55 protein-coding genes and 1 pseudogene (2 of these 56 only partly in view) are annotated in these 56,106 nt (G+C 61.5%); 22 read left to right on the top strand and 34 right to left on the bottom strand.

Annotated features, from left to right (window positions below; translation table 11 throughout):
- The 3 genes from AB8B20_RS20050 to acnA form a co-directional block, all read right to left on the bottom strand.
- Positions 1-3, bottom strand: partial view of a DUF2794 domain-containing protein gene (locus tag AB8B20_RS20050; RefSeq protein ID WP_089263291.1) — the 5' portion only. 360 nt of this gene lie to the left of the window's left edge; 3 of the gene's 363 nt are visible here — the first part of the coding sequence; it begins with the start codon at positions 1-3; its stop codon lies off the left edge, out of view.
- A 436-nt stretch (positions 4-439) separates the two neighbouring features.
- On the bottom strand, positions 440-1,192 hold the full coding sequence (locus AB8B20_RS20045; protein ID WP_439074198.1) for a DUF1223 domain-containing protein: 753 nt from the start codon (positions 1,190-1,192) through the stop codon (positions 440-442).
- A 167-nt stretch (positions 1,193-1,359) separates the two neighbouring features.
- The gene (gene acnA, locus AB8B20_RS20040) at positions 1,360-4,080 is read right to left on the bottom strand and encodes an aconitate hydratase AcnA (protein ID WP_439074199.1); all 2,721 of its coding nucleotides are present in this window, start codon (positions 4,078-4,080) and stop codon (positions 1,360-1,362) included.
- Positions 4,081-4,310: 230 nt separating this feature from the next.
- On the opposite strand from acnA, the gene ccmA reads away from it, so the two are divergent.
- The 6 genes from ccmA to AB8B20_RS20010 all read left to right on the top strand — a co-directional run bounded on the left by ccmA (position 4,311) and on the right by AB8B20_RS20010 (position 7,710).
- Positions 4,311-4,913: a heme ABC exporter ATP-binding protein CcmA gene (gene ccmA / locus AB8B20_RS20035; RefSeq protein ID WP_439074200.1), complete on the top strand. Its 603-nt coding sequence runs from the start codon at positions 4,311-4,313 to the stop codon at positions 4,911-4,913.
- Positions 4,910-5,578: a heme exporter protein CcmB gene (gene ccmB, locus AB8B20_RS20030; protein ID WP_175369273.1), complete on the top strand. Its 669-nt coding sequence runs from the start codon at positions 4,910-4,912 to the stop codon at positions 5,576-5,578. The genes ccmA and ccmB overlap by 4 nt, the downstream gene beginning before the upstream one ends.
- Before the next feature lie 123 nt (positions 5,579-5,701).
- Complete coding sequence (locus tag AB8B20_RS20025; protein ID WP_089263301.1) at positions 5,702-6,439, top strand: heme ABC transporter permease; 738 nt, start codon at positions 5,702-5,704, stop codon at positions 6,437-6,439.
- Complete coding sequence (gene ccmD / locus AB8B20_RS20020; RefSeq protein ID WP_439074201.1) at positions 6,439-6,618, top strand: heme exporter protein CcmD; 180 nt, start codon at positions 6,439-6,441, stop codon at positions 6,616-6,618. Before AB8B20_RS20025 ends, ccmD begins: the two co-directional genes overlap by 1 nt.
- A complete protein-coding gene (locus AB8B20_RS20015; protein ID WP_439074202.1) occupies positions 6,615-7,193 on the top strand; it encodes a DsbE family thiol:disulfide interchange protein in 579 nt (192 codons plus the stop codon). Before ccmD ends, AB8B20_RS20015 begins: the two co-directional genes overlap by 4 nt.
- Before the next feature lie 145 nt (positions 7,194-7,338).
- The gene (locus AB8B20_RS20010; protein WP_089263307.1) at positions 7,339-7,710 is read left to right on the top strand and encodes a ComEA family DNA-binding protein; all 372 of its coding nucleotides are present in this window, start codon (positions 7,339-7,341) and stop codon (positions 7,708-7,710) included.
- Positions 7,711-7,785: 75 nt separating this feature from the next.
- Here the strand turns inward: AB8B20_RS20010 and AB8B20_RS20005 are convergent, their stop codons facing one another.
- Positions 7,786-8,691, bottom strand: a complete 906-nt coding sequence (locus AB8B20_RS20005) for a LysR substrate-binding domain-containing protein (RefSeq protein WP_439074203.1) — start codon at positions 8,689-8,691, stop codon at positions 7,786-7,788.
- A 237-nt stretch (positions 8,692-8,928) separates the two neighbouring features.
- Between AB8B20_RS20005 and katG the strand changes: the two genes are divergently transcribed.
- A complete protein-coding gene (gene katG / locus AB8B20_RS20000; RefSeq protein ID WP_439074204.1) occupies positions 8,929-11,133 on the top strand; it encodes a catalase/peroxidase HPI in 2,205 nt (734 codons plus the stop codon).
- A 219-nt stretch (positions 11,134-11,352) separates the two neighbouring features.
- Positions 11,353-11,958, top strand: a complete 606-nt coding sequence (locus tag AB8B20_RS19995) for a glutathione S-transferase family protein (RefSeq protein WP_089263313.1) — start codon at positions 11,353-11,355, stop codon at positions 11,956-11,958.
- 6 nt (positions 11,959-11,964) lie between these two features.
- Here the strand turns inward: AB8B20_RS19995 and fabI are convergent, their stop codons facing one another.
- From fabI to fabA, 3 genes are all read right to left on the bottom strand, one after another.
- A complete protein-coding gene (gene fabI, locus AB8B20_RS19990) occupies positions 11,965-12,771 on the bottom strand; it encodes an enoyl-ACP reductase FabI (protein ID WP_439074205.1) in 807 nt (268 codons plus the stop codon).
- Between the two features lie 4 nt (positions 12,772-12,775).
- Positions 12,776-14,002 (bottom strand): beta-ketoacyl-ACP synthase I, encoded by a 1,227-nt coding sequence (fabB, locus tag AB8B20_RS19985; RefSeq protein WP_068730055.1) that lies wholly within the window; start codon positions 14,000-14,002, stop codon positions 12,776-12,778.
- Between the two features lie 82 nt (positions 14,003-14,084).
- On the bottom strand, positions 14,085-14,624 hold the full coding sequence (fabA, locus tag AB8B20_RS19980; protein ID WP_439074206.1) for a bifunctional 3-hydroxydecanoyl-ACP dehydratase/trans-2-decenoyl-ACP isomerase: 540 nt from the start codon (positions 14,622-14,624) through the stop codon (positions 14,085-14,087).
- A gap of 308 nt (positions 14,625-14,932) precedes the next feature.
- Between fabA and irrA the strand changes: the two genes are divergently transcribed.
- Positions 14,933-15,421, top strand: a complete 489-nt coding sequence (irrA, locus tag AB8B20_RS19975; RefSeq protein ID WP_089263317.1) for an iron response transcriptional regulator IrrA — start codon at positions 14,933-14,935, stop codon at positions 15,419-15,421.
- 22 nt (positions 15,422-15,443) lie between these two features.
- Here irrA and AB8B20_RS19970 read toward each other — a convergent pair whose 3' ends face one another.
- Both AB8B20_RS19970 and AB8B20_RS19965 read right to left on the bottom strand, forming a co-directional pair.
- The gene (locus tag AB8B20_RS19970) at positions 15,444-16,190 is read right to left on the bottom strand and encodes an SGNH/GDSL hydrolase family protein (RefSeq protein ID WP_439074207.1); all 747 of its coding nucleotides are present in this window, start codon (positions 16,188-16,190) and stop codon (positions 15,444-15,446) included.
- Positions 16,191-16,237: 47 nt separating this feature from the next.
- Entirely contained in the window at positions 16,238-16,738 is a 501-nt protein-coding gene (locus tag AB8B20_RS19965; protein WP_244628687.1) for an SH3 domain-containing protein, read from the bottom strand.
- Between the two features lie 251 nt (positions 16,739-16,989).
- Between AB8B20_RS19965 and AB8B20_RS19960 the strand changes: the two genes are divergently transcribed.
- Entirely contained in the window at positions 16,990-17,991 is a 1,002-nt protein-coding gene (locus AB8B20_RS19960; RefSeq protein ID WP_068730047.1) for a 2-hydroxyacid dehydrogenase, read from the top strand.
- A gap of 28 nt (positions 17,992-18,019) precedes the next feature.
- On the opposite strand, the gene AB8B20_RS19955 is transcribed toward AB8B20_RS19960, so the two are convergent.
- The 11 genes from AB8B20_RS19955 to tsaB form a co-directional block, all read right to left on the bottom strand.
- The gene (locus AB8B20_RS19955) at positions 18,020-18,778 is read right to left on the bottom strand and encodes a tRNA (guanine(46)-N(7))-methyltransferase TrmB (RefSeq protein ID WP_439074988.1); all 759 of its coding nucleotides are present in this window, start codon (positions 18,776-18,778) and stop codon (positions 18,020-18,022) included.
- 78 nt (positions 18,779-18,856) lie between these two features.
- On the bottom strand, positions 18,857-19,273 hold the full coding sequence (locus AB8B20_RS19950) for a helix-turn-helix domain-containing protein (RefSeq protein ID WP_068730045.1): 417 nt from the start codon (positions 19,271-19,273) through the stop codon (positions 18,857-18,859).
- Positions 19,274-19,546: 273 nt separating this feature from the next.
- Positions 19,547-21,154 (bottom strand): apolipoprotein N-acyltransferase, encoded by a 1,608-nt coding sequence (gene lnt / locus AB8B20_RS19945; protein WP_439074208.1) that lies wholly within the window; start codon positions 21,152-21,154, stop codon positions 19,547-19,549.
- Positions 21,151-22,266 carry a hemolysin family protein gene (locus tag AB8B20_RS19940; protein ID WP_439060157.1) on the bottom strand — a complete coding sequence of 372 codons (1,116 nt, stop codon included), beginning with the start codon at positions 22,264-22,266 and terminating at the stop codon, positions 21,151-21,153. The genes lnt and AB8B20_RS19940 overlap by 4 nt, the downstream gene beginning before the upstream one ends.
- A 1-nt stretch (position 22,267) precedes the next feature.
- Positions 22,268-22,780 carry an rRNA maturation RNase YbeY gene (ybeY, locus tag AB8B20_RS19935; RefSeq protein ID WP_439074209.1) on the bottom strand — a complete coding sequence of 171 codons (513 nt, stop codon included), beginning with the start codon at positions 22,778-22,780 and terminating at the stop codon, positions 22,268-22,270.
- Between the two features lie 65 nt (positions 22,781-22,845).
- Entirely contained in the window at positions 22,846-23,901 is a 1,056-nt protein-coding gene (locus AB8B20_RS19930) for a PhoH family protein (RefSeq protein ID WP_068730036.1), read from the bottom strand.
- Positions 23,902-23,905: 4 nt separating this feature from the next.
- Entirely contained in the window at positions 23,906-25,324 is a 1,419-nt protein-coding gene (gene miaB / locus AB8B20_RS19925; RefSeq protein ID WP_439074210.1) for a tRNA (N6-isopentenyl adenosine(37)-C2)-methylthiotransferase MiaB, read from the bottom strand.
- Positions 25,325-25,428: 104 nt separating this feature from the next.
- The gene (locus tag AB8B20_RS19920; RefSeq protein ID WP_439074211.1) at positions 25,429-26,133 is read right to left on the bottom strand and encodes an HAD family hydrolase; all 705 of its coding nucleotides are present in this window, start codon (positions 26,131-26,133) and stop codon (positions 25,429-25,431) included.
- A 13-nt stretch (positions 26,134-26,146) separates the two neighbouring features.
- Positions 26,147-26,599: a Fur family transcriptional regulator gene (locus tag AB8B20_RS19915; protein WP_068730031.1), complete on the bottom strand. Its 453-nt coding sequence runs from the start codon at positions 26,597-26,599 to the stop codon at positions 26,147-26,149.
- Positions 26,600-26,641: 42 nt separating this feature from the next.
- Positions 26,642-27,127 (bottom strand): ribosomal protein S18-alanine N-acetyltransferase, encoded by a 486-nt coding sequence (gene rimI / locus AB8B20_RS19910; protein WP_439074990.1) that lies wholly within the window; start codon positions 27,125-27,127, stop codon positions 26,642-26,644.
- A complete protein-coding gene (gene tsaB / locus AB8B20_RS19905; protein WP_439074212.1) occupies positions 27,127-27,822 on the bottom strand; it encodes a tRNA (adenosine(37)-N6)-threonylcarbamoyltransferase complex dimerization subunit type 1 TsaB in 696 nt (231 codons plus the stop codon). Before tsaB ends, rimI begins: the two co-directional genes overlap by 1 nt.
- A 378-nt stretch (positions 27,823-28,200) precedes the next feature.
- On the opposite strand from tsaB, the gene AB8B20_RS19900 reads away from it, so the two are divergent.
- Entirely contained in the window at positions 28,201-29,880 is a 1,680-nt protein-coding gene (locus AB8B20_RS19900; RefSeq protein ID WP_120288075.1) for a PAS domain-containing methyl-accepting chemotaxis protein, read from the top strand.
- Positions 29,881-29,954: 74 nt separating this feature from the next.
- Here the strand turns inward: AB8B20_RS19900 and AB8B20_RS19895 are convergent, their stop codons facing one another.
- The 4 genes from AB8B20_RS19895 to murJ form a co-directional block, all read right to left on the bottom strand.
- Positions 29,955-30,524 (bottom strand): NifU family protein, encoded by a 570-nt coding sequence (locus tag AB8B20_RS19895; RefSeq protein WP_089263329.1) that lies wholly within the window; start codon positions 30,522-30,524, stop codon positions 29,955-29,957.
- 136 nt (positions 30,525-30,660) lie between these two features.
- Positions 30,661-31,155: a universal stress protein gene (locus AB8B20_RS19890; RefSeq protein ID WP_089263331.1), complete on the bottom strand. Its 495-nt coding sequence runs from the start codon at positions 31,153-31,155 to the stop codon at positions 30,661-30,663.
- Positions 31,156-31,311: 156 nt separating this feature from the next.
- A complete protein-coding gene (gene trpS, locus AB8B20_RS19885) occupies positions 31,312-32,364 on the bottom strand; it encodes a tryptophan--tRNA ligase (protein WP_093757729.1) in 1,053 nt (350 codons plus the stop codon).
- A gap of 88 nt (positions 32,365-32,452) precedes the next feature.
- Positions 32,453-34,006 carry a murein biosynthesis integral membrane protein MurJ gene (gene murJ / locus AB8B20_RS19880; RefSeq protein ID WP_439074213.1) on the bottom strand — a complete coding sequence of 518 codons (1,554 nt, stop codon included), beginning with the start codon at positions 34,004-34,006 and terminating at the stop codon, positions 32,453-32,455.
- Positions 34,007-34,166: 160 nt separating this feature from the next.
- On the opposite strand from murJ, the gene AB8B20_RS19875 reads away from it, so the two are divergent.
- The gene (locus tag AB8B20_RS19875; RefSeq protein WP_439074214.1) at positions 34,167-35,168 is read left to right on the top strand and encodes an adenosine kinase; all 1,002 of its coding nucleotides are present in this window, start codon (positions 34,167-34,169) and stop codon (positions 35,166-35,168) included.
- A 162-nt stretch (positions 35,169-35,330) separates the two neighbouring features.
- Here the strand turns inward: AB8B20_RS19875 and AB8B20_RS19870 are convergent, their stop codons facing one another.
- Positions 35,331-36,515, bottom strand: coding sequence for a serine hydrolase domain-containing protein (locus AB8B20_RS19870; protein ID WP_439074215.1), 1,185 nt, complete (start codon positions 36,513-36,515; stop codon positions 35,331-35,333).
- A 274-nt stretch (positions 36,516-36,789) separates the two neighbouring features.
- Between AB8B20_RS19870 and AB8B20_RS19865 the strand changes: the two genes are divergently transcribed.
- Positions 36,790-37,119: a hypothetical protein gene (locus tag AB8B20_RS19865; RefSeq protein WP_093757725.1), complete on the top strand. Its 330-nt coding sequence runs from the start codon at positions 36,790-36,792 to the stop codon at positions 37,117-37,119.
- A 155-nt stretch (positions 37,120-37,274) separates the two neighbouring features.
- Positions 37,275-38,765 carry an NAD-dependent succinate-semialdehyde dehydrogenase gene (locus AB8B20_RS19860; RefSeq protein WP_089263343.1) on the top strand — a complete coding sequence of 497 codons (1,491 nt, stop codon included), beginning with the start codon at positions 37,275-37,277 and terminating at the stop codon, positions 38,763-38,765.
- 113 nt (positions 38,766-38,878) lie between these two features.
- On the opposite strand, the gene AB8B20_RS19855 is transcribed toward AB8B20_RS19860, so the two are convergent.
- Complete coding sequence (locus AB8B20_RS19855) at positions 38,879-39,091, bottom strand: hypothetical protein (protein WP_089263345.1); 213 nt, start codon at positions 39,089-39,091, stop codon at positions 38,879-38,881.
- Positions 39,092-39,344: 253 nt separating this feature from the next.
- On the opposite strand from AB8B20_RS19855, the gene AB8B20_RS19850 reads away from it, so the two are divergent.
- From AB8B20_RS19850 to AB8B20_RS19835, 4 genes are all read left to right on the top strand, one after another.
- Positions 39,345-39,725 carry a hypothetical protein gene (locus AB8B20_RS19850; RefSeq protein WP_439074216.1) on the top strand — a complete coding sequence of 127 codons (381 nt, stop codon included), beginning with the start codon at positions 39,345-39,347 and terminating at the stop codon, positions 39,723-39,725.
- Between the two features lie 58 nt (positions 39,726-39,783).
- Positions 39,784-40,134 (top strand): hypothetical protein, encoded by a 351-nt coding sequence (locus AB8B20_RS19845; RefSeq protein ID WP_439074217.1) that lies wholly within the window; start codon positions 39,784-39,786, stop codon positions 40,132-40,134.
- A 472-nt stretch (positions 40,135-40,606) separates the two neighbouring features.
- Positions 40,607-41,797, top strand: a complete 1,191-nt coding sequence (locus AB8B20_RS19840; protein ID WP_439074218.1) for an efflux RND transporter periplasmic adaptor subunit — start codon at positions 40,607-40,609, stop codon at positions 41,795-41,797.
- A gap of 8 nt (positions 41,798-41,805) precedes the next feature.
- The gene (locus AB8B20_RS19835) at positions 41,806-44,973 is read left to right on the top strand and encodes an efflux RND transporter permease subunit (protein ID WP_439074219.1); all 3,168 of its coding nucleotides are present in this window, start codon (positions 41,806-41,808) and stop codon (positions 44,971-44,973) included.
- 42 nt (positions 44,974-45,015) lie between these two features.
- On the opposite strand, the gene AB8B20_RS19830 is transcribed toward AB8B20_RS19835, so the two are convergent.
- From AB8B20_RS19830 to AB8B20_RS19810, 5 genes are all read right to left on the bottom strand, one after another.
- Positions 45,016-47,208, bottom strand: a complete 2,193-nt coding sequence (locus AB8B20_RS19830; RefSeq protein WP_231078716.1) for an SLC26A/SulP transporter family protein — start codon at positions 47,206-47,208, stop codon at positions 45,016-45,018.
- A gap of 175 nt (positions 47,209-47,383) precedes the next feature.
- Positions 47,384-48,301 (bottom strand): phosphoribosylaminoimidazolesuccinocarboxamide synthase, encoded by a 918-nt coding sequence (locus AB8B20_RS19825; RefSeq protein ID WP_089263357.1) that lies wholly within the window; start codon positions 48,299-48,301, stop codon positions 47,384-47,386.
- Between the two features lie 66 nt (positions 48,302-48,367).
- Positions 48,368-49,285: a pirin family protein gene (locus tag AB8B20_RS19820; protein ID WP_089263359.1), complete on the bottom strand. Its 918-nt coding sequence runs from the start codon at positions 49,283-49,285 to the stop codon at positions 48,368-48,370.
- 189 nt (positions 49,286-49,474) lie between these two features.
- Complete coding sequence (locus AB8B20_RS19815; RefSeq protein ID WP_089263360.1) at positions 49,475-50,077, bottom strand: 3-keto-disaccharide hydrolase; 603 nt, start codon at positions 50,075-50,077, stop codon at positions 49,475-49,477.
- 64 nt (positions 50,078-50,141) lie between these two features.
- Positions 50,142-51,062, bottom strand: a complete 921-nt coding sequence (locus AB8B20_RS19810; protein ID WP_439074220.1) for a LysR substrate-binding domain-containing protein — start codon at positions 51,060-51,062, stop codon at positions 50,142-50,144.
- Positions 51,063-51,134: 72 nt separating this feature from the next.
- Here AB8B20_RS19810 and AB8B20_RS19805 point away from each other — a divergent pair.
- Positions 51,135-51,410: pseudogene (locus tag AB8B20_RS19805) on the top strand (DUF1127 domain-containing protein); the annotation flags it as partial.
- A gap of 96 nt (positions 51,411-51,506) precedes the next feature.
- Positions 51,507-51,794 carry a DUF1330 domain-containing protein gene (locus tag AB8B20_RS19800; RefSeq protein WP_439074992.1) on the top strand — a complete coding sequence of 96 codons (288 nt, stop codon included), beginning with the start codon at positions 51,507-51,509 and terminating at the stop codon, positions 51,792-51,794.
- Positions 51,795-51,800: 6 nt separating this feature from the next.
- Here AB8B20_RS19800 and AB8B20_RS19795 read toward each other — a convergent pair whose 3' ends face one another.
- Positions 51,801-53,165: an MmgE/PrpD family protein gene (locus tag AB8B20_RS19795; RefSeq protein ID WP_439074221.1), complete on the bottom strand. Its 1,365-nt coding sequence runs from the start codon at positions 53,163-53,165 to the stop codon at positions 51,801-51,803.
- Between the two features lie 129 nt (positions 53,166-53,294).
- On the opposite strand from AB8B20_RS19795, the gene AB8B20_RS19790 reads away from it, so the two are divergent.
- Positions 53,295-54,434 carry an FUSC family protein gene (locus AB8B20_RS19790; RefSeq protein WP_089263364.1) on the top strand — a complete coding sequence of 380 codons (1,140 nt, stop codon included), beginning with the start codon at positions 53,295-53,297 and terminating at the stop codon, positions 54,432-54,434.
- Here AB8B20_RS19790 and AB8B20_RS19785 read toward each other — a convergent pair.
- Both AB8B20_RS19785 and AB8B20_RS19780 read right to left on the bottom strand, forming a co-directional pair.
- Positions 54,418-54,966, bottom strand: a complete 549-nt coding sequence (locus AB8B20_RS19785; RefSeq protein ID WP_439074222.1) for a hypothetical protein — start codon at positions 54,964-54,966, stop codon at positions 54,418-54,420. The genes AB8B20_RS19790 and AB8B20_RS19785 overlap by 17 nt on opposite strands.
- Before the next feature lie 2 nt (positions 54,967-54,968).
- Positions 54,969-55,442, bottom strand: a complete 474-nt coding sequence (locus AB8B20_RS19780; protein ID WP_093757715.1) for a DUF2867 domain-containing protein — start codon at positions 55,440-55,442, stop codon at positions 54,969-54,971.
- Positions 55,443-55,599: 157 nt separating this feature from the next.
- On the opposite strand from AB8B20_RS19780, the gene AB8B20_RS19775 reads away from it, so the two are divergent.
- Positions 55,600-56,106, top strand: partial view of a tripartite tricarboxylate transporter substrate-binding protein gene (locus AB8B20_RS19775; RefSeq protein WP_439074223.1) — the 5' portion only. 453 nt of this gene lie beyond the right edge of the window; 507 of the gene's 960 nt are visible here — the first part of the coding sequence; its start codon is at positions 55,600-55,602; its stop codon lies beyond the right edge, outside the window.

Below are 56,106 nucleotides of genomic sequence, written 5' to 3'. Positions count from 1 at the left end.
CATGCAGCGCCTCCTGTCATATCGTCGACATGATCGCGCCGACCGCGGTCCTCTGCAAGGGCCGATCCGCAGGGCTGATGGTAGAAATTTCCCGTCACGGGAACGTCAGGTGAATCTTATTGCCGCCAAATTTTGGCCCATCGGGCGCCCTTCTGGATTGCGACAAGAAGATACTGCGTCGGGTCCGGTTCTTCCGGTCTCGGATTCCTCAGCCCCCAGCCCCCCGCGGTCGTTGGGATCGGACCCTGCGCAGGAAGTTAATCCCCACTGGGCCAACGCAAGTTGGTCCTTTTCTTTTTGGTGGATGCTTTTGCGAGACCATCAAACGTCATTGCGATAGGTGAAGCGACGAAGCAATCCAGTCTTCGCCGAGGGCTCACAATGCTGCGGGCATGCCACGCGTAAGCGCAGCAGCAGCCGAAGTTATCAATCTGAAGACTTACTGTAGCGACGTATAGGCCGCGCCGCGCATCGCGCCGGGCTTGTCGCGCGTGCCGTCTTGCACATAAACGACGGCGGCATCGACACCATCCCTGGAGATGTTCTCCAGCGGCAGAGTCCAGTTGGCGGCGTTGCCGGTCCAGTCACCGACCTTCAGCCAGTTCCGGACGACATTGTAGTAGGTCAGTTGCTTGCCGCGATTCTCGCCGCGCCCGACCGTGATCGGCACTGCCTTCGACACGGAACAGATCCAGACTTCGCCATGCGCCGTATCCGGCGTATTGCTCGATGCGGCAACGGACACGTTGACGTGTTTGCCGGAAACCGACATCGACACCGGCACCGTCATCACGGTGCCTTTCTTGGTTTCGCTGATCGCGCCCTGGATACGATCGGCATCGCTGCCGATCACCTGAGTGGCGCCGTTGACGACGACTTGCGGCGTGTAGACGTCGCGATCGCCGCGCATCTGTGAATAGGCCTTCTGCCGCGCGCTGAAACGCGAGTCGGCCAGCGTGTCCTTCCAGCCCAGGTAGTCCCAGTAGTCGATCGGCATGCTCAATGCGATCACGGATGGGTCTTTGGCGAGGTCGCCGATGATCTTGTCTGCAGGCGGGCAGGACGAGCAACCTTGCGAGGTAAACAGCTCCACCACGGCCCTAGGCTGGGCCAGCGCGCTACCGCTTGCTGCAATGGCGGCGCACACGCTGAGCGCGCCGGTCCACTGCGATATGCCGCCAAAGGATTTCATGAGGTTTTGCCACGCTCGAGGTGAGACACATAACAGACGGTGTCGCACATTGGTGTCGCTAACACGTTCATGCCCTCAAACGCCAGAAGGCGGCCCTTCATAGGCCGCCTTCTGTTCACTAGCCACTCACTTCGCGGTGAGGCACTACGTCACACCACGTACGGGCGTCAGGCTGCAAGCTGACGCAGCACGTAATGCAGGATGCCGCCATTGCGGTAATATTCGAGCTCGTCCAGCGTATCGATGCGGCAGAGCAGCGTCTCCTTGTGGAGTGAGCCATCGGCCGACACGATTTCCGCCACCATCTGCTGGCGCGGCTTGATGTCGCCGGTCAGGCCGCGGATCGTGACCTTCTCGTCGCCCTTGAGGCCGAGTTTCTTCCACGATGAGCCGTTCTCGAAGGTTAGCGGCAGAATGCCCATGCCGACCAGATTGGATCGATGAATACGTTCGAAGCTTTCGGTAATCACGGCGCGAACGCCGAGCAGGCGGGTGCCCTTCGCAGCCCAGTCGCGCGACGAACCGTTGCCGTATTCGGCACCGCCGAACACGACCAGCGGCACTTGTTCGGCCTGATACTTCATCGCGGCGTCGTAGATCGACATGGCTTCGCCATCGGGCCAGTGCTTGGTCATGCCGCCTTCCGGCACGTTGCCGTCAGCACCCTGCATCATGAAGTTCTTAATGCGGATATTGGCAAAGGTGCCGCGCATCATCACTTCGTGGTTGCCGCGGCGCGTGCCGTACTGGTTGAAGTCGGCCGGGCGCACCTGGTGCTCCGACAGATACTTGCCCGCGGGTGAGGTGAGCTTGATCGAACCGGCAGGCGAGATGTGGTCGGTGGTGATCTTGTCGCCGAACAGAGCCAGGATGCGCGCATCGATGATGTCGGTGGTCGGCTCCGGTTCCTTCTTCATGCCTTCGAAGTAGGGTGGGTTCTGCACATAGGTCGAACCCATGTTCCACTTGTAGGTCTCGCTCTCGACCGTCTTGATCTTGCGCCAGTTGGCGTCGCCGTCGAACACGTTTGCGTACTTCTTCTTGAAGATCGTCGACGTCACGTACTTCTTGATGAAGGCGTTGATATCCTTCGTGGTCGGCCAGATGTCTTTCAGGAACACCGGCTTGCCATCTTTGCCTTCGCCGATCGGCTCGATCGCGAGATTCTTGGTCACCGTACCGGCAAGTGCGTGCGCGACGACCAGCGGCGGCGAGGCGAGATAGTTTGCCTGCACGTCCGGCGAGACGCGACCCTCGAAGTTACGGTTGCCCGAAAGAACCGCTGCGGCAACGATGCCGTTGTCGTTGATCGACTTCGAAATCTCCGGCGGCAGCGGGCCGGAATTGCCGATACAGGTGGTGCAGCCGAAGCCGACGAGGTTGAAGCCGATCTTGTCGAGATCGAGTTGCAAGCCGGAATTGGCGAGATATTCAGCGACGACCTGCGAGCCCGGCGCCAGCGAGGTCTTCACCCACGGCTTGGTCTTGAGGCCTTTGGCCACGGCGTTACGTGCCAGCAGGCCGGCGGCGATCAGCACGCTCGGATTCGAGGTGTTGGTGCAGGAGGTGATGGCAGCGATTACCACGTCGCCATGGCCGACATCGAAGTTCTTGCCCTCGACGGGGAAGCGCGCGTTGTGGTTATCCGGCTTCTTGTATTCGGTGGTTAGCGCGGCAGAGAAGCCTTCGGCGATGGCGGGCAGTGCGACGCGGCCTTCCGGACGCTTCGGGCCGGCCATCGAGGGTACGACGTCGCCGAGATCGAGCTTCAGCGTTTCGGTGAACACCGGATCGGGCGACTTGGCGGTGCGGTACAGGCCCTGCGCCTTGGCATAAGCGGCAACCAGTGCGACACGCGCCGATTTGCGGCCCGAAGTTTTCAGATAGTCGATGGTGGCGGCATCGACCGGGAAGAAGCCGCAGGTCGCGCCATATTCCGGCGCCATATTTCCGATTGTCGCCTTGTCAGCGACCGACATGGCGTCGAGGCCGGGGCCGTAGAATTCCACGAACTTGCCGACGACGCCCTGCTTGCGCAGCATCTGGGTGACGGTGAGCACGAGGTCGGTGGCGGTGACGCCTTCCTTGAGTGCGCCCGACAGCTTGAAGCCGACCACGTCGGGCAGCAGCATCGACTGCGGCTGGCCGAGCATCGCGGCTTCCGCCTCGATGCCGCCGACGCCCCAGCCGAGCACGGCGAGGCCGTTGACCATGGTGGTATGCGAGTCGGTGCCGACCAGCGTGTCCGGATAGGCGACCTCGAAGGTGGCGGTCTTCTTGCCGACCGTCATCTTCTGCTTCTTCGTCCAGACGGTCTGGGCGAGATATTCGAGATTGACCTGGTGGCAGATGCCGGTACCGGGCGGCACGACGGAGAAATTCGAGAACGCGCTCTGGCCCCACTTCAGGAACTCGTAACGCTCCTTGTTCTGCTTGTACTCTTCGGCGACGTTCTTGCCGAACGCCTTGTTGTCACCGAAGAAGTTCACGATCACCGAGTGGTCGATGACCAGATCGACCGGGACCAGCGGGTTGATCTTCTTGGGATCGCCCTTCAGCGCCTGCATCGCATTACGCATGGCAGCGAGATCGACCACCGCCGGGACGCCGGTGAAGTCCTGCATCAGCACGCGCGCAGGGCGGAACGAGATTTCGTGCTCAAGCTTGCGCTTCTTCAGCCATTTCGAGAAAGCAACGATGTCTTCCTTCTTGACGCTGCGGCCGTCCTCGTTGCGCAGCAGGTTTTCCAGCAGGACCTTCATCGAATAGGGCAGCTTCGAAATGCCTGTCAGACCATTTTTCTCAGCGAGCGGCAGGCTGTAGTACACGTAAGTTTTAGCGCCCACCTTGAGGGTTTTTTGGCACTTGAAACTGTCGAGCGAGGTCATGTGAAGGGGTCCCAATTCAGTTGACCGATACCCGGAAAAGGGTATCGAGACACCGTCGGCGGAGAAGGCCGGTTTGCTTGCAGGCGCCGATTGTGTGCTGCATCAAGTTCCGACTTATAGAATCTTTCTAGAACCGCTGCCATATCGACAATCGTTTGCAGCCCTGCGAAATGATGCAACAACGCCGCGGCGACCTCTGGACCAAATCAGATGGTCATGGAAGGGTTAAGATGCGGCTCTCGGGGCGCAATTTGAGATGCCTGCGGGGTGGCCGCGAAGTCTTCGCCGGGCTCGATTTCGATGCCACGGCAGGCACGGCCGTGGCGGTCATTGGCCCTAACGGGGCAGGCAAAACCTCATTGCTGCGGTTGATCGCAGGCCTGCTGGCGCCCGCCGAGGGCTCCATCACTCTCGAGGGCGGCGACGGCGAAATGACCGTTGCCGAACAGGCCCATTACCTGGGCCACCGCGACGCCATGAAGCCGGCTTTGACGGTGACGGAAAACCTGACCTTCTGGGCCGACTTCCTCGGTGGCAGGCCGGCCGATCCAGCCACGTGCATTGCAGCAGTAGGCCTCTCCCATGCCGCAGCATTGCCCGCGGGTTTCTTGTCGGCCGGCCAGCGCCGCCGGCTGTCAATTGCGCGTCTGCTGGCCGTCCGCCGTCCGATCTGGCTGCTCGACGAACCGACCGCAGCGCTGGATCTCGCCAGCCAGCGAGTGTTTGCTGGGCTGATGACGGATCATCTCGCATCGGGCGGACTGGTTATTGCCGCGACCCATGGTCCGCTCGGCATTCCCGCCCGGGAGTTGCGCATCGGGGGCGAGGCGTGAGTGCCCTTGGCGCGTTGATTCGCCGCGACATCCGCATTGCCGTCCGGGTCGGCGGCGGGGCGCTGATCGGTGTGCTCTTCTTTCTAACGGTTGTCGTGCTCATGCCTTTCGCGCTGGGGCCGGATCTGGCGCTGCTGGCACGGCTGGGGCCGGCGATTCTATGGCTCGGGGCGCTGCTCGCGAGCCTGCTGACGCTGGACCGGTTGTTTACTGCCGATCACGACGATGGCTCGCTGGATCTCATTCTGATGAGCCGGACGCCACTGGAACTCGCCTGCGCTGCCAAGGCTCTCGCACATTGGTTGGCCGCGGGCGTGCCGCTGATCGCCGCGACGCCAGTGCTGGGGCTGCTGCTCAATCTCGACGGGCCGGCGACGCTGGCGGTCGCCCTGACGCTGTTGGCGGGCACGCCGGCGCTGACTTTCACTGGCATGATTGGCGCCGCGCTGGCGGTGACGCTGCAGCGCGGTGGGCTCTTGCTGGCGGTGCTGGTGTTGCCGTTATCGATACCGGTGCTGATTTTCGGCGTTGCGGCCTCCAATGCGGCCATCGCCGGACAGTTGTCATTCTCGACGCCATTCTCGATCCTCTGCGCGCTATCGCTGGCGAGCCTCGTGATCGGGCCTTTCGCGGCGGCGGCGAGCCTGCGGCATGGACTGGATTGAGACAGTTGGATGGATCACGACAGGCTGAGACACTGGATTGACCTGGGTCAACTCGTCGCGAGCCGTGTTGAACGAGAATAAGTTGCATTGATCGCGGACAGGGCCGCGACTATTGGAAATGCCATGACGCTGACCGAACTCGCCAATCCAACCCGGTTCCTGTCGCTCGCCACCCGCATCCTGCCGTGGCTGGCGATGGCGACGGGCATTCTGCTTGCGATCGGCTTGTATCAGTCGGCCATGGCCCCCGATGACTATCAGCAGGGCGCCACCGTCAAGATCATGTTCATCCATGTGCCCAATGCCTGGCTGTCGATGTTCGTCTGGGGCGTCATGAGCGTGGCATCGCTGGGCACGCTGGTGTGGCGGCATCCGCTCGCCGATGTCGCCGCCAAATCCGCAGCACCGATCGGCGCGGCCTTCACCTTTCTCGCATTGGTTACGGGTTCGCTGTGGGGCCGGCCGATGTGGGGTACCTATTGGGAATGGGACGCCCGACTGACTTCGGTGCTCATTCTGTTTCTGATGTATCTCGGCCTGATCGCGCTGTGGCGTGCCGTTGAAGACCCATCGCGGGCGGCGCGCGCCGCGGCGGTGCTGACGCTGGTCGGCGCCATCAATATTCCGATCATCAAGTTCTCGGTCGATTGGTGGAATACGCTGCATCAGCCGGCGTCGGTGATGAAGATGGGCGGCTCGTCGCTCGACAAGTCGTTTCTGATTCCCCTGCTGGTGATGGCGGTGGCATTCTCACTGCTGTTCATCACGCTGCATCTCGCGGCCATGCGTAACGAGATCCTGCGGCGGCGCCTGCGCGCGCTGCAGATGTTGCAGGCCTCAAAGCCGGTGGCACTCCCGTGATGGCGCTTGGTCCCTACGCATCTTTCATCGTCACGTCCTACGCGCTGGTCGCAGTGGTGGTGCTGATCCTCATCGTGTGGATCGCCATCGATCATCGTCGCGTCCGCGCGCGGCTGCATGAGTTGGAATCCTCCGGCGTGGCGCGGCGCTCGGGTCGTGGTGCGACGGATCTCACATGACCACGCAAGCCACTCCGAAGCGCCGCTGGATGCTCGCACTGCCTCTGCTGATCTTTGCCGCGCTCGCGGCGCTGTTCTGGTTTCGGCTCGGAGCCGACCCCGCGAAACTGCCCTCGGCATTGATCGGCCGCGCCGCGCCACAGACGACATTACCGGCACTGGAAGGCCTTACCGATAGCGGTGCGCCGGTGCCGGGTCTCGATCCCGCTGCCTTCAAGGGCAAGGTCAGTCTCGTCAATGTCTGGGCATCGTGGTGCGCGCCGTGCCATGAGGAAGCGCCGCTGCTGACAGAACTCGGCAAGGACAAACGGCTGCAACTGGTCGGCATCAACTACAAGGACGCACCGGACAACGCGCGCCGCTTTCTCGGCCGTTACGGCAATCCGTTCGGCATCGTCGGCGTCGACGGCAACGGCCGCGCCGCGATCGAATGGGGCGTCTATGGCGTGCCCGAAACCTTCATCGTCGGCCGCGACGGCCGCATCGCCTACAAGATGGTCGGCGGCATCACGCAGGAGAATTACGAGCGCGTGCTGAAAGTCGAGATCGACAAGGCGCTGCAGGCAGGGTCCTGAGCGCAATCCTCATCATGAGCAAGCCGGCTTAACTACCAAAATAAACTTCAGCTTTTATCTGCGGTTCATTTTCGCGCCATGGCGGCGCCATGAATCCGCAGCTAGCTTGATGGCGTTACTTAACCGTCCTTGGAGGGACACCACGATGCGCCATTTCAAATTTGCTACTTTGACCGCTGCCGCTCTCACTCTGGGTCTGCTCGCATCCGCGCCGTCGATGGCGCAGTCGCCGCAGCCTGCTGCTCCCGCCGGCAAGATGGCTCCGGCCGCCACATCCAAGATGGCGCCTGCCAGCGAATCGAAGATGGCTCCGGCACCGAAGGCTGAACTGCTTGATCTCAACTCGGCGAGTGTCGAGGCGCTCGAGGCTCTGCCCGGCATCGGCAAGGCCTATTCGGCGGCCATTGTCAAAGGCCGTCCGTATAAGGGCAAGGACGAACTCGTGCAGAAGAAGATCGTGCCCGAGAAGACCTATGACGGCATCAAGGACAAGGTCATCGCCAAGCAGAAGAGCTAGGCGCGATCGCTTCGCTCGTCCGGAAACGCATCGGCGCAGCCGCGCCGGTGCGTTTTCTTTTGCGGTCCATTACGATCAGCCGATAACGCAGTCCTTCACCACATCGCCCAATGCGGCGAAGTCCGCCTTGCGCGGAGACGTCCGGCGAAAGGCGAGGCCGATGGTGCGGCCGGGCTGCGGATTCTCCAACCGCAGGAATTTGACGCGCTGGTCGCGTTGTTCGACATCGGCGGCGATCTGCGGGATCAATGTCACGCCATAGCCGCTGGCGACCATCTGCATCACCGTGGAGAGGCTGGACGCAGCGAAGGCCATGCCGTTGCCGCCGGACTGATGGCCGCGCGCTGCGGTGGCGCAGAAGGCCAGCGCCTGATCGCGCAGGCAGTGGCCGTCTTCCAGCAGGATCAGTCGACTCTGGTCGATCTCCATCGCCTTGATGCGTTTGTCGGCGGGGCGGGGATCGTCTGCCGGCACCGCGAGCAGGAACAGATCGTCGAACAGCTTGGCCGTGTCGATCTCGGGCTCGCCAAGCGGCAGCGCCAGCATCGCAGCATCGAGTGCGCCTGACTTGATATCGTCGACCAGTTGCCTGGTCTGCGTCTCGCGCAGCTCCAGCCGCAATTCCGGAAACTGTTTCTGTAGCACCGGCAGGATCCGCGGCAGCAGGTACGGCGCGAGCGACGGGATCACGCCCAGCGTCAGCCGCCCGGTCAGGAGTCCGCCGCGATGCCGCGCAAAGTCCACCAGATCGCGCGAGGCCGCCAGCACGTCCTCGCCGCGCCGCGCCACTTCGCGCCCGACATCGGTCAGCATCACCTCGCCGGGCCGACGCTCCACCACCTTGACGCCCAGCGTCCGTTCGAGGTCGCGTATCTGCATCGACAGCGCAGGCTGGGTGACGTTACAGGCCTCGGCCGCGCGGCCGAAATGGCCGTGTTTGGCAAGAGCGGCGAGATAGCGGAGCTGGCGGAGCGTGATCATGGATCATCAGATAAACTGATCGGGAAGCGAAGACAATTCGACTGGACCTGATCTAAGAATTCTTCCAATCTCTCGTCACGAAGTCCGACTAGGGTGAGCGCCAGGCTCGCTGAGGAATTCGGCAGATAATTGAAATTAGACAGCTTTTGGAAAATTTGAGCGGGTTTTTGGTGGCGATCCGGTGTGTCGGTGTTGCCTGGGACGGCTCATATTCCAAACAGCCAGAAGGAGAGACTGATGGACACGACGAATGAGAATGGTGCCGGCAAGTGCCCCGTTGCGCATGCCCCCGCTGCCCGGGCCAATCGTGACTGGTGGCCGAACAAGCTAGACCTGTCGATTCTCCACCAGCACTCGTCGCTGTCCGATCCGATGGGCGATGCGTTTAACTACGCCGAGGAATTCAAGAAGCTTGATTACGAGGCGTTGAAAAACGACCTGCGCAAGCTGATGACCGATTCGCAGGATTGGTGGCCGGCTGATTTCGGACATTACGGTCCGCAGTTCATCCGCATGTCGTGGCACGCTGCCGGCACCTATCGGCTCAGCGATGGCCGCGGCGGTGGCGGTCGCGGTCAGCAGCGTTTCGCTCCGCTCAATTCCTGGCCGGACAACGTCAACATCGACAAGTCACGCCGCCTCCTGTGGCCGATCAAGCAGAAATACGGCAACAAGATCTCGTGGGCCGACCTGCTGATCCTGACCGGCAACGTGGCGCTGGAGACCATGGGTTTTCGCACCTTCGGTTTCGCCGGCGGTCGCGCCGACGTCTGGGAGCCTGATCAGGACGTGAACTGGGGCCCCGAAACCACGTGGCTGTCCCACCGGTCGCTCGACAAGTTCGAAGCTCCGCTCAGTGCCACGGAAATGGGCCTGATCTATGTGAATCCGGAAGGTCCGGGTGCCAGCGGCGATCCGGTTGCGGCCGCCAGCTTCATCCGCGAGACCTTCAAGCGCATGGCGATGAACGACGAGGAAACCGTGGCGCTGATCGCCGGCGGTCACACCTTCGGTAAGACCCATGGCGCTGCGCCTGAGTCCCACAAGGGTCCCGAGCCTGAAGCTGCCGGCCTGGAAGCGCAGGGTCTTGGCTGGGCGAGCAACTACGGTACTGGATCCGGTGCAGACGCCGTTGGTAGCGGCATTGAGGTCACCTGGACGCAGACGCCGGCGCAGTGGAGCAACTTCTTCTTCGAGAACCTGTTCAAGTATGAATGGGTGCAGACCCGCAGCCCCGGTGGGGCCATCCAGTGGGAGGCCAAGGACGCCGAGGAAGTAATCCCCGACGCGCATGATCCATCGAAGAAGCACAAGCCGACCATGCTCACGACGGATCTGTCCCTGCGTCTGGACCCGGCCTATGAGAAAATCTCACGCCGCTTCCTGCAGAATCCGCAGGCCTTCGCTGAAGCTTTTGCTCGGGCCTGGTTCAAGCTGACTCATCGCGACATGGGTCCGCGCGTGCGTTATCTCGGTCCGGAAGTGCCCAAGGAAGAGTTGATCTGGCAGGATCCGATCCCTGCGGTTGACTATCCGGTGATCGACGACACCGACGTCTCCGCGCTCAAGGCCAAGCTGCTGGCATCGGGCCTGACCGTGTCCGAATTGGTCAGCACGGCCTGGGCTTCGGCCTCCACCTTCCGTGGCGGCGACAAGCGTGGCGGTGCCAACGGCGCGCGCATCCGTCTGGCCCCTCAGAAGGACTGGGAGGTTAACCAGCCGGCTCAGCTAGCCAAGGTGTTGCAGGTGCTCGATGGAATCCGGAAGGAGTTCAACGCGGCGCAATCCGGTGACAAGCAGGTTTCGCTTGCCGACCTGATCGTCCTCGGCGGCAGCGCGGCGGTCGAGAAAGCCGCGAAGGATGCTGGCCTGGATGTAACCGTTCCGTTCTCTCCGGGGCGCGGCGACGCCTCGCAGGCGCAAACCGATGTGGAATCCTTCGAGGTGATGGAACCGGTCGCGGACGGCTTCCGTAACTACCTCAAGGGCACGTCTGCCGTACCGGCCGAAGTATCCTTGGTGGATCGCGCGCAATTGCTGACGCTGACTGCTCCGGAAATGACGGTTCTCGTCGGCGGCTTGCGAGTACTTGGTGCGAATTCCGGGCAGTCCGTGCGCGGTGTCTTCACCAAGACACCGGAGACGTTGACCAACGACTTCTTCATCAACTTGCTCGACATGAGCACGGAGTGGAAGGCAGTCGATGGCTCGAACAACGTGTACGAGGGACGTGATCGCAAGAGCGGCGAAGTCAAGTGGACCGGTACACGCGCCGATCTGGTCTTCGGTTCGCACTCGCAGCTGCGTGCCTTCGCGGAGGTCTATGCAAGCGCCGACGCCAAGCAGAAGTTCGTGAAGGACTTCGTCAAGGCTTGGGTGAAGGTGATGAACGCGGATCGTTTCGATCTTGTCGAGAAGCCGATACTGCAGGCGGCTGAGTAACCTCGGCCCGCCATCGTGAATATGAAAGCCCCTGCGACTATGTCGCGGGGGCTTTTTCTTGTCGCGCCGCGTCATACTCAACTGTCATCACTGACACTGCCGGTTACTGGATCCCGCTTTCGCGGCGATGAGAGTTTCAAAGAGTCTGAGCGCTCTGCGTCTTGCAGCTTTCTCCGAATCCCCGCACAAATGGCAAAATGTTTCTCCGGAGGACTCCAGATGATGAAACTCTACTGGTCGCCGCGCTCGCGCTCATTCACGGCGCTTTGGCTGATGGAGGAAACCGGCGTCGCTTATGAGCGCGTGCTGACCGATATCTCCACCGGTGCGCAGCGCACGCTGGAATTCCTCGCCGTCAATCCGATGGGCAAGGTGCCGGCTCTGCAGGACGGCGATGCCACCATGGCCGAGGCTGCGGCAATCTGCGCTTATGTGGCCGAACGCTACCCCGAGGCGAAGCTGGCACCTCCACTCGGCGATTCTCATCGCGCGAAATATCTCTATTGGCTGTTCTTTGCGCCGGGCTGTATCGAACCGGCGATCGCACAGATCGCGACCAAGATGGAGCTGAATCCGGTGGCCGCGGGCTGGGGCGATGCGCAGCGCGTGTTCGATGTGCTCGAAGCCGCGCTTGATGAAGGTCCATGGATTCTTGGCGCACAATTCTCTGCCGCCGATATCGCCATCGGTTCAGGACTGAACTTTGCCGTGCGCAATTTCAAGATGGTCCCGTCGCGCCCGGCGTTCGAGCGCTATCTCGACCGTTGCAGCGCTCGTCCGGCCTTCCAGCGGGCAATGGAATTTGCATCGGGGGAAAAGACGTAAGGCGAATTATTCGCTTGCGTCTGCCTTCAACGCATCCGGATGCGGCATCGAGATGATGTTGTAGCCGGAGTCGACGAAATGCGTTTCGCCGGTCACGCCGCCGGAAAGATCCGACAGCAGATACAGCGCAGTGCCGCCGAGTTCTTCCAGTGTTACGCCGCGGCCGAGCGGCGAATGCTTCTGCTGGAATGCGAACATCGCGCGGGAATCGCCGATGCCCGAGCCGGCCAGTGTACGTACCGGGCCAGCCGACACCGCGTTGACGCGAATGCCCTGGCGGCCAAAGTCAGATGCGAGATAACGCACCGAGGCTTCGAGAGCGGCCTTGGCAACGCCCATGACATTGTAGTTCGGCATCACGCGGGTCGATCCGCCAAAAGTTAGCGTGATCATGGCGCTTCCGGGCTTCATGATCTCCGACGCGCGTTTGGCGATTTCGGTGAAGGAGAAGCAGGAGATCACCATGGTGCGCGAGAAATTGGTGCGCGTGGTGTCGGCGTAGCGGCCCTTGAGTTCGTTCTTGTCGGAGAAGCCGATAGCGTGAACCAGGAAATCCAGCCCGCCCCATTTTTCCTTGATCGCAGAGAACGTAGCATCGACGCTGGCGATGTCCTCGACGTCGCAGGGCAGGATCAGATCCGCATTGAGCGATTCCGCCAGCGGCTTGACGCGCTTGCCAAGCGCATCGCCTTGATAGGTGAAAGCCAGTTCGGCACCCTGCGCATGCAGGGCCTTGGCGATTCCCCACGCGATCGAATGATCATTGGCGACGCCCATGATCAATCCGCGCTTGCCCTGCATCAGTGATGGCATCGCGCTACGCGTCCATCCGCTTGAAGACCAGCGTGGCGTTGGTGCCGCCGAAGCCGAAGGAGTTCGACAGCACGGTGCCGACCTTCACATTGTCGATGCGCTTGCGCACGATCGGCATGTCGGCGAACACCGGATCGAGTTCGGTGATGTTGCCGCTCTCGCAGATAAACCCGTTCTGCATCATCAGCAGCGAGTAGATTGCTTCCTGTACGCCGGTGGCGCCGAGCGAGTGGCCGGTGAGGGCCTTGGTCGCTGAAATCGGCGGGCATTTCTCGCCCGTGCCGAATACGTTGCGGATCGCCTGCATTTCCGGCGGATCGCCGGCAGGTGTCGAGGTCGCATGCGGGTTGATGTAGTCGATTTTGATGCCGCCGGTGGTGGCCAGCGCCATCTTCATGCAACGCTCTGCGCCTTCGCCGGATGGAGCGACCATGTCGTAGCCGTCCGAGGTGGCGCCGTAGCCGATGATTTCGCCATAGATCTTGGCGCCGCGTGCTTTCGCGTGCTCGAGTTCTTCGACCACGACAACGCCGGCGCCGCCGGCGATGACGAAACCGTCGCGGCTGACGTCATAGGGACGCGAAGCGGTGGAGGGTGTGTCGTTATACTTCGAGGACATTGCGCCCATGGCGTCGAACAGCACCGAGAGCGACCAGTCGAGTTCCTCGCAACCGCCGGCAAACACGACGTCCTGCTTGCCCCACTGGATCATCTCGTAGGCATTGCCGATGCAGTGGTTCGAGGTCGCGCAGGCGGAGGAGATCGAATAGTTCACGCCCTTGATCTTGAACCAGGTCGCGAGCGTGGCGGATGCCGTCGAGGACATCGCCTTCGGCACCGCGAACGGACCAACGCGCTTCGGACCCTTCGTTCGCGTGATGTCCGCGGCTTCGACGATGGTGCGTGCGGAAGGTCCGCCCGAGCCCATGATGATGCCGGTGCGCTCGTTCGAGATATCCGACTCTTCGAGACCGGAGTCCTGGATGGCCTGTTCCATGGCGATGTGATTCCATGCGGCGCCTTCGCCGAGGAAGCGCATCGCGCGGCGGTCGATCACATCGGCCGGATTGATGGTCGGTGCGCCCTGCACCTGCGAACGGAAACCAAGCTCTGCGTATTTGTCGGCGCGCGTGATGCCCGACTTTGCCTCATGGAGGCTCGCAAGCACTTCCTGAGTGTTGTTTCCGATAGATGAGACAATGCCCATCCCCGTGACGACAACCCGCCTCATGATCGCCTCGCCCTTTGAATTACGTTGTTGTGGAACTGGCGGTCGCCCCCTCGGAGACCGCCGTTGAATGGCACCCGGTAGATCACGTTCCCGGCTGCAATGCGGCAGGTGCTTCCTGCTTGAACAGGCCGACCTTCAGGTCCTTGGCGCGATAGATAATCTCGCCATCGGCCGAAAGCGAGCCGTCGGCAATCCCCAACCACAATTTTGAACGCATCACGCGCTTGATATCGATGGTGTACACGACCTTTTTGACGTTCGGGAGAACCTGGCCGGAAAACTTCAGCTCGCTGAGCCCGAGCGCGCGACCGGGGCCGATGCCACCCGACCAGCCCAGAAAGAACCCGACCATCTGCCACATGGCGTCGAGGCCGAGGCAGCCCGGCATGACCGGATCGCCCTTGAAGTGGCAGGCAAAGAACCAGAGGTCCGAATTGACGTCGAGTTCAGCGCGCACGAGACCCTTGCCGAATTCGCCGCCATCACCTGTGATCTCGGTGATGCGGTCGAACATCAGCATCGGCGGCAGCGGCAATTGCGCATTGCCGGGTCCGAACAGCTCGCCGCGGCCGCAGGCCAGCAGGTCTTCATATGCGTAGCTGTTGCGTTGTTCCTGGATCATGCCGGCTTTCTGGGTCCATCGATGGTGGTGGCTACCCCGGGTGGAGTCGCCACATATAGAATTGTTCCAAATGACACGGGAACTTGCCCCGGTTGGGCGCTCTCTATCATAGGCTTATGGGGCGGCAAAGCGGCGGATCGCCTGCTTTTGGCGGGTTATTGACCATGTTGCGATGCACTGCGGAAGCATCCCTTCTGATGCATGGCTCCTAGTTGCGAAAACCTTGCATCTGAGGCCCCGCCTTTCTATAATAGAAGGCTAATTCAGTGTTCTTTTTGAGTGTGAACGGCAGGATTACTGACGTGGATATGAGCGACAGCGTTTCAGTTCTGGATGACGCAGCTGCGGTTGCGGAAATCAATCATGGCCGTCAGCCGGCTTTGACTGGTTGCCCGTGGCATGACGTCAACGAGATGCTGCAGTCGGTCGGTCTGCGACCCACCCGTCAACGCATGGCGCTGGGCTGGCTGCTGTTCGGCAAGGGCGCGCGTCATCTCACTGCGGAAATGCTTTACGAGGAAGCGACCCTCGCCAAGGTGCCGGTGTCGCTGGCGACCGTTTACAACACGCTCAATCAGCTCACGGATTCCGGCCTGCTTCGTCAAGTCAGCGTCGATGGTACGAAGACCTATTTCGATACCAATGTGACCTCGCATCACCACTACTATCTTGAGAACAACCACGAGCTGGTCGATATTCCGGACCAGAACCTCGTGCTGACCAAGATGCCGGAAGTCCCCGAGGGCTTCGAGATCAGCCGCATCGACATGGTCGTTCGTCTGCGCAAAAAGCGCTAACGGCTTTATCCAAATTCTGAAGTTATTTGCGCCGCCGAACCGTTTTCGGCGGCGTTTGCTCGCCAGCTGCAGTCGTCGCCACGATCGCGCGGGCGAGGGAGCGGCCGGTGCATTCGTAGCCGGCTGCGGAATTGTGTAGTCCGTCCCAGGCCGTCAGCGCACTTATGGAGAGCCCTGCGTCCACTGCACGGCGCATCAGCTCGAAGCGCGAGAACAGCGGCACGCGTTCCTGCCGGGCGGCGTCAGCTATGCTCGCCTGCATCTTGGAATATTGCGATGCGAGAATGACGGGCGCGTATTGCTGATCCATCAGGATCACGTCGGCGCCGTCAGCCTTCAGCAGGCGGATGCCCTCGACGATCCTGCCGGTCAGGCTGTCAGCGCTTTGCAGCCAGGTCACGTCATTGGTGCCGATCTGCCAGATCACCAGATCCGGGCGATGCGCCAGCACATCGCGGTCGAAGCGGGCGATATTGCCCGGGATCGTGTCGGCGTTCCGCCCACTATTGATGACCTCCAGCCGCAGTCCCGGCTTCAGGCGTTGCAGCTCGCTCTGCAGCATGCCGGGATAGGTTTTGGTGGGGTCGGATTGCCACAGGCCGAGCGTCGAGGACGAGCCCATGGCGACGATCTTGAGCGGGCCGCTGGTTTTGAGCGCAGCCACGGTGCGCGGAAGGGTCGCATCACCAGACAGCCGCTGATCCACAGCCAGACACGCTTCAGTGGCGGATTGCGCACGAGCCGGACCGGACCATGGCAGCGCTGCCATGGCGACCACTGCGCCGGCGCAGGCCAGGCTCCCGATGCGGGATGTGCTCAGTTCACCTTCTCGTCGGCGTAGACGCCCCATAGCCGTTGCTGTTCGATCCAGCCATCAAAGCCGTTGCCGATCACCCGGCACCAGCCATTGTTGCAGCGCTTCACCTGCGCCACAACGCCGGCCTGCAGCCGGGCCGCAACAGCGCTGGTCGCATCCGGATTGTCATAGATCGAGGCGAGTTCGTCCTTGGATTTCATGGTCACGACCGCGGTGCGGCGGCCGGACAGCAGCGAGTGATAGACCCAGCCCTCGGCGCCCTCGGAATCGCGGACGCGGCGCCAGTTCTCGTATTCGGCGGTGATCTCCACCGGCAGGCCGGAGCGAGTATAGACCCAGGCGACATCATTGTCCTTGGTGGGGCCGGCGCGGACATTAACGTGATCCGACTTGAGGCTGACGTAGCGCGGCACCGGCAGGCCGCTGGCGCCCAGCGGCGTGTCCTTGGCAGCGAGAGCCGGATCGATTGCTGCCGCGATCAGAATACCCATCGCCAACATCGCACACGCAAATCGCCGGAACGCCATCAACCCCACCTCAACCCAATCCAAAGAACGCAAGTGCCGCCGCGCCGCACGCGCCTGTTGGGTTCTTGTTTTGGCTTGGTCTTCTGCTAGAGAGGACCGAAGGCCAAGGCACCAAAAAGGGTGTCGGGGAACCCGAGGAAACGGTGAATTCGCGGCTGCGGCAGTTTCGAACAACCGGGTTAATGCGGACTGAACGGATTAGCCAAAGCGCGAGTGAGCAGGACATGTCGGTCAAGAAAAAGCCTCTCGTCATCGTCACGCGCAAGCTGCCGGACTCAATCGAGACCCGCATGCGCGAACTGTTCGATGCGCACATCAATCTCGACGACACGCCGCTGACGCCCGAGCAACTCGCTGAAGCGACCCGCACCGCCGATGTGCTGGTGCCGACGGTCACCGACGAAATCACCAAAGAGCTGCTCGAGCACCCCGACTGCAAGCTCCGGCTGATCGCCAATTTTGGTAACGGCGTCGACAATATCGATGTCGTCGCGGCCCACGCCCGCGGCATCACCGTCACCAATACGCCGAAGGTGCTCACTGAAGACACCGCCGATATGACCATGTCGATGATCCTCGCAGTGCCGCGCCGGCTCATCGAGGGTGCCTCGATCCTGACCGAAGGCAAGGACTGGCAAGGCTGGTCGCCGACCTGGATGCTGGGCAAGCGGTTAGGGGGCAAGCGGCTCGGCATCATCGGTATGGGCCGCATCGGCCAGGCTGTGGCGCGCCGCGCCCGCGCCTTCGGGCTGCAGATCCACTATCACAACCGCAAACCTGTCGCGCCGAAGATCGCCGAAGAACTCGGTGCGACCTATTGGGATTCGCTCGACCAGATGCTGGCGCGCATGGACATCATCTCGGTGAACTGTCCGCATACGCCGGCGACGTTCCACCTGCTGTCGGCGCGCCGTCTCAAGCTGATCCGCAAGGACGCCTATATCGTCAACACCGCGCGCGGCGAGGTGATCGATGAAGAGACGATGATCAAGCTGATCGAATCGGGTGACATTGCCGGTGCCGCGCTCGACGTGTTCGAGCACGAGCCCGCGGTGAGTCCGAAGCTGGTGCGGCTCGCGCGCGCCGGCAAAGTGGTATTGTTGCCGCATATGGGCTCGGCGACGATCGAAGGCCGTGTCGAGATGGGCGAGAAAGTCATCATCAACATCCGTGCCTTCCTCGACAATCACAAGCCGCCGGATCGTGTGCTTCCGAACATGCTGTGAGGCGAAGCGCTTACGCTCGCCGCTTATCTTACGAGATCAGCTTGAAGATGAGATAGGCGGCGATGCGGCCCTCGCGGGTGGCTTTGCGGCCGTAGCGCGTCATGGTGTAGTTCGGCCATGGCAGGCGCCAGTCATCGGCGCGCTCTGCAGTCCAGGTGAAATCCGGCGATCGCGACACATGCCAGAGTGTCCACGCGACGTAATCCGGAATGTCATGCACGAAACGAAATTCGCCTGATGGCTTCAGCACGCGCGCCATCGCAGCCAGTGTTGCGTCCTGTACGAAGCGGCGCTTCCAGTGACGCTTCTTCGGCCACGGATCCGGATGGATCAGGTCGATGCGTGACAGCGATTGCGCCGGTGCCCATGTGAGAAGTTCAGCGGCGTCGCCGGCGACGAGGCGGATATTGCCGATGTTCTGCGCCTCGATCTGCGTCAGAATCTTCGCCATGCCGTTGATGTAGGGCTCGCAGCCGATGAAGCCGATGTCGGGATGCGCCAGCGCTTCCGCGACCAGATGTTCGCCGCCGCCGAAGCCGATCTCCAGACGCACGGTCTCGACATCAGTGCCGAACAGCGTGCGAATATCGTCAGGTGCCGGATGTGCGATGTCGACGGTGAGCGCCGGCAGCAGCGTCGCCATCAGATCGGCCTGATGGTCGCGCAGCTTGTGGCCTTTGCGGCGTCCGAAGAACGAGCCGGTGTAATGGCCGCTCCCGGCAGGCGTGGACGCACCCGCATCAGCGGGGGCATCGTGATCGTTATGATTGGAATTGGCTGTGGTCATCGCGCGCGAGTGATACAGCCGAAACGCCATCGGCGCCATCAGGCGCGATGACGAATTTCCGTTGAAAGTACCGTGATTTTAGCGCTGATCCGGGGCTTCGCGCGAAGCGATCTGTTCGACCAGATCGACGATGCTGCGGCGGAGCTTGGCATCGGTGATGCGCGTGAAGGCGCGGGTCAGAGCGAGGCCTTCGGAGGTGGCTAGGAAGTCGGAGACATAGGCAGGCGAGGACGCTTCAGCGAAGCCTTCGCCGTTATGGATCGCGCCGGGGCCGCCTTCGAACAGGAACGAGACGGGGACCTGCAGAATTTCCGAAATCTGCTGCAGCCGGCTGGCGCCGACGCGGTTGGTGCCCTTCTCGTATTTCTGAACTTGCTGAAACGTCAGACCGAGGGCTTCGCCCAGCTTTTCCTGACTCATGCCGAGCATAATGCGCCGCATGCGCACACGGCTGCCGACATATTTGTCAACAGGATTGGGCGCTTTCGTCGACATCTCAATTACTCCTGGATCACATCAAGGGAGACGGATCATGCGTGGCAATCCGTCATTTAGGGCGGCTTCGGTTGTAACCAAAGGTATCCTAGTGGATTATAACAACCGCGCAAATTTTCCTAAGCGGAAAATTTAAGCCACTGTACCTTTATTTCTCAATAGGTGAGAAATAAAGCTTACAAAGCTAGCTTAAAAAGCAATCACATCGAGAGGGTTGTTCGGTAGGCGGCGAAAGCTAGCTTGCAAGCTATATCAAATGCTTCAAGTATCAAGCTAGTGGCGTACTGGCGTACGCCGCCGAACGGCGAAAATGATCGCGAGCGCGACAAACATCGCGGCGGGAATATCGCCGATTTTCGAGTAGACCGTCGGCGAAATGGCCGCTGGTAGTCCCGAATCCAGCACGCCTTCGATACCGAGATCGAGCCGCGCGATCAGGCGGCCGACGGGGTCGACCACGACGGAAATGCCGGTGTTCGCAGCGCGAACCAGCGGCAGGCCTTCCTCGATGGCGCGGACACGGCTTTGCTGCAGGTGCTGATAGGGGCCCGTGGAAATCCCGAACCAGCCATCATTGGTGAGATTGACGATCCAGCCCGGCCGATCGTTGCGCGTGGTGATATCGTCCGGGAAAACCGCCTCGTAGCAGATCAGCGGCAGCATGCGCGGCGCGCCGGGAATGTCCATTGGCTTCCGGCGCGTGCCGGGAATGAAGCCGCCATGGACTTTGGTCAATTGCTGGAAGCCGATCTTCTCCATGAAGCTCTGGAACGGCAGATACTCGCCGAACGGCACCAGATGAAGTTTGTCGTAGGTCGACAGGATGCTGCCGTCATGGTCGATCACGTAAATGGAATTATAGGCCTGCGTGATGCGTACGCCGAGCGGCGCATCCGGCGGGCGCACCGCGCCGGTGACCAGCACGGTGCCCTTCGGCAGCAGATTGGCGATCTGCGCCATCGCATCGGGTTCGCGCGACAGGAAGAACGGGAATGCGGATTCCGGCCAGATCAGGATATTGGCTGCACCGACGCCTGAATTCTGCGGACCGGTCGCGCGGTCCGATAGCGCAAGATATCTGCTCATGACATCCGCCTTGGCGGAATAGTTGAAGCGCGTGTCTTGCGACAGATTCGGCTGCATGATGCGCAGCTTCACATTGGCGACGAGCTGCGTCGGGGTGCGCGATAGCCGGGCCATGCCATAGGTGCCCATCACGACGAGCAGCACCAGCGCAAGCGCCGGCGCTAGCCACGGCCGCTGCGTGCGCGAGCGTCCGTCGATCAGCACCGCAGGCGATGCAAAGATCGCTACAGTGATAAATGTCAGTCCCCATAGGCCGACCAGCGATGCGCTCTGCGCGAGCGCGAGCGGTTCGGTGAGTGCATAGCCGAACGCATTCCAGGGAAAGCCCGTCAGCACGTGGCCGCGCAGCCATTCGCCGATCGTCAGGCTGGCGGCGAGCGCGAAGATGCGGCTGGCATCCTTGGTCCAGAGCAGGCGTGCCAGCGCGAAACCGACCGCGGTGAACAGCGCGAGATAGGCGGGCAGGCCGCAGATCGCGGCGGGCAACAGCCATGCGAAGGTCTGCGCGTCGACGAGGAAAGCGTAGCCGATCCAGTATAGGCCCGGCACGAAATAGCCGAAGCCGAACCACCAGCCCGCCATGGCGGCCGCGGGAATGCCGCGCATCTTGCCGGCGGCGGCGCCATCGATCAGCCAGACGACGACGGGGAACGTGATGAACAGCACCGGCCAGGCGTTGAACGGCGCCATCGCCAGCGACGATACTGCGCCGGCCAGCAGCGCGATGCCTGCGCGCTTCCAACCCCAAGCGAGAATGATGCTGAGTGCGACCGAGCGCAGGCTGCGTGATGTCACGGCGTTCCCGCGCTGTCGCCTGATGGAGGCGTATTCACATTGTCATTGGAGGGTGCCGCGCCGGTGTCTGACGTCGTATCGCGGCGGCGCGGTTCGCGGGTGCGCGGCGCAGGCCGCTCCTTGCGGGGGCCGACGCGCAATCGCTTGACGCGGCGCGGATCGGCATCGAGCACTTCGATCTCGAAATTGCCAGGGCCGGAAATCACTTCGCCGCGCACGGGCAAACGGCCGACATGGGTGACGAGATAGCCGCCGAGTGTCTCGACTTCCTCGCCGTCTTCGCCGGTCTCGAATTCTTCGCCGATCATGGCGCGCACGTCATCTAGGCTGGCGCGTGCATCGGCGATGAAGCTGTCGCCCTGCCTGACAATGGATGGCGGCTCGTCGCTGTCGTGTTCGTCATCGATCTCGCCGACGATCTGCTCGACAATGTCCTCGATAGAGACGAGGCCGTCGGTGCCGCCATATTCGTCGACAACGAGTGCGAGATGGATGCGTGCGGCCTGCATCTGCGCGAGCAGATCGATGGCGCGCATCGATGGCGGCACGTAGAGCAGCTTGCGGATGATGCCGGTGTCAACGACGGTCTGCGCCAGATCGACCGAACGCAGGTCGAGGCCCGCGGGAAACACTTTCTTCTTCTTGGCCGTCGACGGCACGACGTTGCGCGCCTTCACGGTCATGTATGCCAGCAGGTCGCGGATATGAACGATGCCGACGGGATCGTCGAGGGTTTCGTTGAATACGACCAGGCGTGAATGCGCCGCGCTCTCGAACAGGCCCATCAATTCGCCGAGCGAGATATCCTGCTTCACCGCGATAATATCGGCGCGATGCACCATGACGTCGGCGATGCGGCGCTCGTTGAGGCCCAGAATATTGCGCAACATCGTGCGCTCGATGGTGGAGAAGCCGGTCTCGTCCGGCGCGGAGGCGTCGAGCACGACTTGCAGGTCGGCACGCACCGAGCCCGGCTTCCAGCCGAACAGCGAGCGGATCGCGCGGGTCAGCCAGGTCTCCGACGTCGGGCGCATGACCTCGCCGTCGTGAACCACCGCAGGCAGATTGCTTGAGGTCTTCGAATGATCGCTTCTAGTGTCGCCGTCCGGCATCTCAGGTCACCCGATCCTGATCTGCATAGGGGTCCGGGATCCCGAGCGTTGCCAGGATCTCGCGCTCCAGCGCTTCCATCTCCTCGGCTTCGTCGTCCTTCTCATGATCGTAACCGACCAGATGCAGAAAACCGTGAATGGCGAGATGGCTGAGATGGTTGGCGAAGCTCTTCTCTTCTTCGTCAGCCTCGCGGCGCGTGGTCTCGTAGGCAATAGCGATGTCGCCGAGCATGCGGGGCATGTCATCGGGCTCGTCTGCGCCTTCGGGCGGCTGCAGCGCCGGAAATGACAGGACGTTGGTCGGCTTGTCGATGCCACGCCAGTTCTGGTTCAGCGTGCGGATGCCGGCATCGTCGGTGAGCATGACGGCGAGTTCGGCGTCGGCCGTATCGGTATCGACCATGGCGGCGGCAGCTTCGATGGCGCGGTGAATCACGGCGTCAGCATCGGCCTCCGCAGACCAGCAATCGGCGACAACAAGAACCTCTGTCGCGGGAGATGAATAGGTCGGCATCGGTATCGAACTTCTTTCGCGAACGGACCCGATCCCGGGTCCGCCGTCAGCGTATGAGTGTGTCATCAGGTCTTTGTAGCGACCGCCTTCTGCGGCGTTCCTTCGTAGGCGGCGACGATGCGGGCCACGAGTTCGTGGCGGACCACGTCTTCGCCGGTGAATTTCACCTGCGAGATACCCTGCACGCCGTCGAGCAGACGCGCGGCCTCGGCGAGACCCGAGGTCTGGCCGTTGGGCAAGTCGACCTGCGAGGGATCTCCGGTGATGATCATGCGGCTGTTCTCGCCCAGACGCGTCAGAAACATCTTCATCTGCATTGAGGTGGTGTTCTGCGCTTCGTCGAGAATGATTGCGGCATTGGTCAGCGTGCGACCGCGCATGAACGCAAGCGGCGCGATTTCGATTTCGCCGGTCTGCAACGCGCGTTCGACAATGCGCCCGTCCATCAGGTCATAGAGTGCATCATAGATAGGGCGCAGATACGGATCGACCTTCTCGCGCATGTCACCGGGTAGGAAGCCGAGCCTTTCGCCGGCTTCCACCGCCGGACGCGACAGGATGATGCGATCGACTTCCTTGCGCTCGAACAGCATCGCCGCTTGCGCAACCGCAAGCCAGGTCTTGCCGGTACCGGCGGGGCCGATGCCGAAAACCAGCTCGTTGCTTCTCAGCGCGCGGATATAGGCGTCTTGCGTCGCGGTGCGGGCGCGCACCGGGCGCTTGCGCAGATTGATGGTGTCGAAATTCGAGGCGGCTGCTTTCGACCCCTTGGGATCGAACGGAAACAGCGTGCCTTGCGCCAGCGTCGCGCGGATCGTGCCTTCGACATCGCCGGGGGCAAGGTCATGGCCCTGCACTGCCTGCGCATAGAGCGTTTCGAGCACGCGCCGGGCGGCATCGCAGGCGTCGCGGGTACCGGTGAGGGTGATGTGGTTGCCGCGGGAATCGACGACGACATTCAGCCGGCGTTCGATGATCGCGAGGTTCTGGCCATAAGGCCCGACCAGCGAAGAGGCCGCCCGGTTGTCATCAAAGTCGATGACGACCTGCGTCTCGGCCTGCGGTGGAGTATCGAGTTTGCGAACAGCGAGCGTAGACGAATCCGATGCGCTTTTGGCCAAGAATTCAGGCTCCCGTGACGGTGTGAGAACGGACTGGCTGCAACACTGGTGGTACTGGAGAACTAGCAATTGGAGATGATGCGAGGCTGCCGAGCAGGCTGTAGCGCTCAAGGCTCTCAATGGTGACCGGAAGCACCTGGCCGATGATGTCGTCAGAAGCCATCACATGGGCCGGCTGCAGGTAAGCGGTGCGACCGACGATCTGGCCGGGATTGCGCGCGGGGCGTTCGAACAGCACATCCACAGTGCGTCCAATCGTGGCCGCGTTGAAGGCCGATTGCTGGCTGTCGATCAGGTTCTGAAGCCGCACCAATCGCTCGTCCATGTCAGCCTGTGACACCGTCTCCTGCAAATCCGCGGCCGGCGTTCCCGGACGCGGCGAATACTTGAACGAATAAGCGCCAGCGTATCCGATTTGTGTGACGAGCGCGAGCGTGGCTGCAAAATCTTCCTCGGTCTCGCCCGGGAAGCCCACGATGAAATCAGAAGTAAAAGCAATGTCTTGCCGCGCGTCGCGAAAACGATCGATGACGCGGCGATAATCTTCGGCTGTATGTTTGCGGTTCATGGCCGCCAGAATCCGGTCGGAACCGGACTGGACGGGCAGATGCACGAACGGCATCAGCTCCGGCAAATCGCGATGCGCCGCGATCAGCGTGTCCTCGACATCGCGGGGATGGCTGGTCGAATAGCGCAGCCGGGCGATACCGGGAATCTCGGCGAGGCGATAGAGCAGCGTGCCCAGCGCCCACGGGCGGCCGTCGGGGCCCTCGCCGTGATAGCCGTTGACGTTCTGGCCGATCAGCGTGATCTCGCGCACGCCGTTATCGGCGAGCCGCTGCACGTCGTCGATGATCTTCGCCACGGGGCGCGAGACTTCGGAGCCGCGGGTGTAGGGCACCACGCAGAAGGTGCAGAACTTGTCGCAGCCTTCCTGCACGGTCACGAAAGAGGAAATGCCGCGGGCACGAATCGCTGCCGGTTTCGGCGGCGGCAGGAAGCCGAACTTGTCCTCGACCGGAAATTCGGTGTCCAGCGCGCGGCCGCCGGCTTTCGCCTGCTTCAGCAGCGCCGGCAGGTTGTGATAGCTCTGCGGCCCGACCACGACATCGACAACAGGCGCGCGACGAATGATCTCGTTGCCCTCGGCCTGCGCGACGCAGCCGGCGACGACCACGTTCATCTTGCGTCCGGCCTGCGCGGCTTCTGCCTTGGCGACGCGCAGCTTGCCGAGCTCCGAATAGACCTTCTCGGACGCCTTCTCGCGGATGTGGCAGGTGTTAAGAATCACCAGATCCGCGTCGTCGACATTGGCCGTCTCGACGAAGCCTTCAGGCGCCAGCGTGTCCACCATGCGCTGGGCATCGTAGACGTTCATCTGGCAGCCGTAGGATTTGATATGCAGCTTACGCGGCGCGGTCATGGAACCTGTAATGGGCTGGAAATGCGCTTGCTGCGCAGCGCTCAATTATAGGCTAACGCCCGGAAAATCCAGCATTTCTGCAAAATATAAGTGCTTGCAATGGCTTAGGCGAGGCCGACGGGCTCGCCAGCCAGTGCGCCCCTAGCCACGAGGGCCGGCAGCTGTCGCATATCGTCGAAAACCAGATGTGCGCCAGCGGCCGTAAGGGCGCCTGCCGTGGCCGGGCTGCAGTGGCCGCCGCCGTGATAGCCGAATACGGTCATGCCGGCTGCGACCCCCGCCGTCACGCCGGGAATGCTGTCCTCGATGACCACGCAGCGGTTGGGTGCGGCATTCATTTGCGCGGCGGCAAACAGAAACAGATCGGGCTGCGGCTTGCCGCGCTCGACCTGCAGAGCGGAAAACAGATGCGGATCGAAACGGTCGAGCAGCCCGGTCGTGGTGAGGCTGCTGCGAATGCGTGTCGGTGTGCCCGAGGACGCTACGCAAACCGGCTGTGACAATATTGCGAGTGTCTCGGCGATATGCGGGATCGGCTGCAGCTTCGCGCCGAACACCTCGTCGATCGTGGCTTTCAGCGTTGCGGTGTAGTCATCGGGCAGCACGCGGCCGAGCTCGGTCTCGACTTCCAGGCGAGCCTCGCGCGCGGACCGGCCGAGGAAACGCTCATGCACCTGATCGGCGGTGATGGGATAACCGAACTGCGTCAGGACATCTGCGTGGACGACGCAGGCGAGGGACTCACTGTCGACGAGCACGCCGTCACAATCGAAGATGACGAGATCGAAGCGCGAAGAAACTGAACTCACTTGGTTGATTCGCTCACTTGGTGGTTTTGTCCTCGTCGAGCGGCACGCAGTACAGCTCCAGCCGGTGATCGACCAGCTTGTAACCGAGCTTCGCGGCGACTTCAGCCTGCAATTTCTCGATTTCTTCAGACGTGAATTCGATAACGGTGCCGTCACGCAAGTTGATCAGATGATCGTGATGGCTGTCACGCATCGTCTCGTAGCGCGCGCGGCCTTCGCGAAAATCATGACGCTCGATGATGCCGGCGTCTTCGAACAGCTTCACAGTGCGATACACCGTCGAGATCGAGATCTTGTCATCCACCGCAACGCAGCGGCGATACAGTTCCTCGACATCGGGATGATCGTCGGCTTCCGCCAGAACGCGCGCAATCACGCGGCGCTGCTCCGTCATGCGCATGCCGGTCGCGGCGCAGCGCGCCTCGATACCAGCAGACTTCATCGCAGATGATTTCAGTGCAGTCATGATCCGGATCCCATCGTGGCTTCTTTTGCCACTCCGCAGGCGTCAGGACAAGTCGCGCCGCATCACCAGCGCATTCAATTCCGCTCCATCCGCTTCCTTGTAGTAGCGTTCCCGGCGTCCCGCGACTGCGAAGCCGGTTCTGTCATAAAGCCGCCGCGCGGGTAGATTGTTTTCCTCGACTTCGAGGAATACGGTACGCACGCCGCGACCGGCCAGATGGCCGAGATGGGTGAGAAACAGATCGCGCGACAGGCCGCGGCCGCGATGACCCGACGACACCGCAATGGAGAGAATCTCGGCTTCATCGGCGGCGATTCGCGAGACCGCGAAGCCGACGAGGCGGCCGCGCAGTTTCAGCCGATGCACGAGGGTGTTTTGTTCGCGCAGCATCTGCTCGAATTCCCCGGCACCCCAGCCGCGATGGAAGGACGCGGCATGCAACTGCGCGAGTTGTCGCGCGTCGCGGAGCGTGGCGGGCTCGACCACAGCATTGCCGCGGCTGAACAGGCGCAGCCACCAGGCCGGCATCATGATGCGGCTAGTGCGGCCTGCTGCATCAGGCTGCTTTGCGGCTTGGCATCGGGTGCGCGCAGATAATAGGGACGCGCCAGCGCGGTCTCCGGATTCACCGCGGCGCCAAGCCATGCCACCCATGAGATTTCGGGAGCGGGTTGCATATCGACGCGCAGCGGCGCCGGTGCATCGGACGGCCAGCGCGCGGCCAGGATCTCTGCGGCATTGCCGACCAGATACGGTGCGCCGAACTGCGCGGCCTCAAGGGCCTCGTCGATGGGGATGACGCCCGGCCGCACCAGCGAGGTGCCGTTACCGCTGACGACCTGGAAATAGACATGGTCATGCCGCGCATCGATGGCGGCGATGACAGGCGCATCCATGTTCTCACTGACGACGGGTGCCGCATAGGCCGTCAGTGTGGTGATGCCGACCACGGGCTTGCTGGCCGCCAGGCCAATGCCGCGCGCCGCCGCCAGGCCGACGCGCAGGCCGGTAAAGCTGCCCGGACCAGTGGTGACGGCAATGCGGTCGAGGTCGGCGAAGGCGATGCCGGAATCCGCCATGACGCGCCCGAGCAACGGCATCAGCGCCTCGGCATGTCCGCGCTTCATCGGCATGGACTCATGCGCAATGAGCTTGCTGGTGCGGGTGTCGAGGATGCCTGCGGCGCAGGCGTCAAGGGCGGTATCAATGGCAAGGATCAACATAAAGAGACGCTACCACGGCTTGCGAGGGTTTGCGCCTGCCACTCGCAGAATATCGCTCCACGCGCAATGGTGCTGTGATTCGCGTTGCTGCCGGAGAGGGGGGCGGCAGCTTTAGCGTGCATCCACTACTCGCTTTCTCATAAAGATATTTTCACAAGATACGATAGCGAGATCATGAAAGTTCCCGTGAGCGAAATGCGCCCGTGGACAGCTTCAGTTTCGCTCTGGCTAAAAGCTTCACTTAATAAATTCTTCGGAGATCGATGAGATAAGCATACCGTTCGGAAGCGACATTTCGCGGATGCGCGTGGCTTTCATGCGGGCTGAAATTATTCGTCTAATTTTTTGAATACGATTATATTTATGGGAGGCGATTCGATGCTGCATTGGTTGAGCAGTTCAGGGGCGCGCGAGGGGCTGGCCCTGGCGGCAGCGATCAAAAAATCGCAAGCGGTGATCGAGTTCAGCGCTGACGGCACGATCCTTGGAGCCAATCAAAACTTCCTGTCCGCCCTTGGATATACGCTGGAAGAAATCGTCGGCAAGAACCACAGCATGTTCGTGACGCCGGAGATGAAGAGCAGCGCGGAATATCGCACGTTCTGGAACAACCTCAATCGCGGCGAGTACCAGGCCGGCGAGTTCAAGCGTCTCGGCAAAGGTGGCAAGGAAGTCTGGATCCAGGGTTCCTACAACCCGATCCTTGGGAATGATGGCAAGCCCCTGAAAATCGTCAAGTTTGCCATGGATACAACTGCAGTGAAAATCCGCAGTATGGACGATGCCGGCAAGATCGCAGCCATCGGTCGTTCGCAGGCTGTCATCGAGTTCAAGCTCGATGGGACGATTGTCACGGCCAATGACTTGTTCTTGAATGTCATGGGTTACAATCTCGCGGAAATCGAAGGAAAACATCACAGCATGTTTGTCGATTCTGCAACTCGCGACGGCGCGGCCTATCGCGAATTCTGGGCCAGCCTCAATCGTGGTGAATATCAGGCCGCCGAATACAAGCGGATCGGCAAGAACGGCAAAGAGGTCTGGATTCTCGCGACCTACAATCCAATCCTTGATGAGACAGGCCGGCCAATCAAGGTAGTCAAGTTCGCGTCAGACGTTACCGAACAGAAGCTGCGCACGGCGAATTTCTCAGGTCAGATCGAGGCCATCGGCAAGTCGCAGGCCGTGATCGAATTTAGCATGGATGGCATCGTTCTCAGCGCCAATGAGAATTTTCTGGGCGTGCTCGGTTACGCGCTCTCGGAAATACAGGGCAAGCACCACAGCATGTTCGTTGTGCCGAGTGAGCGCGACGGTGCCGACTATCGCGAATTCTGGGCGGCGCTTAAGCGTGGTAACTATCAGGCGGCGGAGTACCAGCGGATCGGTAAGGGCGGCAAACAAGTCTGGATACAGGCTTCGTACAATCCGATCCTCGATCTCAATGGCAAGCCCTACAAGGTCGTAAAATATGCCACCGACACCACGGCGCAGGTGATTGCGCGCATGAAGAGCGAACGCGTCCGCGCGATGATGGAATCGGTCGCCGCTGGCGCTGAGGAACTGAACGCGTCGGTGCGCGAAATCTCTGAGGCCATGATGAAATCAAAGACCACGGCGATGTCTGCGGTGGGCAAGGTCGAGTTGGCGGACGATCAAGCGCAGCGTCTCAGCACGGCAGCGCAGGCGATGAGTGGGATCGTCGAGCTGATCGGCAACATCACCGGGCAAATCAATCTGTTGGCGCTGAATGCCACCATCGAATCGGCGCGTGCCGGTGAAGCCGGTCGTGGCTTTGCGGTCGTTGCATCGGAGGTGAAAAATCTGGCCAACCAGGCCAAGCAGGCGACCGATAAGATCGCCAGCGAGATTGGCAGCCTCAATGGCATTTCGAGCGATGTGGTCGATGCGCTGAACGCGATCAAGCAGGAGATCCAGAACGTCAGCGAATATGTCACCGCAACTGCGGCTGCCGTCGAAGAGCAGAGCACGGTGACGAACGAAATGTCATCGAGCATGCAGCGGGCCGCAGAAGAAGCCGCAAGTATCGGCCGCTAAACGAAGGCTGGTTCCAGAAACGAAAATGCCCGGGATTGTCCCGGGCATTTTTATGTGTCGCGGTGCGACCGAACTTACATCGGGCGGACTTCGACAACGTCCGGCACGAAGTGCTTCAGCAGGTTCTGTATGCCGTGCTGCAGGGTCGCTGTCGATGACGGGCAGCCGGCGCACGACCCCTTCATGTTCAGATAAACGATGCCGTCCTTGAAGCCGCGGAAAGTAATGTCGCCGCCGTCATTGGCCACGGCCGGGCGCACGCGAGTCTCGATCAGGTCCTTGATCGTATCGACTGTCTCGGCGTCTTCCTCGTTGAAGAATTCGGCCTCGTCGTCGGAGATCACGTCGCCGCTCACGCTGCCGTCGGCCATCAGCGGCGCGCCGGACATGTAGTGCTCCATGATGGCGCCGAGGATCGCCGGCTTGAGGTGCTGCCAGTCGCTGTCGTCTTTGGTCACGGTGACGAAGTCGGAGCCGTAGAACACTGACGTGACGCCCTTCACGGCGAACAGCTTTTCGGCCAGCGGCGAACGCGTTGCGGCTTCCGGTGAGGTGAATTCCATGGTGCCGCTGTCGAGCACGTCGCGGCCGGGAATGAACTTCAGCGTGGCGGGATTGGGGGTAGCTTCGGTCTGGATGAACATCGGTCTCTCCTGCGTCGCCGGTTCAAGGCCGGCGCGTGAGTATCCCCTAGCAGATGGCGACGAAAAACGCACGATCAAGGCGCGAAATCGCCGAATTCGGCCTATTTCGCAGTCCCTTAGCCGTCCGAAAGGGTGGTTACGACAGGGCGTCGATGTCGAGGTCGCTCAGGGCGCCCGACACGATGACGACCGGCACCGGAAACGAGCCGACCAGCTTGGCCATCATGGTGACGATCGGGCCGGGGCCTTCCGCGCCGGCCGATGCAGCCAGCACCAGCATGGAAATGTCGACGTCCTTGTCGATTACGTCGAGGATTTGCTCGGTGGGATCACCCTCGCGGATCACGCGTTCAGGGGTGATGGCGGCGATGCCATTGGCGCGGCCTGAGGCGCGGTCCAGCGCGGCATTGGCACCTTCTTCCGCTTCGGCCTTCATGACATCGGCAACGCCGAGCCATTGCTGGTTGCGATCTTCGGTGTCGATGATGCGCAGCATCACCACGCCGCCACCGACACGAATGGCCCAGCGGCTGGCGTAATACACTGCGCGGTCCCATTCCTCGCTGTCATCGACGACCACGAGGCATTTCGGCTTGTGGCCGCTTTCATAACTACGTCGCTGGGTGCTCATGCATGTCCCGATGCTGTGGCGTGTCTGATGCGCCAGAATGTGAGCGGCTTGGCAATCGTGTCATGCTGCCACGGCGCAGCGGCGTTCGACAAGCGCGACGCAAGGATGACTTGCGTCGCGTCGATTGTGGCAGAGAAAAGGAATGCGATAGCGAATTTACCGCTTGTGGACGAAGCCGATGATGTCCTTCACGGACTTGATGGTTTCGGCGGCAATGACGCCGGCGCGTTCGCCGCCATCGGCCAGAACCTGATCGACATAGGTCAGATCGGATGTCGTCAGCCGCTTCATCTCGCCGGCGATAGGCGACAGTTTTTCGACAGCGAGATCGACGAGGCTCGATTTGAAGCCGGAAAACTGCGCGCCGCCGAATTCTGTGAGAATGTCAGCCTTCGACCGGTTGGACAGTGCGGCATAGATACCGACGAGATTGTCGGCCTCGGGACGCGGCTCGAGGCCCTTCTCTTCCGACGGCAACGGTTCCGGATCGGTCTTCGCCTTGCGGATCTTCTGCGCGATGGTGTCTGCATCGTCCGTGAGGTTGATGCGCGAATTGTCTGACGCGTCCGACTTCGACATCTTCTTGGTGCCGTCGCGCAGGCTCATCACCCGCGTCGCCGGACCGGTGATGACGGGCTCAGGCATCGGGAAGTAAGGGCCGTCATGGCCCTGCGCTGCGATGGACTCGGAGAAGTCGTTGTTGAACTTCTGCGAGATGTCGCGGCACAGTTCGAGATGCTGCTTCTGGTCCTCGCCGACCGGAACGTGCGTGGCGCGATACAGTAGAATGTCCGCGGCCATCAGCACCGGATAGTCGTAGAGACCCACGGACGCGTTTTCGCGATCCTTGCCGGCCTTTTCCTTGAACTGGGTCATGCGGTTCAGCCAGCCGAGGCGGGCGACGCAGTTGAAGATCCAGGCCAGCTCGGCATGGCCGGACACCTGGCTCTGGTTGAAGATGATCTGCTTCTTCGGATCGATGCCCGAGGCGATGAAGGCCGCAGTCACTTCACGGGTGTTACGGCGCAGTTCATCGGGCCCGCCCCAGACAGAAATCGGCACGGTGACGGCATGCATATCGACCACGCAGTAGATGCAATTATGCGTCTCCTGCAGTTTGACGAAATTCACGATCGCGCCGAGATAGTTGCCGAGGTGCAGATTGCCCGTCGGCTGGACGCCCGAAAAGACCCGTTGGGTAAAAGCCATAACCAAGTTCCTGTGTGCCCGTGGTGGAATGCGGGCCAAGGGGCGTGACTTGCCATAGGCGCCGGGCGGCGTCCATTGCCAATCTGCCCTAGCCGGCCGCCGGTGATCGCTTGAGGGCGCCGCGGACCTCGGCCCAGCGCACGGCCCCCGTCAGCGTCAGTAACGCGGCGTAGATTGCCAGCCCGCCAACGATCAGGAGGCCGAGCAAGCTCGCTCGTACCAGGCCGTGGGCCTGCGCCGTCCAGGGCAAGGCAAGATGCGCGGCGAGCCATAGCAGGCCGCCCATGGCCAGCGACGACAGGACAATGATCGGCAGTCGGCGTCTTGCATCATGGTCGAGTGAGAAGCCGAAAGCTGCTGCACTCCGGACGATCAAAAAGGTCGCACTGCCCCACGCCGCCAGAGCGATCGCCGCCGCGATGCCGCTCGTACCGAATGGCCTATTCAAAACCAGTGCGAAGATGATTGCGATTACCAAACCGACGAGTGTCGCCAGCAGCGGCGTCGTCGTGTCCTCGCGGGCGAAGAAGGCGGGCGACAGAGCTTTCACAAGCACCTGAGCGGGCAAGCCCAGCGCCAACCATATCAGCGCACTTGCAGTCGAGACTGTGTCGCTCGCGCCGAACGCGCCGTGTTGAAACAGACACTGCACGATGAGATGACTCAATATCATCAGTCCGAGCGTAGCCGGCAATGCGAGACCGATCGCGAGTTCAAACCCGCGCGATTCCGCCTGCGCGATGGCGGCGTGATCGTCTGATCGCACAGCGCGCGTCAATGCGGGGACCAGCACAGTGCCCATGGCCGTGCCGACGATGCCGAGCGGCAGTTCAATCAGGCGGTTCGCGAAATACAGCCACGATACGGCAGCCGGAGTCGTCGATGCGATGATTGCGCCGGTGACGACGAGAAGCTGCGGCCCGGAATTGGCGACCATGCCAGGCAACGCCTTGCGGAAGAAGCCGCGCATCTCGCCATCGAACGACAGCCGCAAAGGCGCCGCAAGATTGCCGCCAGATTTCCGCAAGATCAGCATCAGCAATTGTAGCAGCCCGGCAATGCCCACAGTGGCCGCCATGGCCATAGCGGCAGTGTCTGCCTCTTGCCGCCACACTAGCAGTAGGGCCATGACGGCGATCAGGGCGATGTTGAAGAGCAGCGGCGAAAATGCGGTCACCGCGAAGCGTTGTTGCGCGTTCAGCAGTCCCATCATGACAGTGACGGGGCCGGCGAAGGCGAGATAGGGCAGCATCAATCGCGCATTCTCGACGGCGAGCTGCAGCGTCGGCTGGCCGACGAAACCCGGGGCAAGCAGCGCGATCACGAGCGGCATCGCAAAGCCGATCAGGATCGTCGCGACCATCAGCGCAACGCTGATGGTGCCGAGCACACGACCCGCAAAAGCTGTGGCTGCGACGGCGCCCTGCGTCGTCTGGATGCGCAGCCAGGCCGGAATCAGCGCCGCGTTCAGCGCGCCCTCGGTGAGCAGCCGCCGGATTACATTGACGAGCTGAAATGCGACCAGAAAAGCATCCGCGATCGGGCCTGCACCGAGCAGCGCAGCCACCATTGCGTCGCGGGCAAAGCCCAGCAACCGCGACGCCAAAGTGCCCGTGGAAACGGTCAGGATGGAACGGATCATAGAACCATCGTAAGGGGCTGTCCTTGCTGGCGCGGGGCAGAACGTGATAGTCGCTGCAGCCATCAAACCGGCCTTTACCGACGGCTCAACTTGGGCGACCGCGAGACGAGTTGAAACGGATTTTCAGCCTCATCGCAATTGCCGCAACGGGATATTCTTAATGACCTCAGCAAAATATGACGTGCTCGGAATCGGCAACGCGATTTTCGATGTGCTGGTGCAGGCCGACGACAAGTTTCTCGCCGCGCATGAGATGACCAAGGGCGGTATGGCACTGATCGACGAAGCCCGCGCCGCTGCGATCTACAAGGCGATGGGCCCTGCCACCGAAATGTCCGGCGGTTCGGCCGCCAATACCATCGTCGGCCTCGCCAGCCTCGGCGCCCGCGCGGCCTATGTCGGCAAGGTCAAGGATGACCAGATCGGCACGCTCTATACCCACGACATCCGTGCGGCCGGCGTTGCGTTCGACACCAAACCCGCCACGGGCGGTCCGGCCACCGGCTGTTCCTACATCCTGGTGACACCCGATGGCGAGCGCACCATGAACACCTATCTCGGTGCTGCGCAGGATCTGACGCCCGACGATATTGACGCCGCTGCGGTCGCGGCCTCGTCGATCGTCTATCTCGAAGGTTATTTGTGGGATCCCGCCAGCGCCAAGGAAGCCTTCGTGAAGGCCTCGAAGATCGCCCATGACGCCAAGCGTCAGGTCGCATTGACGCTGTCGGACGCGTTCTGCGTTGGTCGTTATCGTGCCGAGTTTCTCGACCTGATGCGGTCCGGCACCGTCGATCTCATCTTCGCGAACGAGGCCGAACTGACCTCGCTTTACGAAACCACGGATTTCGATGCGGCGCTCAAGCAGCTCGGCCAGGACACCAAGCTCGGCGTCGTCACCCGCAGCGAGAAGGGCTGTGTCGTGACATCGAGCGATGGCGTCGTTGCAGTGCCTGCACACAAGATCGAGAAGCTCGTCGATACCACCGGTGCAGGCGATCTGTTCGCGGCGGGCTTCCTGTTCGGCCTGGTGCGCAACGCCGGCTATGAGAATGCCGGCAAGCTCGGCGCGATGGCCGCCGCTGAAGTCATCCAGCATATCGGCGCGCGTCCCCAGGTTTCGCTGAAGGACCTGGCGGGCAAGAACGGGTTGCCGGTTTAAGGCTGCATTTCTTGGGCTTTCTTCTCTGTCGTAATGCCCGGCCAGCGCGAAGCGAGCTTCGCTAGGTGTGCCGGGCATCCACGTCTTGGCAAGAGAGGAAAGTCGTGGATGGCCGGGCCAAGCCCGGCCATGACGTGGTGAGAGATCAGCGCATCGCGACTCTCACGCCGCTTTCTTCGCACCCAGCCCCGCATAAACGGCGCGTTCGAAATCCGAAAACACCTTCAAACAAGTCGAATCCGCAAACGGCAGCACCTGCATCATGATGACGCCGGTGATATCTCGCACCGGATCGATCCAGTAATAGGTGTTGGCGAGGCCGGCCCAGGCAAGGCTGCCGGCGCTGCGGCCTTCGGCTGACTGCGCCGTATTGATCATGAAGCTGAGCCCGTATTTCTTGTCGATGCCCGGAAGGAAGTCGACATTGTTACTGGCGGTCGGTACCGCTGAAGCCATCGGGGTCATGTTGAGTTCGCCGATGTGGTTTTGGCTCATCAGCGCGACGGTCTCTGGCTTTAATATCCGATTGCCGTTTCCGGTCCCGTTATTCAGCATCATTTGCGTAAACTTGATGTAGTCGGGGGCAGTGCCATAGAGCCCCCCGCCACCGGCGAAGAATTCCGGATCCTGTTTGATCTCGAACGGGATCGGGCTCAGTGCACCGTCGGCGCCGCGGCTGTGCATGGCAACAAGGCGCTTGCGCTGGTCGCCGCCAATCACGAAGGCGGTGTCGGTCATCTCAAGTGGCGCCAGCAAATGGTTCTGGAAATAAGCGTCCAGGCGTTCGCCGCTAACGGCCTCGACGACCTTGCCGACGAAGTCGATATTGGTGCCGTACTCCCAGCGGGTTCCGGGATCGCGCATGATCGGCACCTTCATGGCGGCGTTCAGTCCGGAGCGAAACGGCGGAATGCCGGTTGTCTCAAGATAGCGCACCATGTCGCCGTTCCACATGTCGTAACAGAAGCCGGCGGTGTGGGTCAGCAGATGCCGCAAGGTGATCGGTTGGCGCGGCGGACGTAGTTTCGGAGTGCCTTCGCTGTCGAAACCATCCAGCACCTGCGTCTCCGCGAGATCCCGAAGCACGGTCGCCAGCGGTGCATCCAGCGTCAATTTGCCCTGCTCCACCAGCTGCATCGCTGCAGCAGCCGTAATCGCCTTGGTCATGGACGCGATCCAGAACACGCTGTCTGGTGTCATGGTGGTATCTTTGGATGCGTCACGCTTGCCCAGCGCCCCCTGGTAGATGACCTCGCTCGGCGTCGCAGCCACCGCCACAGCACCGGGAATGGCACCTGTTTCGGTGGCCTGCTGCAGAATCCGGTCAATCTCGACTTGAACTGACATCCGTTTCCTCTCCGATTTTCTTTGATCTTACCGATTTCCGGCGCGGACGTTCAACTTGGGCGCGAGGTCGTCGGTCTCGCGGATGTGATTACATTTGCGCTGGTTTTAACATCTGAGGGGAACCATATCGGGGTCGGGAGCGAGTTTGATCGCGCCTTGGAACGAAATTGGCGCAGCTGTGTTCAAAAAATGACGTGAACGTCAAAGCGCCTTCCGACACTAATCCGTAAGACCATGAGTACCTGATGCAGCGTGTCAGCTGCGGAGACAGACGATGATCGCGAACTGGACCGACTGGAAACATTATCCCCGCGCTTCCCGTGGCGAGAGCATCGAGGCCCCGATCGGTCCAGGAATTTTCGAAGTTCGCGTGGCGCAGACCGGCGCCCTGTTCGCTTTCGATGCGGCTGAAAATCTGGCGCAGGCGCTGGCGAAGATTTCGGCCCCGCCCAAATCGTTTATTTCCTGGTTCGGTCGCAGCGACGCAGCGATGCTGCCGGAGCTGGAATACCGCACCTTCTCCACGACCACCCGTGCCAACGCCCGCATCGCTTTCGAGCGAATGATCGATCGGCGCGAGACCTATATGCGCGGCGCGGCCTGATCGGGCTTGCGGCGTTCTGCGACTGTTGAATTCGGGCGTTAAATACCCCTGCGGGCGATAGCTGCCATTCGCCGCCAAAGGGGCGCTTTCGGGCCTATACTCCTCTACAAGTCCGCGGCTATACGTTCGCGACACTTTCCGCAGGAGAACCGCCCATGTCACCGACCTCAGCCGCACGCCAGTCCACCGCCCCTTCGCTGCGCGACCGCCTCAAGGACCCCTCGCTGCTGCGCGACAAGTGCTACATCGACGGCGCCTGGGTCGGCACCGGCGAGACCTCGGTGACCAATCCGGTCAATGAGATTGAAATTGCCAAGGTGCCCAATATGGGCGCCAAGGAAACGACGCAGGCTGTCGAGGCCGCCGAAAAGGCGTTTCCGGCCTGGGCCAAGTTCACCGCCAAGCAGCGCTCCAACATCCTTCGAAAGTGGTTCGAGCTGATCATCGCCAACCGCGAGGATCTCGCGCTGATCCTGACCACCGAGCAGGGCAAGCCGCTGGCCGAAGCGCTGGGCGAGGTCGATATCGGCGCCGCCTATATCGAATTCTTCGCCGAGGAAGCCCGCCGCGTCTATGGCGAGACCATCCCGACCCAGCGTGCCGATGCACGCCTGTTGGCGATCAAGCAGCCGATCGGCGTTTGCGGCGCCATCACGCCGTGGAATTTCCCGAACTCGATGATCACCCGCAAAGTGTCACCGGCGCTGGCCGCCGGTTGCACCGTGGTGATCAAGCCTGCCAACGAGACGCCGCTGTCGGCGCTCGCGCTGGCTGAACTCGCCGAGCGTGCCGGCGTGCCGAAGGGTGTGCTGAACATCATCACCGGCGACGCATCGGCGATCGGCCTCGTGCTCTGCGAACATCCTGCGGTGCGCTTCGTCGGCTTCACCGGCTCCACCAATGTCGGCAAGATCCTCTACAGGCAGGCTTCGGTTGGTGTGAAGAAGCTCGGCCTTGAACTCGGCGGCAATGCGCCCTTCGTGGTGTTCGACGATGCCGACATCGACGCCGCCGTCGAGGGCGCGATCGTGTCGAAGTATCGCAACATGGGCCAGACCTGTGTCTGCGCCAATCGCCTCTACGCTCAGGACGCCATCTACGATCAGTTCGTCGAGAAGCTGGCGAAGAAGGTTGCGGCCATGAAGGTCGGCGACGGCACCGAGCAAGGCATCACCCAAGGCCCGCTGATCAACGAAAAGGCGATCGAGAAAGTCGAGCGTCACATCGCTGATGCCGTGAAGGGCGGCGCAAGGATCGTCACCGGCGGCAAGCGCCATGCGCTCGGTGGTACGTTCTTCGAGCCGACGGTGCTCGCCAATGTGAAGTCGGATGCGCTGGTCTCGCAGGAAGAAACCTTCGGCCCGCTGGCGCCGGTGTTCCGTTTCAAGGACGAAGCCGACGTCATCGCCATGTGCAACGCCTCGCCGTTCGGTCTGGCATCGTACTTCTATTCGCGTGATCTCGGCCGTGTCTGGCGTGTTGCGGAAGCGCTGGAGTCCGGCATGGTCGGCGTTAATACCGGCCTCATCACCACCGAAGTCGCTCCGTTCGGTGGTGTGAAGGAGTCGGGTTTGGGCCGCGAAGGCTCGCATCACGGCATGGAAGAATATGTCGAGATCAAATACATCATGATGTCAGGGATCTGAGGCGTCACCTCCGACCCAATTAAAATTCATTATGCGTCATGCCCGGCCAGCGCGAAGCAAGCTTCGCTAGATGTGCCGGGCATTTGCATTTGGGCTGGCCGAGCCAGCGTCGCTCAGTAGCAGCGACGGACGCGCACGCCATTGACCCAGACGGTGCGGCACGCGACCGCCACCGGGCGGCGCACCACCGCGGCGCCACGATAGCCGGCGCAGCCGGCACGGTAAACGCCGCGTGCGCAGACGACGGCGTTGGCGTCGGTGGCTTCAAACGTCATTGTCGTGCCGAATGCGAGAACGGCTGCAACCATCATTAAGAAAGTACGCATGGTGATCTCCCGGCTGTGTTGGTTGGCAAAACAAACGAAGAAAGGTTCGTGGGCTTCAGTAGGCGGAATTAAGAACGATCAAATGAGAAGTGGCTTCACGCGCAAAGAGTAGTTCGCAGGAGACGCAAAGGCTGCGTGGTCAATGAGAAATCTTGCGACGCCGCCTTGCGTCTCGATCCGACAGAACGTTTATTCAATCTCCTAAATACAAATACTTGCCGACCAGAAACATGCGATGGGACGATTTTGCCCGGTGTTGATCTCAACAGGAGAAAGCATGTCGGATTTCAGAACCAGGTGGCTTACTTTTCACGGTCGACATATCGAGCCCGCCTCAAAGGAAATATTCAGTCACGTCGAAAAGATGGTGATCGGCACTTTGATCATCTCGGCCGGGGCGCATGTGTCGAGCAATGAGCCCCTGATCGTCCTGTTTGGATATTTGCGCCACGGTCTTGTCGGTCGCGGTGTCATGCTGTTCGGAATTGTTTTGTTGCTGCTGAATTTCCTCGATGGCCTCTACAAGCTCGCAAAGTTGGAATGGCACGTGGCGCTTCAGATCATCATGTCGCTCTGTTACGTCATTCTGTCTGTCCGGTTGATCCAGTTGATTTTGGCCTTCCGTGGAGAGTGATCCCGCCTATTGCCGGGCGCATCGTGTTTATCGTTGAGCAAATGGCGCAAGAACGCTGGTGCAAGCCGGCGAAAGTGATGCGCTGTTGCTGGCCAGGCATTGCACGATGCGGCCGCCACCAGGCGCTATGCCGCCGCAGAGCGATCTGATGTCGCCACCGCATGCTGATCTCATCACGAGCAATTCTTCGCGTGGCCGCATCGGCCGCAGCACGATGGCTGCAGGAGCAGCGGCGGCGGCAGGCGTAGCGGTTGTGGCTGCCGCAGCAGGTGGCGGGGCTGTGCTTTTCACTGCCGCCTTTGGTGCGGCAGTGGCGGGCGCGGGCTTGGTAGCCGGTGGTGTTGCTTCTGTCTTGGGCGCTGCAGCAGGCGTTGGCGCGGTGGTCTTCGGTGCCGCAGTTGGCGCCTGAACTGCACGCACCGCGCCCGCACATCCCGCAGAAAGACTAGCCATGTTCTTTTGCAGGCATTGCAGCGAGGCTTCTCCACCAGGAGGAACGCTTGAGCAATGCGCGATGTAATCCGAGCGACACTGCGTCTTGATCGCGTCACGCTGCGCCTGGCTCGGCGCTTGCGCAAAGGTGGGGCTCGCGATTGCGATTAGAATGATAGTAGCCATCGATACGCGATATCGCGCGGCCAAGCCGAACATGAAATTCATCGCTGAAATCCTCGTTGCTACCGCCCGGTTAGTCAGGGCAACTGCGTAAAATCTTCAAGAAGCGTGAGTTCTGAAAGGCATTCGCAAAACAACTTCGGTCCGACATCATTTTACGGTTTCGGTTTCACTACAAGTGGATTGTTGCTATTGATGCGGGCGGCTGTCGTTTTTGGCCAAGGTTTTTTTGAGAGTCTTTTGATTGAGGCAGGACAATGCGATTTATGCGCGCCTGTTCATCTGGACCGAAAGATCGCATTGAGCAGCTGCAGCATGTCCCCGCTATACGCGCTGCCGGCGTTGTGCTGACGAGCATCTTTTTAAGTGCCTGCGAGCAAAACACTTTCGTGCCGCCACCGCCGCCGAAAGTTGAGGTGGCGGTTCCTGTGCAGCGCGGCATCACGCGCTTTCTCGAAGCGACAGGCAATACAGCGCCGATCAAGAATGTCGATCTCGTGGCGCGCGTTCAGGGCGTTCTGCAGTCGATCAACTATCAGGACGGCTCCTTCGTCAAGCAAGGCACCACGCTGTTCACGATCGAGCCTGAGACATACCAGTTGAAGCTGGAACAGGCGCAGGCTGCGGAAGCCGGTGCGCAGGCGTCTGCAAAGCAGGCGGAAGCGGATTTCAAACGCCAGTCGGACCTCGTATCCCGCCAGGTTGTTGCGCAGTCAACGCTCGAGCAGTCGACGGCGACACGAGAGAATTCACAAGCCAATCTGCAGCAGGCGCAAGTCAACACCAAGATCGCGGCCGTCAATTACGGCTATACGAATGTCATTGCGCCGTTTGACGGCATCGTCAGCGCACATCTGATGTCGGTTGGCGAACTGGTCGGTGTGGCGTCGCCGACCCAGCTTGCGACGATCGTGCAGCTCGATCCGATTTATGTGAATTTCAACGTCAACGAACAGGACGTTCTGCGCATCCGGGATGAAGCCCGGCGGCGCGGGCTGACGGTGAACGATCTCAGGCAGCTGCCGATCGAGATCGGACTGCAGACCGAGACTGGTTTTCCGCACAAGGGCCAAATCGACTACATCTCGCCGACCATCAACCAGTCGACCGGTACGCTGCCGGTGCGAGGTGTTCTGCCAAATCCGGATCGCATCCTGTTGCCGGGTTTTTATGTTCGCGTGCGCGTGCCTATCGACCAGCAGGACAACGCCCTGCTGGTGCCGGATGTATCGCTCGGCAGCGATCAGGCCGGGCGTTATGTGCTGGTCGTGAATGGCGACAATGTCATCGAGCAGCGCAAGGTCGTCACCGGCCCGCTGGACGGTGAGCTTCGCGTCATTGAAAGCGGTCTGAAGCCGGATGATCGCGTCGTCATTGCAGGCCTGCTGCGTGCCATTCCGGGGCAGAAGGTCGATCCGCAACTGAGAAAGATCGAAGCGCCGACCCCGACCAAATAGGACAGGCCATGATTTCGAAGTTCTTCATCGAGCGGCCGGTCCTGTCCAATGTCATCGCGTTGCTGATGATCCTGATCGGCGGCGTCTCGCTCTATGGCCTCGCAGTCGCGCAATATCCGGACGTGGTGCCGCCGACCGTCCAGGTGACGACGCGCTATCCCGGCGCCAGCGCCAAGACCATCGTCGACACGGTGGCGCTGCCGATCGAGCAGCAGGTGAATGGCGTCGAGGACATGCTCTATATGCAGTCCTACAGCGCAGCCGATGGTACCTATTCACTTACGGTCACGTTCAAGATCGGTACCGATCTGAATTTTGCGCAGGTGTTGGTGCAGAACCGCGTATCGAGCGCGCTGTCGTCGCTGCCGACCGCCGTGCAGAATCAGGGCGTGACCGTTCAGAAGAAATCGACGGCAATCCTGTTGTTCGTGACACTGACGTCGCCCAAATCAACCTATGACAGCCTGTTTCTGAGCAATTACGCCACGATCAACATCCGGGACGAGCTGTCGCGTCTGTCGGGGGTCGGCAATGTGACGGTGTTCGGCGCCGGCCAGTATTCGATGCGGATATGGCTGGATCCGAGCAAGCTGCAAGTGCGCGGGCTGATGCCGCAGGATATCATCCAGTCCATCCAGCAGCAGAGCCAGCAGGTTTCTGCGGGGCAAATCGGCATGCCGCCGACGCCCGCGGGACAGGCCTTCCAGTACACGCTGAACATCAACGGGCGGCTGGATGATCCCGGTGAATTCGAGGACATCATCGTCAAGACCGGCGACAATGGCGATGTCACGCGGGTCCGTGACGTCGGACGCGTCGAATTGGGTGCGCAGACCTACAGCCAGATCTTTTCGCTCAACCAGAAGCCAGCCGTCGGCATCGGCGTATTCCAGTCGCCGGGCGCCAATGCGCTCGAGGTGGAGAAGGCTGTCGAGAAGAAGATGGCGGCGCTGGCCACGCAATTTCCCGACGACATCAAATACGACACGCCGTTCGACACCACGAAATTCGTCCAGGCATCGATCAACGAGGTCTACAAGACGCTCCTCGAAGCAGGTTTGCTAGTGCTGGTGGTCATCCTGATCTTCCTGCAGGATTGGCGCGCGATGCTGGTGCCGGCGACCACTGTGCCGGTGACGATCATCGGCGCCTTCGCGGCGATGGCGGCGCTCGGTTTCACCATCAATCTGTCGACCCTGTTTGCCATTGTGCTGGCGATCGGCATTGTCGTCGACGATGCCATCGTGGTTGTCGAAGGCGCGGCGTACAATATCGAGCAGGGCATGTCCGGCCACGACGCGGCGATCAGCGCGATGGACAAGCTGTTCGCCCCGATCATCGGCATCACGCTGGTGCTGATCTCTGTGTTCTTGCCGGCGGCATTCCTGCCCGGGCTGACGGGGCGCATGTATGCGCAATTTGCACTGGTTATCGCGGCCACGGCGCTGCTCAGCGCCGTCAATGCGGCCACGCTGAAGCCGACACAATGCGCATTGTGGCTGCGCCGCCCGGTGCCGCCGGAGAAGCGCAATTTTTTCTATCGTGGGTTCAACAGGGTCTACGATCGGCTCGAACGGGCCTATGCCGCTCTGATCGGTCGCATGGTCGCGCACAGCAATCTCTCGGTTGTCCTAGCATTGATCCTGATCAGTATTGGCGGTTACGGCCTATCCCGGATTCCCACCGGCTTCATCCCGATCGAGGATCAAGGTTATCTGCTGGTCGCAGTCCAGTTGCCCGATGGTGCCGCGCTGGATCGGACTCAGCGTGTACTCGATCGGGTCGGTGAATTGGCCGCGAAGACGCCAGCGGTGGAACAGGTGGTTACCATCGCCGGCATCTCCGCGCTCGACAGCAGCTCCAGCCTGGCCAATGCCGGTGTCGCCTATCTGATCCTGAAAGAATGGAGCGAGCGCGGACCGGGACAGGATCTTCGTTCGCTGTTCGTTGGATTGAACGAGAGCCTGTCGGTGATTCCAGAGGCGCGCATTCTGGTGATCCCGCCGCCGCCCATTCAGGGCATCGGCAACGCGGCGGGCTTCGCCATGCAGATCGAACTGCGCGATGGCAATGCCGATTACAGCAAGCTGCAGGCGATCACCGGGGCGATTGTAGCTAATGCAGAGACGCAGAGTGCTTTGCAGCGCGTCAGTTCGCCGTTCCGCTCAATGGTGCCGCAATTCGATATCGAGATCGACCGTATCAAGACCCAGACCCTGCATGTCACGACGGATCAGGTGTTCTCAACCCTGTCGTCCTATCTGGGCTCGTCCTTCGTCAACCAGTTCAACAAGTTTGGCCGCACCTTTCAGGTCTACACACAAGCAGATGCCAAATTCCGGCTGACTGCCCGGGACATCGAGAACCTGATGGTCCGCAACCAGCAAGGCAACATGGTCCCGCTTGGCACCGTGGCGAAGATTACGCCCGCCGTGGGGCCGTCGCTGATCAGTCTCTATAATCTTTATCCGACGGCGACGGTGATCGGCCTGCCAGCACAGGGCTACAGTTCGGGGCAGTCCATGGCGTTAATGGAGCAGATTGCGGCGAAGACGCTGCCTCCGGGAACGGGCTTCGAGTGGACGGCGATGTCGTATCAGGAAAAGATCGTCGGCAATCAGCTCTATTATGTATTCGGTCTTGCGCTGCTGCTCGTCTATCTGGTGCTCGCCGGACAGTATGAAAGCTGGTACGCGCCGATTTCGGTGATCCTGGCCGTGCCGCTGTCACTGCTTGGCCCGATGGCGGTGCTCACCGCGCTGCGGATCGAGAACAATCTCTACACCCAGATCGGCATTATCCTTTTGATCGCGCTGTCAGCGAAGAACGCGATCCTGATCGTTGAGGTGGCGATCGAACTGCACGTGCATGATCGCAAGCCACTACTGGAGTCGGCGGTCGCAGCTGCACGTGCGCGATTCAGGCCGATTCTGATGACGTCCTTCGCCTTCATTCTCGGCGTGCTGCCGCTGGTGCTCGCGACCGGCGCCGGCGCCAACGCCCGCAAGTCGATCGGCATCACCGTATTCTCGGGCATGCTCGCCTCGACCTGCCTTGCCGTCCTGTTCGTTCCGACCTTTTTTGTCGTCGTCCAAAGGTGGGAGAACTGGCGCGCCAGTCGCAAGGCAACGAAACCTGCCAATTCAACCGTCGGTGCCGGGGGCCCCAACTCGTAGACGATCGTGACGTCTGTTTCAGATGCGCTGTGTCGGCTATTCTTACCTTCGCAACACTGCAATCATCCGGCTCGCAAATGCGAGCCTCTCCGCCATCACAGACACGAAATAGGTCAGCAGCTTCTGGCTCAATGCGGGGTGGTTCTGCTTGATGTCCTCGAAGGCGTCGGCGCGCAGCAGATACAGCACGCTCGCGATCTCTGCCTGGATGGTGGCGCTGCGCGGTGCATAGGCGACAAGGCCCATTTCGCCCACCGTCGTGTAACGCCCGAGACTGCGGACCCGCGTCAGCTTGCCATCGCCCGCCGGCACCATGATGCCGAGTCGGCCGTCCAGAATGAAGTGCATGGAATCGGCAGCGTCGCCGGCCTGAACGATGATCTCGCCGGCAACGACCTCGACGCGCTGGCAGCGGCGCATCAGTTCTTCGGAATCGTCGGCGGTGCGCAGGATCTTGGTGAACCAGTCGCGTAAGTTGGCTTCTTCTTCGGCGAGCCCGCGATGCCGCGCGATCACCTCGTTCTCGCACCACTCCAGCGCGTGATCGAGTTCGCCCATGACCTTGACGGCGTCATCGATGAACAGGCTGGCGCGCAAATTGCGATTGGCTGAGGGATGAAGATTGGCGAGCACCAGCGTGGTGCCGTGGCCTTCGGCGATGCGCTTGATCTGGGCGAAGCTGTGGGCCGCCGACGAGTCGATGCCCGTCACCAGCTTGAAGTCGAACACCAGATACCGGCATTCGGGATGGCGGCGCAGCAGCGCCTTGACGTGCAGATACAGTCGGTTGGCCGAGCCGAAGAACAGATAGCTCTGCAGATTAAGGCCCTGGATTTCGCGGCCATGCGCCGCCAGCGTACGCTGATCCTCAAGTGATCGATCGAGCGAACTGCGATATTCCGAGCCATCGAAACCGTATTTGATCGAGGATACCCGCGATACGCTGAGCGCAAAGGTGGCGCAGCCGATCACGATGCCGATCAGCACTCCGGCTACGAACCCCCATGTGAGAATAATGATGATGATTGCCAGCAGGGACAGGTAGTCGAGCAGCGACAGCCGCTTGCGGGAGTCGACGATCCAGCGATGAAGTTGCTCCAGGCCGAGATACAGCAGCAGGCCACCGAGCACGAAGCGCGGCATATAGGCCAGCAGCGCGGGGTCGACGACGAGCATCAGCGCGGCTGCCGCGGCGACGGTGAGGCCCGAAAGCCGCCCTGTGGCACCGCTGTTGCGATTCAGGAGCGAACGGCTGATCGAGATGCAGCCGGCATAGCCTCCGAGTACACCGGCCAGGATATTGGCCGCCCCGGTCGCATTGAGCTCGCGTTCGATATCGGCTTCCCGATGTGCGGCGACTTCGAGGCCCGTCGTATTGAACAGGGTACTCACGGCCGTCACGAAGATCACAGCGATGAAATTGCCGATGAGTCCGGGCAGCGCCTGCCATGGATAGCCGTCGCTGAAGAAGGCCCAGGGTAAGGTCAGGTTGGCCTTGGGCGGCGATGCGAAGGTCCAGCCCATAGCCTGTGCCTCGATCACGGACACACCGGCGATCTTGAAAACTAGATGAGCCGCTATGACGCTCCCGATGAGAATCATCGGCAGGCCTAGTGGCTTACGGGACCGATGCCAGGTCGCATAGATGGTGAGTGCCACGGCTACCGCGGCCAGCAACTCGTAGAACATCATCGGATTGGCGAGTTTTGCCAGGTTCGCCCATTGCAGCTTGTAGCCGGTGATCACCTGAATGGCGCCGGTGACGATCAGGCAGGCGGTGGCTCCCAAAAATCCGCCGATCACCGGATAGGGCACATAGCGGATAGCGCGTCCCATGCGGGTAACGCCGAAGCCGCACAGCACAATGCCGGTGATGATCGTGGCCGAGGATAGGGTGATGAGCACCGGGCCAAGCAAGGCAGACGGTGCATCGGCCGTAACGATGTGCTCGACCAGAGCCGCCGCCAGGATGGCGGTGACGGCTGCGGTCGAGCTCTCGGGGCCGGCGACCGCGAAGGGGAACGAACTGCCAAGGGCGATCACGGCGGCTATGACGCTTGCAGAGATGAAGGTCGCGGCAATGCCGTAGGGCAGCAGCGAGGCCAGCGGCCCGGTGAAGATCAGCACCGAATAGGACAGGCCGAAGCTGATGGTGAGGACGCTGGCGATCAGGCCGCCGAACACGTCATTACGCCATGCGTGCAACACGCCCGGGCTGACAAGGGAGTCAGTCATGGGCGGCTACTTTCGCAATGACGGGCGATGAGGAGGGCGGGCCGGAAGTATGTCACGCGCGAACCTGTAGGAGCGCTGCGCGACAGGCGCAACCGCCGCCGTCTCTGGTAGACGACGGTGAGATGTACGGACAAGACTATTTTTATGACAGTCCGAGGGAAAGACAGTCAGTTTGTTAGTTGATGACCAGCTCCGTGCCGGTCAGGCGGCGATAGGCCTCCAAATAGCGCTTGCTGGTGGCGTCGATCACCTCAGGGGGGAGCGGCGGCGGCGGAGCTTCGCCGTTCCAGCGGCCGGCGCGGCGCTCGATGTCGAGATAGTCGCGCAGCGGCTGCTTGTCGAAGCTCGGCTGCGGCTGGCCCGGTCTATAGACGTCGGCGGCCCAGAAACGGGAGCTGTCGGGGGTCATCACCTCGTCGATCAGGATGATGCGACCGTCGGCCTCCTTGCCGAATTCGAACTTGGTGTCGCCGATGATGATCCCGGCCTCGCGGGCAATCTCTTCGCCCTGGGTGTAGACGGCGCGAGTCATGCTCTCGAGGGTGAAGGCATCCTCCTCGCCGATGATCTCGCGCATCCGGGCGATGGTGATGTTTTCGTCATGGCCGGTCTCGGCCTTGGTCGCCGGGCTGAACACCGGTTCGGCGAATTTCTGGCTTTCGAGCAGCCCCGCTTCCAGCTTCTCGCCGGCCAGCGTGCCTGACGCGGCATATTCCTTCCAGGCCGAACCGGAAATGTAACCGCGAATCACGCACTCGATCGGAAACACGGTGGTGCGCCGGCACAGCATGGCGCGACCGGCCAAGGCGGCGCGGTGACCTGCCAGAGCCGGCACCTGCCTGATGATCTCGTCAGCATCGGCCGAGATCATGTGATGCGGGACCACGCCGCCAAGCTGGTTGAACCACCAGGCGCTGATCTGGGTCAGTACCGCGCCCTTCATCGGGATGGTCTCGTTCATGACAACGTCGAAGGCGCTGATGCGGTCGGTGGTCAGCAGCAGCACGCGGTCGTCGCCGACGGCATAGATATCGCGCACCTTGCCGCGACCGATCTTGGGGAGGGGCAGGTCGCTGGTGGCCATCGTGGTCATGTCAGGGTCTTTCGAAAGCAGAGTCGTCCGGCGTCTGGCCGGCGGCGGTATGATGAAGGAGTGAGTCTATTCCGGCAGCGGGATGAATTCGTGTTCGTTGGGCACATGGGCGAAGCGGCCGGTCTTCCAGTCCTCTTTCGCCTGCTCGATGCGCTCCTTGCTGGAGGACACGAAATTCCACCACAGGTGCCTCGGCCCTTCCAGCGCGTCGCCGCCGAGGAACATCATGCGGGTATTGCGCGTCGCCTTGATGGTGATGGCATCGCCGGGCCGGAAAATCAGCAGTTGCGGCCCCTCATGGCGGTCGCCGGCGATCTCGATCTCGCCATCAACCACATAGACTGCACGTTCCTCATGGTCGGGATCGAGCGGCACGCTGGTGCCGGCCTCAACGGCCACTTCGGCATAGAACCATGGCGACACCATCGACACCGGCGATGCTTTGCCAAACGCCTTGCCGGCGATCACGCGCGCGGTGAAGCCGGTGTCGGTGATGGTTGGCAGGCTGTCTGCGGCATAATGCTGGAACGACGGCGCGATTTCCTCGGAGCCCTTGGGCAGCGCGATCCAACTCTGGAGGCCCAGCATCTTCTGGCCGTCGCGGCGCTGCACGTCCGGAGTGCGCTCGGAATGGGCGATGCCCTTTCCGGCAGTCATCAGATTCATGGCGCCTGGCTGGATCTCGCGGACATTGCCCTCGCTGTCGCGATGCATGATCGCGCCGTCGAACAGATAGGTCACCGTGGCCAGGCCGATATGCGGATGCGGCCGCACGTCCATGCCCTTGCCGGAGATGAACTGCATCGGGCCGAAATGGTCGAAGAAAATGAACGGGCCGACCATCTGCCGCTTGCCATGGGGGAGGGCGCGGCGGACGAGGAAGCCGTCGCCGAGATCGCGGGTGCGCGGCACGATCACGAGCTCCAGCGCATCACAGGTCTGCGCGTCGCCGAGGATCGGATCTTCTGAAGGTTGCCAGCTCATGAGGGCTCCATAGGGTTGAGGCCATCATAGCAGCATTTGGCGGGGTGGGTAAAAGGGGCAGCTTCTCCGGTCTCTCAGTCGTTATGCCCGGCGAATGCCGGGTATCCACGTCTTTTCCCAGCGGGATGCAAGGCGTGGATGGCCGGGACAAGCCCGGCCATGACGGAGTGTGGGGTTCGAAAAAGAGCCTTACAGCGGCTTGATCTGGACCTTGCGGAATTTCACCACGCCGGAGCCGTATTGCAGGGCGATCGGGCCGGCGGCGTGCTTGGTGTCCTCGACATCGACGGTCTTTTCGCCGTTCAGGATGACAGTGAGCTTCGGACCTTTCGCCGTGATCTCATAGGTGTTCCACTTGTCCGCCGCCTTAGGCATCGGATTGACCTTGGCCACATCGACAATGGCACCGGTGCCATAGGACGGGTCGGGCCGCTTGTCGAAGATGTTGACCTCATAGCAGGTCTTGCCGTCGATCACCTTCGGGTTATCGCAGCGGATGAAGATGCCGCTATTGGCTTCGGCATCGGTCCAGAACTCGGCCTTGATCTGGAAATCCTTGTAAGGCGTCTTGCTGACGAGATAAGCGAGGTCCTTGCCGGAGAGCAGCTTGTCGGCGGCGAGCGCGCCGTCCTTCATCTCCCAATTGGCGTCGCCGACCTTGTCCCAGTCGCCCATCTTGGTGCTGTCGACCAGCGTGACCCAGCCATCAGACTGGCTCATGGCAGGCTGGATTGTCGTAAGAGCCGCAACGCCGATGACGAATCCGGCCGCAATCGCTGTAACGCGCAACATAAAGGTCTCCTCCGTTTGCTTTTTGTTGGCGTGACGTTAGCCACGGGAGAATGCGGTTGTAAATCTACTTCACATTGTGCGGTGCGCTAACGCTTGATGCCTTGCGCTTAGCTATAGGGCCGCGGGTCGTTCGTTCGTCCAGCAGCACTTTTTGCATCGCCTGGACGTTCGGCGAAGCTGCGCACTTGCGCCAGATCAGTACGGTCTCGGCATGATTCTCGCCGCGCGGCAGGCGATGCACGGTGAGCCGCTTGCCCTCCGGGAATGTCGACAGCACGCTTTCCGGCAGCAGCGCGATGCCCATACCCGCGACTACGCAGCCGAGCATGGCGTGATAGGAGCCGAGTTCGATGGTGCGCTCGGGCATCTCGCCGCGCTTTGCATACCAGTCTTCCAGCCGCTTGCGATGCGGGCAGCCGTTCTCGAACACCAGTACCGCGCGCGGCGCGCTGTCCTTGCGGCCGATCGGCGGGTGGCGTGGCGACGACACGATCACCGGCTCCTCGTCGAACGCATGCATGCGGTCGAACGGCGCCGCGGCGATCGGCTCCGCCACGAAGGCGGCATCGAGATCGCCGGCGAGGATGCCCTTCGCGAGCGTCTCCGGATTGCCGATGCGCATTTCGAGCTGCACGTCGGGATAGCGGCGGTGAAATTCGTTCAACGGTCCGGGCAACCGCACCGCTGCAGTGCTCTCCATGGCGCCGAGGCGGAAGACGCCCCGCGGCCGCGGGTCCTGCACCGCGTCGCGGGCCTCGTCGGCGAGCGCCAGCAGCCGGTCGGCATAGCCGAGCAGCGTTTGGCCTGCGGGCGTCAGATGCAACCGCTTGCCCTCGCGCACGAACAGCGCCGTGCCGAGATCGTCTTCGAGCTGACGCACCCGCGTCGTCACGTTGGACTGCACGCGGTGCAACCGCTCCGCGGCGCGCGTCACACCGCCTTCGCGCACAACGGCGCGGAAGATGCGCAGCTCGGACAGATCCATTCATCTCTCCATGAGATCGAAATGATCTTGATTATTCATTTTATGGGATGAAAAGCGCCGGGTAAACCCGTCATGGCCAACGTCACTCATAAGCGGAAAGGGGCGGACATGATCGACAATGAACCCGAACCGCACGCGCACGATCCGCGCTACTTGACGCCGCTGCAATGGACAGCGCTGAAGCGATCCATCATCCGGGGTATCCACGTCGAGCGTGGCCGGATGTTGCGTTCGGTTGCGATCGCCGTCGTCGCAGCCCTGCGTCACGGCTGGCGATGCCTGCGCGAGCGGCAACAGGCACGTGACCAACTACGCTCCATGAGCGATTACGAATTGCGCGATATCGGCGTGACCCGCGCCGGCATTGATGCCGTGATCCGCCACGGCAATGACGATGCGACGCAGGACGCGCCACAACGATCACATCAAAACTGGAGAGCTATGATGTCGAAAGCCTACTGGATTGTCCGCGTCTCGGTGCGCGACGAGAGCCGTTATCCGGAATATCTCGCCGCGGCCAAGCCGGCGTTCGACAAGTTCGGCGCACGGTTCATCGTGCGCGGCGGCGCCTTCGAAACCATGGAAGGCGTCGCCCGGGATCGCAATGTGGTGGTAGAATTCGCCGACCGCACGACCGCAACGGCCTGCTACCGTAGCCCGGAATACGAAACCGCCAGATCCATCCGGCAAAAATACGCCGAGGCCGATTTCATCATCATCGACGGCGCCTGATGTCCGTTAGCGTCCCATCGCCGTCGCCGTTGCCACGCGGTCGAAAGTCTCGAGCGAGAGGATCGCATCCGCAAATTTCTCGGCGCGATTATTCAGCACGGGGCGCGCGAGCTGCAGGAACTTCTGCTGCATGGCGGCGGCATCGGGAAACGATGTCGGCTCGCCCGATGGATCGGCATAGATGCGCTCATGCACGCCATCCTCGGTGGTGATGCTGACGCGGGCGCCGAACGGATGGCGCTTGCCTTCGAGGCGTTCGTCCTGAACAACGTCGAAGCGGTCGGCCAGCGTGTTGATCGCGCTGTCGCCGAGGCGCTTGTAGTCGTCCCAGCCGAAGCTGCCCTGGTCGAGCGCGAGCGCGCCGGTGAAGAACATCGAGAACTGGCCGCCAACGATGGAGGTCGGATGGCGCTTGGTGGCGGCGTCGCCGGTCAGCGTGATGCCGTTGCGATGCAATCCAATCTCGACGCGCTTGACCTGCTCGGGCGTCAGATTGTGCTCGCGCCGCATCGCCACCAATGCGTCGATGGCCGCATGCGTATAGCGGCAGCTCGGATAGGGCTTGATACCGATCTTCATGGTCTCATAGACCGAACCGAGATCGGCCACGGCCTTCTCCGGATGCGCATTGTCACTGTAACCGACCAGGAGGCCATGCTTGCCCTCGACGGATTCGGTCGCGCCGATGAATTCGTTGCGCGCCAAGGTCGCGGCGATCACGCCGTTCATGGCGGCCGCGCCGACCTGGTAGCGCTTGTTCCAGGCGCCGTTGACGAGGAATTGCAGCGAACCCGCCGCCTGGCTGCCCGACACGCCGAAGGCCGAGATGAGCTGATCCTTCGATAGCCCGAACAATTTTCCGGCTGCAGCGGCAGCGCCGTAGGTGCCGGCGGTGGCAGTGGGGTGGAAGCCCTTGGCATAATGCGAGGTCGGATCGAGCGCGTTGCCCAGCCGGCAGCAGACTTCATAGCCGGCGACGATGGCTGTCAGCACCGCTCTGCCGGATGCGCCGACCATTTCGCCGACGGCAAAGGCGGCGGGTACCACGGGAGCGCTGGGATGCAGCGAGGAATCAGCATGGGTATCGTCGAAATCGAGCGAGTGGCCGAGCGCGCCGTTGAGCAGGGCGGCCACGGCCGGTGTCCAGGTCTTGCTGTCGCCGAACACGGTGGATTCGCCCTTGCCATCCAGCGACAGGGCCTCCAGCATCTTCAGCAGTGAGGGGGTAGATTCGGCCTCGCTGCGGGCACGGATGGTGCTGCCGAGATAATCGAGGGTGAGGACCTTGGCGCGTTCCAGCACGTCCTGCGGAATGTCGTCGAATTTCAGGTCCGCGACATAAGCGGCAAGCGTTGCGGTCTCATTGGCCATTGTGTTTCCTCACTCTTGTTGAAATAGCCTTAGGCGGACCAAATCGGCGTTTCAAGCGGCCATGGCGACGCGTGGATCAGCCATGCTGAAACTGGTTCGTCAAAATCCGTTTCAGGGATCAATTCTGACATGTCCGCATCGAAGCGAATTCTCGGCTTCCTGAAACGGGTGGTTGCCTTCTTCCGGGCGCGAAAGGTCGAACTCGGCCTCGGCGTCCGGGTGACCACGGCGGCGCTTGCTGCGCTGATCATAGCCCTGACCGTCGGGCTGAAACTGCCGCTGTGGGCTGTGCTGACGGCGATCATTGTCACCCAGATGAGTGTCGGGCGGTCGCTGAAGGCAACACGTGATTATCTGGTCGGCACGATCGGCGGCGCCATCTATGGCGGCGCGGTTGCGATCCTGATCCCGCATTCCAATGAAGGTGCGCTGCTCGCGGTGCTTGTGCTCTCCGTGGCGCCACTGGCCTTCATCGCGGCGATCAATCCGAGCCTCAATGTCGCGACCGTGACGGCCATCATCGTGCTGCTGCTGCCGATGATGAACCACAACACGCCGCTGGAATCCGCCATCGATCGTGTGCTCGAAGTCACGGTCGGTGCCGTCACAGGTCTTCTGGTGTCGTTCCTGGTGCTGCCGTCGCGGGCGCATAGCCAAGTCCGGGCCAGTTCGGCGGAAGCGCTCGATCTGATCGCAACGGCGTTGACCGAACTGCTGGCGTCATTGACGCGCGGGCGCGACAATGAGGCACTGCACCGGTTGCAGGACGGCATCGGCCATGCGCTCACCAATCTGAATGCGATCGGAGCCGAAGCCGAACGGGAGCGTGCCGCGCATTTGTCCCGCGGACCCGATACAGGTCCCTTGCTGCGTACGACGCTGCGGCTGCGGCATGACCTGGTCATGATCGGGCGGTCCACGGTGGTGCCGTTGCCATCCGCGTTGCAGGTCAGGCTCGCGGGTCCGCTGTCGCGGGTCAGCGATGCGATGACGACGTTTCTGCATTCGACCGCCGTAGCACTGCGCAGCGGCACCGGCGCGCCGGCGATCTGGCCGGTGCAGACCGCACTACAGGCTTATGCAGGAGAGGTCGGTGCGCTTCGGCAAGAGGGGCTAACGCGCGGATTACCCGGCGATGTGGCTGAGCGCTTCTTTGCGATCGGCTTTTCGCTGGAACAAATGCGACAGAATTTGAAGGATCTCGAACGTTGCGTCGCCGAATGGGCCGAGACGGATCCGGTGAGCAAGGAGCCTACTGACGCGACTTGAGCAATGCCAAGGCGTGGAGCTGCAGCTTTTCCGGGTCGCGCTCCCCGCGCGATGCTTCATCGAGAATACTGCTCGAGAGCAACTGCACGGCGTCCGATGAAATCCGCAGCGGCAATTCATCGAGGCAGCGATCCAGCGCTGTGGACATCGCAGCGACCGTCTCCGGGCCGAACGACTGGTTTCGTTGGTCGTCAGCTTGGGGCGCCAGATCGGGAGATGCGACGTTACGAATGCGGGCGGAAAGCCGCGCCGCCTCGGCGAGTACGCGGAGGTAAATCAATCCGGCCTCGCTGAGCGCCTTTTCATCGATCTGTCCTGACCGCGCCACGGCGACAATCCGCGCGGCAAGGCGGCGGCGGTTCTCGGGCGTGTCCGCGGACTCGCCTTCATGCGTCACAAAGGGCTGCCAAGCGGCGTCAAACGCGTGCGCCAGCGTGACTTTCAGCTCCTCGTTCTGCGGATCAATCTCTGTAAATGGCATATGGGCTAACGGGCTGCGATGACCCAGGTTCCCCCACGGCTGCCACGGCAAATTCAGCGCGTGACCTGCCGCAGCATGGAACGGACCACCATTCGGTGAAACGGCTTGATGACCGTCAGGTAGATACGTCCGAGCCAGTTATGCATCAGCACGACGGTCGTTGCCGTAACGCGCTGGCCGGTACCGTCCGCTGCGACATCGACCACGACGCGAAAATCGAGATGATTGTCATTGAAGCCCGCGATCAGACGCTGCGGCGTCTCGCTGAGCACAGGGAAAAAGCCGACCTTGTCGACATTGGCGTGACGCGCAGAGTGCGCCGTCTTCAGCCCGAAGGGCGCAACGATCAGATCCCGCAGCTGCATCAGGGCGTCCACCCAGGGCGGAGAGTGGCTGAGCATGCGGGTGGCGGCGTCGCGGGCGGTCAGGTCCGTCGTTTCGGTCGTAATACTGAAGGCGTCGGCGAATTGTGCGCCGGCCAGCAGGCTCTTGGTGTCGATCGTTGGGTGAACCATGGAGATGGTCATAGGACCTCCGTAGACTCAAGGAACGGCGCCGCACGCCGTCGGTTACGCCGCTCTGCAGCATAACATGTCTTTGCATCCGGCGCCGGATACTCCCTAAGATCACGGAAAAATCAGGCAAAGATCTACTTAGACAAGACCTGGTCAGGGAGGATTTGGGATGGCTTGGTTCAGGCTTGCTCCGCTCTGTCTGGTGCTGATCGCGCCGCTGTGTGCATCCGCGCAGGATTATCCCACCCGTCCCATCACGCTCGTTGTGCCATTCGCTGCCGGCGGCAGTTCCGATGTCAACGCACGGCTGATTGCCGAACAGATGAGCCGGCATCTCGGTCAGCCCATCGTGATCGAAAATATCGGCGGTGCGGGCGGGGCCGTGGCGCTGGCTCGCGTCGCGCAGGCCCCGCCTGACGGCTACACCATCGTGCAGGGCAATAGCGGCACCAATACTGCGGTCTACCTGTTCACGCCCGATGTGAAATTCGCGCCGTCGGATTTTGCAGGCATCGGCATGTTCAACAAGAGTTCGGCTATGGTTGCCATCCGGCGCAATTTTCCGGCCGACAATCTCGCGCAATTCATCGCGCATGCGAAACAGAATCCAGGCCGTCTCAATATCGGCCACTCCGGTGTGGGCTCGCAGAACTATCTGTTCTGCAAGGCTTTCGTT

Source organism: Tardiphaga sp. 866_E4_N1_4 (assembly GCF_052076075.1).
Taxonomy (GTDB): Bacteria; Pseudomonadota; Alphaproteobacteria; order Rhizobiales; family Xanthobacteraceae; genus Tardiphaga; species Tardiphaga robiniae.
Note: the sequence above shows the minus strand (reverse complement) of the source record. Positions and strands in the feature narration are given on the sequence as shown.

Coding starts and splice junctions, on each gene's coding strand:
- AB8B20_RS20045 (WP_439074198.1), bottom strand. CDS start 1,192: ATGAAATCCTTTGGCGGCATATCGCAGTGGACCGGCGCGCTCAGCGTG.
- acnA (WP_439074199.1), bottom strand. CDS start 4,080: ATGACCTCGCTCGACAGTTTCAAGTGCCAAAAAACCCTCAAGGTGGGC.
- ccmA (WP_439074200.1), top strand. CDS start 4,311: ATGCGGCTCTCGGGGCGCAATTTGAGATGCCTGCGGGGTGGCCGCGAA.
- AB8B20_RS20025 (WP_089263301.1), top strand. CDS start 5,702: ATGACGCTGACCGAACTCGCCAATCCAACCCGGTTCCTGTCGCTCGCC.
- ccmD (WP_439074201.1), top strand. CDS start 6,439: ATGGCGCTTGGTCCCTACGCATCTTTCATCGTCACGTCCTACGCGCTG.
- AB8B20_RS20015 (WP_439074202.1), top strand. CDS start 6,615: ATGACCACGCAAGCCACTCCGAAGCGCCGCTGGATGCTCGCACTGCCT.
- AB8B20_RS20010 (WP_089263307.1), top strand. CDS start 7,339: ATGCGCCATTTCAAATTTGCTACTTTGACCGCTGCCGCTCTCACTCTG.
- AB8B20_RS20005 (WP_439074203.1), bottom strand. CDS start 8,691: ATGATCACGCTCCGCCAGCTCCGCTATCTCGCCGCTCTTGCCAAACAC.
- katG (WP_439074204.1), top strand. CDS start 8,929: ATGGACACGACGAATGAGAATGGTGCCGGCAAGTGCCCCGTTGCGCAT.
- AB8B20_RS19995 (WP_089263313.1), top strand. CDS start 11,353: ATGATGAAACTCTACTGGTCGCCGCGCTCGCGCTCATTCACGGCGCTT.
- fabI (WP_439074205.1), bottom strand. CDS start 12,771: ATGCCATCACTGATGCAGGGCAAGCGCGGATTGATCATGGGCGTCGCC.
- fabB (WP_068730055.1), bottom strand. CDS start 14,002: ATGAGGCGGGTTGTCGTCACGGGGATGGGCATTGTCTCATCTATCGGA.
- fabA (WP_439074206.1), bottom strand. CDS start 14,624: ATGATCCAGGAACAACGCAACAGCTACGCATATGAAGACCTGCTGGCC.
- irrA (WP_089263317.1), top strand. CDS start 14,933: ATGAGCGACAGCGTTTCAGTTCTGGATGACGCAGCTGCGGTTGCGGAA.
- AB8B20_RS19970 (WP_439074207.1), bottom strand. CDS start 16,190: ATGGCAGCGCTGCCATGGTCCGGTCCGGCTCGTGCGCAATCCGCCACT.
- AB8B20_RS19965 (WP_244628687.1), bottom strand. CDS start 16,738: ATGTTGGCGATGGGTATTCTGATCGCGGCAGCAATCGATCCGGCTCTC.
- AB8B20_RS19960 (WP_068730047.1), top strand. CDS start 16,990: ATGTCGGTCAAGAAAAAGCCTCTCGTCATCGTCACGCGCAAGCTGCCG.
- AB8B20_RS19955 (WP_439074988.1), bottom strand. CDS start 18,778: ATGACCACAGCCAATTCCAATCATAACGATCACGATGCCCCCGCTGAT.
- AB8B20_RS19950 (WP_068730045.1), bottom strand. CDS start 19,273: ATGTCGACGAAAGCGCCCAATCCTGTTGACAAATATGTCGGCAGCCGT.
- AB8B20_RS19940 (WP_439060157.1), bottom strand. CDS start 22,266: ATGCCGGACGGCGACACTAGAAGCGATCATTCGAAGACCTCAAGCAAT.
- ybeY (WP_439074209.1), bottom strand. CDS start 22,780: ATGCCGACCTATTCATCTCCCGCGACAGAGGTTCTTGTTGTCGCCGAT.
- miaB (WP_439074210.1), bottom strand. CDS start 25,324: ATGACCGCGCCGCGTAAGCTGCATATCAAATCCTACGGCTGCCAGATG.
- AB8B20_RS19915 (WP_068730031.1), bottom strand. CDS start 26,599: ATGACTGCACTGAAATCATCTGCGATGAAGTCTGCTGGTATCGAGGCG.
- rimI (WP_439074990.1), bottom strand. CDS start 27,127: ATGCCGGCCTGGTGGCTGCGCCTGTTCAGCCGCGGCAATGCTGTGGTC.
- tsaB (WP_439074212.1), bottom strand. CDS start 27,822: ATGTTGATCCTTGCCATTGATACCGCCCTTGACGCCTGCGCCGCAGGC.
- AB8B20_RS19900 (WP_120288075.1), top strand. CDS start 28,201: ATGCTGCATTGGTTGAGCAGTTCAGGGGCGCGCGAGGGGCTGGCCCTG.
- AB8B20_RS19895 (WP_089263329.1), bottom strand. CDS start 30,524: ATGTTCATCCAGACCGAAGCTACCCCCAATCCCGCCACGCTGAAGTTC.
- AB8B20_RS19890 (WP_089263331.1), bottom strand. CDS start 31,155: ATGAGCACCCAGCGACGTAGTTATGAAAGCGGCCACAAGCCGAAATGC.
- trpS (WP_093757729.1), bottom strand. CDS start 32,364: ATGGCTTTTACCCAACGGGTCTTTTCGGGCGTCCAGCCGACGGGCAAT.
- murJ (WP_439074213.1), bottom strand. CDS start 34,006: ATGATCCGTTCCATCCTGACCGTTTCCACGGGCACTTTGGCGTCGCGG.
- AB8B20_RS19875 (WP_439074214.1), top strand. CDS start 34,167: ATGACCTCAGCAAAATATGACGTGCTCGGAATCGGCAACGCGATTTTC.
- AB8B20_RS19870 (WP_439074215.1), bottom strand. CDS start 36,515: ATGTCAGTTCAAGTCGAGATTGACCGGATTCTGCAGCAGGCCACCGAA.
- AB8B20_RS19865 (WP_093757725.1), top strand. CDS start 36,790: ATGATCGCGAACTGGACCGACTGGAAACATTATCCCCGCGCTTCCCGT.
- AB8B20_RS19860 (WP_089263343.1), top strand. CDS start 37,275: ATGTCACCGACCTCAGCCGCACGCCAGTCCACCGCCCCTTCGCTGCGC.
- AB8B20_RS19855 (WP_089263345.1), bottom strand. CDS start 39,091: ATGCGTACTTTCTTAATGATGGTTGCAGCCGTTCTCGCATTCGGCACG.
- AB8B20_RS19840 (WP_439074218.1), top strand. CDS start 40,607: ATGCGCGCCTGTTCATCTGGACCGAAAGATCGCATTGAGCAGCTGCAG.
- AB8B20_RS19835 (WP_439074219.1), top strand. CDS start 41,806: ATGATTTCGAAGTTCTTCATCGAGCGGCCGGTCCTGTCCAATGTCATC.
- AB8B20_RS19830 (WP_231078716.1), bottom strand. CDS start 47,208: ATGACTGACTCCCTTGTCAGCCCGGGCGTGTTGCACGCATGGCGTAAT.
- AB8B20_RS19825 (WP_089263357.1), bottom strand. CDS start 48,301: ATGACCACGATGGCCACCAGCGACCTGCCCCTCCCCAAGATCGGTCGC.
- AB8B20_RS19820 (WP_089263359.1), bottom strand. CDS start 49,285: ATGAGCTGGCAACCTTCAGAAGATCCGATCCTCGGCGACGCGCAGACC.
- AB8B20_RS19815 (WP_089263360.1), bottom strand. CDS start 50,077: ATGTTGCGCGTTACAGCGATTGCGGCCGGATTCGTCATCGGCGTTGCG.
- AB8B20_RS19810 (WP_439074220.1), bottom strand. CDS start 51,062: ATGGATCTGTCCGAGCTGCGCATCTTCCGCGCCGTTGTGCGCGAAGGC.
- AB8B20_RS19800 (WP_439074992.1), top strand. CDS start 51,507: ATGTCGAAAGCCTACTGGATTGTCCGCGTCTCGGTGCGCGACGAGAGC.
- AB8B20_RS19795 (WP_439074221.1), bottom strand. CDS start 53,165: ATGGCCAATGAGACCGCAACGCTTGCCGCTTATGTCGCGGACCTGAAA.
- AB8B20_RS19790 (WP_089263364.1), top strand. CDS start 53,295: ATGTCCGCATCGAAGCGAATTCTCGGCTTCCTGAAACGGGTGGTTGCC.
- AB8B20_RS19780 (WP_093757715.1), bottom strand. CDS start 55,442: ATGACCATCTCCATGGTTCACCCAACGATCGACACCAAGAGCCTGCTG.